This window comes from Trujillonella humicola, assembly GCF_046233715.1.
Taxonomy (GTDB): domain Bacteria; phylum Actinomycetota; class Actinomycetes; order Mycobacteriales; family Geodermatophilaceae; genus Trujillonella; species Trujillonella humicola.
On record NZ_JBJNRJ010000047.1, the window covers coordinates 1 to 41,480 of the forward strand.

The following is a 41,480-nucleotide window of genomic DNA, read 5'->3' on the forward strand; positions in this document are numbered from 1 at the left end:
CCCCCCCCCCCCCCCCCCCCCCCCCCCCCCCCCCCCCCCCCCCCCCCCCCCCCCCCCCCCCCCCCCCCCCCCCCCCCCCCCCCCCCCCCCCCCCCGGCCCCGCCCCCCCCCCCCCCCCCCCCCCCCCCCCCCCCCCCCACTCCGCACACCTGGTCGACGGCGGCCGGGCGCGGGATGCTCGGTGCCCCCGCACGGCCGCCGAGACGAGGAGCAGCCATGGCCCGGACCCCGCAGGAGATCTTCCAGCACCACGCGAGCGCCCTGATGGCGGGCGACATCGACGAGATCGTCGCCGACTACGCCGACGACGCGCTGTTCATCACCCCCGCCGGGGTGCTGCGCGGCAAGGACGGCGTGCGGGAGGGCTTCACCAGGCTGCTGGGCGACCTGCCCGACGCGGCGTGGGACGTGCCCACCCAGGTGTACGAGGACGACGTGCTGTTCATCGAGTGGTCCGCGGCGTCGGAGAAGGCCCGCGGCCATGGACGGCATCGACACGTTCGTGTTCCGCGGCGACTCCATCCGGGTGCAGACGGTGCGCTACACCCTGGAGCCCACCGCCTGAGGTGGAGCGCGGGAGCGCAGGTTCTCTGCGCTCCCGCACTCCACCTCAGCCGTGGACGGCGGGCGACGGGGTGCGGCGGGTGATCGAGACCGACATCAGCGCCGCGGCCAGGCAGGCCGCGCCGGCCAGGACCCACGCCAGGTCGTAGGAGCCGGTGACGTCGCGGATGACGCCGCCGCCGAAGGCCGCGAACGCCGAGCCGACCTGGTGGGAGGCGAACACCCAGCCGAAGACGACCGGCGCCCGGGCACCGAAGTGCTCCCGGCACAGCGCCAGCGTCGGCGGCACGGTCGCCACCCAGTCCAGCCCGTAGAAGACGATGAACACGATCATGCTGGCGTGCAGGTCGGGCCCGAACAGCGCCGGCAGCAGGAACAGCGAGGCGCCGCGCAGCCCGTAGTAGGCCAGCAGCAGCAGCCGCGGGTCGACCCTGTCGGTGAGCCAGCCGGACAGGACCGTCCCGGCGATGTCGAAGACCCCGACCAGCGCCAGCAGGCCCGCCGCCGTGGTGACCGGCATGCCGTGGTCGTGCGCGGCGGGGATGAAGTGCGGCTGGACCAGCCCGTTGGTCGACAGCCCGCAGATGAAGAAGCCACCGGCCAGCAGCCAGAAGACCCGCGTCCGGGAGGCGGCCAGCAGCCCCTGCACGGCGGTGCGCGCCGCGCCGCTGCGGATCGGGTCGACGTCGTCGGCCGCGGTACCGCCGTAGGGGACGGCACCGACGTCGCGCGGCCGGTCCCGCAGCAGCCAGGCCACCAGCGGGACGACGGCGAGGGCGGCGGCGGTCGTGCCCAGCGACGCCGCCCGCCAGCCCCAGGTCCCGTCGATCCAGGCCACCAGCGGCAGGAACACGAGCTGACCGGCCGCGCCGCCGGCCGTGAGGATCCCCGACACCAGCCCGCGCCGGGCCACGAACCAGCGCCCGGTCACCGTCGCCACCAGCGACAGCGCCATCGACCCGGCGCCCAGGCCCACCAGCACACCCCACAGCAGGACCAGCTGCCAGCTCGCGGTCATGAACACGGTGAGCCCGCTGCCGAGGGCGACGAGCAGCAGCGCGCAGACGACGACCCGGCGGATGCCGAACCGCTCCATCAGCGCGGCGGCGAACGGCGCGGTCAGCCCGTACAGCGCCATGTTGACGGCGACGGCGGCGGAGATGGTCGACACCGACCAGCCGAACTCCTCGCGGAGCGGGTCGATGAGGACGCCGGGCACCGCGCGGAACGCCGCCGCCCCCACGAGCGCCAGGAACGTCACCGCGGCCACCCACCAGGCGGGGTGGACGCGCCGCCGGGGTGGGGCCGGCGCGGCGGTCGGGGCGGAGGTCAGCACGGCGGGCAGCATGACCGACCGCTCCCGCTCCCCACGAGTGGCCGGACGGCCAACATGTGCCAGGATCCGGCCATGTCTGGTGCGCGGCCCCCCGCCGGGCCGGAGCGACACGAGGTCGTCGTCCTCGCCCTGCCCGACTGCATCGCGTTCGAGCTGGGCCTCCCCCACCGGCTGCTCGGCTCGGCCGTCGACGCCGCGGAGCGCCCGCTGTACCGGGTGCGGGTCGCGACGCTGGACGGCGGGCCGGTCCGCACCTCGGCCGGCTACCGTGTGCTGCCCGAGCACGACGCCTCGATCCTGGCCGGCGCGGCGACCGTCGTCCTCCCCGGCGTCCACGGCGGGCCGGCCATGACCGACGGCCGGCTGCCCGGCGGGCTGGCCGCGGCCCTGCGCGGCGCCGCCGCGGGCGGCGCGCGGATGGTGTCCATCTGCACCGGGGCGTTCGTGCTCGCCGCGGCCGGGCTGCTCGACGGCCGTCCGGCCACCACGCACTGGATGCACGCGGAGGCCTTCGGCCGGCTGTACCCGTCGGTGCGGCTGGACCCGGGCGTGCTCTTCGTCGACGACGGCGACGTGCTCACCTCCGCCGGCAACGCCGCGGGCATCGACCTGCTGCTGCACCTCGTCCGCCGCGACCACGGCAGCGAGGTGGCCAACCGCGCCGCGCGCCGCAACGTCGTCGCGCCCTGGCGGGACGGCGGCCAGGCGCAGTTCGTCGAGCGGCCGCTGCCCGAGCCCGGCGGAGCGGGCACCGCCGCCACCCGCGCGTGGGCGGCGGAGCGGCTGGGCGACCCGCTCACCCTCGCCGACCTGGCCGCGCACGCCCGGATGAGCGTGCGCACGTTCACCCGGCGCTTCCGCGAGGAGACCGGCGTCTCCCCGCTGCGCTGGCTCGCCGCCCAGCGGCTGGCCCTGGCCCGGCAGCTGCTGGAGTCCACCGACTCCTCGGTCGACCGGGTCGCCGCCGACGCCGGGTTCGGCACCCCGGCCTCGCTGCGCCAGCACCTGCGGGCGGCGATCGGGGTCGCCCCGGGCGCCTACCGGCGCAGCTACCGGGGTGGTTCCTCCCTCGATGTGACCGGACACTCCCCCGCCTGAGGGCAGGTCCGCGGCCCGCGTCTGGTTGAGTGGGGAGTGCCGGCGCCGGTCCGCCGCCCATCCGGGGCAGCTGGACGCGACGTCGGGCCGAGGCCGCGCCACCGAGGCGCGCCCGGTCGTCCGACGTCCCGCCGACGACGTGCGCGCCGCCCTGCCCGCAAGGCAGGAGCGCCGGCGCGCGCCCTCCGCCGGGCCGCCGGTCGGCCACTCGATCGTCGAGGAAGTCGTTGATGAGCACCGCCCAGAACACCCCCGCCCCCGGCCCCGCCACCGGGACCGCCACCGGGACCGGCCGCCCGCGCCGCCGCCGCGGCGGCCGGGGTGGCGCCGCCCGCCCCACGGGCGAGCAGGTCCGCCCGTCCGCCCCCGCCGGCGTCAGCGCCGCCGTCCCCGCCCCGGCCGTCGTCCCCGCCGGGGACGCCCCCACCGTGCTGCCGGCCGACACCACCTTCGAGGCGCTCGGCGTCCCGGCGCCGCTGGTCGAGGTGCTGACCGCCAGCGGCATCACCGCACCGTTCCCGATCCAGGTCGCCACGCTGCCCGACACCCTCGCCGGGCGCGACGTGCTCGGCCGCGGGCGCACCGGCTCGGGCAAGACGCTGGCGTTCAGCCTGCCGCTGGTCGCCCGCCTCGCCGCCTCCGACAGCCGGCGGACGCCGAAGCGGCCGCGCGCGCTCGTGCTCGTGCCGACCCGCGAGCTGGCCAACCAGGTGCTCGCCGTCGTGGACCCGCTGGCCCGGGCGCTCGGCATGCGGGCGACCGTCGTCTTCGGCGGCGTCGGGCAGAACCCGCAGGTGCAGGCGCTGGCCGCCGGCGTCGACGTGCTCATCGCCTGCCCCGGCCGGCTCGAGGACCTCATCGGGCAGGGCCACGCCGACCTCTCCGCCGTCGAGGTCACGATCCTCGACGAGGCCGACCACATGGCCGACCTGGGCTTCCTGCCCGGCGTGAAGCGGCTGCTGGACCGGACGCCGAAGGTGGGCCAGCGCCTGCTCTTCAGCGCCACGCTGGACAACGGCGTCGACGTCCTGGTCAAGCGCTACCTGAGCAACCCGACCACGCACTCGGTCGACCCCGCCGTGGCACCGGTGTCGACGATGACCCACCACGTCCTCCAGGTGCAGGCCGCGGACAAGGCCGAGGTCGTGCGGGAGCTGGCCTCCGGGCTGGGCCGCAGCGTGCTGTTCACCCGCACCAAGCACCAGGCGAAGAAGCTGGCCAAGCACCTCACCGCCGCCGGCGTGCCGGCCGTGGACCTGCACGGGAACCTGAGCCAGAACGCCCGCGAGCGCAACCTCGAGGCGTTCAGCTCCGGCGCCACCCGGGTGCTCGTCGCCACCGACATCGCCGCCCGCGGCATCCACGTGGACGACGTCGCGCTCGTGGTGCACGTCGACCCGCCGGCCGAGCACAAGGCCTACCTGCACCGCTCCGGGCGCACCGCCCGCGCGGGCGCCGGCGGCACCGTGGTCACCGTGAGCACGCCCGACCAGGCCGGCGAGGTGCGCACGCTGGCCCGCCAGGCGGGGATCACCCCGACCGTCAGCGCCGTCCGGCCGGGTGCCGAGGCGATCACCACCCTCACCGGTCCCGCCGCCCCCTACGTCGAGCCCGCCCCGGCGCCGGCCCCCCAGCCGCAGGGCACCGGGGGCGGCCGCCGCCGATCGCGCGGGAACGGCGGCGCGAGCGGTGCCGGCGCCGCGGCGGGCGGTCGCAGCGGCTCGGCGACCGGCTCCTCCTCCGGCAGCGGCCGCGGCGGCGCCACCCGCAACCCGGGTCCGGCGCGCACGCGCGCCGAGCTCGCCGCCCGCGCCGGCACCCACTCGGCGGCCACCTTCAGCGGTCGCTCACGCCGCGGCGGTCGCTGACCACCCTCCCTCGACCCGCCGACCGTCCTGCCTCCGGGCGGTTGGCGGGCGGTGGCCTGGGCACCCACAGGCACGTCAGAGGGCTCGCGCCCTGACCGACGTCCGAGCGAGGTGCCCCATGGGCCTGCCCATCACCCTGTCCGAGATCGCGCCACGGATCTCGGCCGGCGCGTTCATCCTCAACAGCGGCCTGGGCAAGCGCGAGGTCGACGCGGAGACCGCGGCGGGCATGCACGGCTGGGCCGCCGGCACGTACCCGTTCCTGAAGTCCGTGGACCCGCAGCAGTTCGTCAAGGGGCTGTCCACCGCGGAGATCGCCCTCGGCGCCGCCCTGCTCACCCCCTTCGTGCCCACCACGGTGGCCGGGGTGGCCCTGACCGCCTTCTCCGGCGGGCTGCTCGGGCTGTACCTGAAGACGCCGGGCATGCGCAAGGAGGGCAGCCTGGCGCCCACCCAGGAGGGCCTGAGCCTGGCCAAGGACAGCTGGCTGGTCGGGATCGGCATCGGCCTGGTCACCCGCGGGCTGATCGAGCGCCGGCCGCGGGTGACCGTCAAGCAGGCCGACCGGCAGGCGAAGCGGGCCGTCCGGGAGGCCCGGCGCGCTGCGCGCGCGGCCTGAGCTCCCGGCGGGTGGCGATCCGGCCCGGGGACGCCGAGGTGCTGGACACCGTGGTCGCGTGGTGCGCGGCCCGAGGTCCCGCGAGGGTCTCGACGGGGTAACGGCCACCTGGGAACATCCTGCACGGGGGTTCCCGGCCGGTCCTCAAAGGTTGGAGGATCCCGGCTCGAGGAGGTGCCACTCCGGGCGCCACCCGCGTTCCGAGGAGGACCCCGTGAGCAGTCCGACCGGATCCACCCGCACGGCCCGCCGGCTGGCCGCCGCCCTGGTCGCCGTCGCGCTCGGCCTGCTGTCGGCCTGCGGCGGGGACGACGACGGTGGCGACGACACCGCGGCTGCCACCACCGAGGCCACCACCGAGGCCACCCCCACCGCGAGCGAGACGACCGCCGGGGAGGGTGGCGCGACCGGCGGCAGCGAGCAGCAGGCCGGGGGCACGCTCGCGGTCACCTCGGTCGACTTCGACTACGAGCTGGACTCCGACCAGCTCGCCGCCGGGGACTACACGATCGAGCTGACCAACGGCGGCAGCGCGACCCACGACCTGGTGGTCGAGCAGGACGGCGCCGAGGTCGCCCGCACCGACACGATCGGCCCCGGCGAGACCGACTCGCTCGACGTCACGCTCGAGCCCGGTGAGTACGTCTTCTTCTGCTCCGTCGGCAACCACCGCTCGATGGGCATGGAGGTCACGGTGACGGTCACGTGACCGCCGCCGTGGCCCAGGGCCGGGGAACCGGCGCCGCCGTCGCCCTGCTGCGGCTGGCCGGCGCGGCGCTTCTCGCGGCGATCGCGGCCATCCACCTGTACCTGTGGCAGGACGGCTACGACTCGATCCCGACCATCGGGGACGCCTTCGTCGTGCAGGCCGTGCTCGGCTTCGGCGGCGCGGTGCTGCTGCTCGTCTCCCCCGCGCGGTACCTGGTGTGGGCGGCGCTGCTCGGGTTGCTGTTCGCCCTGGGCTCGCTGGGCGCGCTGCTGCAGTCCACGTACGGGCTGCTGTGGCTGGAGCCGGGGATGTTCGGCTTCGTGGAGTCCGACGCTGCGCCGTGGTGGCAGGAGACCTTCTGGGTGGAGGTCGCCGCGATCGCCGTCCTTCTGGTCCTCACGGTGCTGGCGGCCGCGCGGCGGCGTCGCTGAGAGGCAGCTTCCACCACGGCTCGGCCCAGGCCTGGCCGGCCACCGGCCGGCCAGTCCGCCCGCCGGGGCACCAGGACGACACGGGACGCGGGCATCCCCCCGGTCTACTCCCCCGGCCCCCGGCACCGCGGTCCGGCGGTCGCCCGGCCGGGGGCTGCGACGACCGATCCGGACCGGCCCGCGTGAGCGGCCGGCGGGCGGGTAGTGCACGGGACTGTGTCCCGAGTCGCCCCCTGCGGTGCCGGGCGACACCCGAGTCCTAGTGGGAGGATGGAGTCATCATGACGACATCACGAGCGGTCACCGAGACGTCCGACGGATCCGCCGCACCCCGCACGTCGGGGCGTCCGCGCGTCGTCATCATCGGGAGCGGCTTCGGCGGGCTGTTCGCGGCCAAGGCGCTGCGGCGCGCGGACGTCGACGTCACGGTCATCGGCAAGACCAGCCACCACCTGTTCCAGCCGCTGCTCTACCAGGTGGCCACGGGCATCCTCTCCGAGGGCGAGATCGCCCCCGCCACCCGCGAGATCCTGCGCGGGCAGCGCAACGCCCGGGTGGTGCTCGGCGAGGTCACCGACGTCGACCTCACCGCCCGCACGGTCACCTCGACCGTCCTCGGGCGGGTCACCGAGCACCCCTACGACGAGCTCGTCGTCGCCGCCGGCGCCGGTCAGTCCTACTTCGGCAACGACCACTTCGCCGAGTTCGCCCCCGGCATGAAGAGCATCGACGACGCCCTCGAGCTGCGCGGCCGGATCTTCGGCGCGTTCGAGCTGGCCGAGCTGGCCACCTCCCAGGAGGAGATCGACCGGCTGATGACCTTCGTGGTGGTCGGCGCCGGTCCCACCGGGGTCGAGATGGCCGGCCAGATCGCCGAGCTGGCCCGCCGCACCCTGAAGCGCGACTTCCGGAACATCGACCCGACCCAGTCGCGGGTCATCCTGCTCGACGCCGCGCCGATGGTGCTGCCCAGCTTCGGCGAGAAGCTCGGCGACCGCGCCCGCCGGCACCTCAACCGCATCGGTGTCGAGGTGCAGCTGGGCGCGATGGTGACCGATCTGGACGCCGACGGCCTGACGGTCAAGGACGGCGACGGGCAGCAGCGCCGCATCGCCGCCGCCACCAAGATCTGGGCCGCGGGAGTGCAGGCCTCCGAGCTCGGCCGCAGGCTCGGCGAGCAGACCGGGGCCGACGTCGACCGGGCCGGGCGCATCTCCGTGCTGCCCGACCTCACCCTGCCCGGGCACCCCGAGGTGCACGTGGTCGGCGACATGATGAGCCTGGACAAGCTGCCCGGCGTCGCCCAGGTCGCGATCCAGGGCGGCCGGTACGCGGCGAAGGCGATCACCCTGCGGATGGAGGGCAAGACCCCGCAGAAGCCCTTCCGCTACAAGGACAAGGGCTCGATGGCGACGATCTCGCGGTTCTCCGCCGTCGCCGACATCGGGAAGTTCAAGTTCGAGGGCTTCATCGCCTGGGTGCTGTGGCTGGTCGTCCACCTGATGTACATCGTCGGGTTCAAGAGCCGCGTCACCACGGTCTTCCACTGGCTGATCAGCTTCCTGGGCCGCGGCCGCTCCCAGCGGGTGGCCACCCAGCAGCAGGTCTACGGCCGGCTCGCCCTCGAGCAGCTCGGCCCGGAGTTCTCCGTCTCCAAGACCGGCGGCCCCAAGGACCGCGAGGCCGCGCAGGACGAGGACGTCACCGAGCGCCGCTCCGCCTGAGGAGGGGCCCCGCTGCCCCTCCCCCAGGGCAGAAGTGCACTTCTGCCCGATGGGGGGTCAGGCGGAGCCGGGCTCGGCCATCTTCGAGTGCGCCGCGGACTTCAGCCTGTCGGGCAGCACGCTGGTCGCCGCGGCCTGCGCCTTGGTCAGCAGCGAGCCGGCCACGACCTTGTCCCTGCCGGCCATCAGCGCCTCGAACCCTGCTCGGCGACCTGCGCCGGGTCGTCCTTGGGGCCCTGGCCGAGTTTGGTGTCGGTGAGGTCGCCGCGCTCGAAGAACTCCGTGTCGGTGGGGCCGGGCATGAGCGAGGTGACCGTGACCCCGGTGTCGCGCAGCTCGGTGGCCAGCGCCTCGGCCAGCGACTGCACGAACGACTTCGAGGCGTTGTAGACCGCCTGGTACGGCCCGGGCATGGTCGAGGCGATCGACGAGGTGAACAGCACCTTCCCCTCCCCGCGGGCGGCCATGTCGCGGAGGAAGAGCTTGGCCAGCCGGAACGACGCGGTGACGTTGAGGTCGATGATCGCCTGCTCGTCCTCGATCGGGTTGTCGACGAACGGCCCGCCCTTGCCCACACCGGCGTTGAGGGCGAGCGCGGCGACGGGGCGACCGGTCGCCACGACCGCGGCGTAGAGCCCCTCGATGCCCTCCCGCTCGCGCAGGTCGGTGCGGACGGCGGCGACGTCGACGCCCTCGGCGCGCAACGAGGCGGCGGCGTCGTCGAGCTCGGCGTCCTCGGCGTTCACGACGAGGTCGAAGCCATGGGTGGCGAACTGGCGGGCGAGCTCGAGTCCGATGCCGCTGGAGGCTCCGGTCACGACGGCGAGGGGGCGTGAGGTCATGACCGTTCCGGTACCCCGGCCGGCCGGCCGGACACCCCGCCGGCTCAGCCCGTCGCGCCCTCCCGCACGACGGACGCGGCGACCGCGCGCAGGTCGCCGCCCTCGGCGAGGACCGCCTGCTGCCGCGCCGCGGACGTGCCGCGCACGAGCAGCTGCTGCACCAGCCCGGTCACCTGCGACCACTCGTCGCGGGCGCGCAGGTCGTCCTCGAGCCGGCCCAGCAGCTCGTCCACCAGCTCCCGCGCCGGCCGCAGCTCGGCCCGCACCGGGTCGAACAGCTCGCCGCCGAGGCCGTCGCGGGCCGCGCGCCAGCGGGCGGCCCGCAGCAGCTCCGGGCGGGGGTCCGGCGCCGGCTCGCCGTCCGCCGCCTCGGCCGCGAGCACCGTCACCAGGGACCGCACCAGCCCGGCGTGCAGCACCGCGTCGTCGACGGAGGTGCAGACGTCGGCGACCCGGAACTCGACGGTCGGCAGGTGCGCCGAGGGCCGGACGTCCCAGTACACCTGCGAGGCGTCGGCGACGACGCCCGAGGCCACCAGCCCGGCGACCACCTCGCGGTAGCGCGCGGCCGAGCCCAGCCGCTCCGGCGCCCCGGAGTGCGGGAACCGCCCCCACCAGACGGTCCGGAAGCTCTCGTAGCCGGTGGCCACCCCGTCGTGGAACGGCGAGCTGCCGGTCAGCGCCAGCAGCAGCGGCAGGAAGGGCCGCGCCCGGTCCACTACGGCGACGGCGGTCCCGAGGTCGGGGACGCCGACGTGCACGTGGCACCCGCAGATGTCCTGCTGGCGGGCCAGCACGCCCCACCGCTCGCCCATCGCCCGGTAGCGGTCGGCGCCGGTGAGCGGCTGCTGCTGCCAGGTGCCGAACGGGTGGGTGGAGGCCGCCAGGAGCACCAGGCCGTCCCGGGCGGCCGCCGCGGCCGCGTCCCGCCGGGCCGCCACGAGCTCGGCGCGCACCTCGGCGAGCGTGGTGCAGACCGCGGTCGCCGTCTCCAGCTGGGTGGCGACGATCTCCGGGTGCACCCGCGGGCCGGCGTCCCCGCGGAGCGCGGCCTCGACCGCGCGGGGCGCCGGGGTCAGCGCCAGGGTGGCGGGGTCGACGCAGTGGAACTCCTCCTCCACGCCGAGCGTGGCCCCCACCGGTCCGGTCACGGCTCGGCGTACCAGGCGAAGCCGAGGCCGGGGACGACGACGCGACCCGCCGAGACGCCCAGCGGCCCGTCGCTGCCGTGCACCCAGGCGAGGCTGCCGAAGCCGGTGACGGTGTCGGCGTCGACCGCGCGCGGGCCCGCCGCCACGTTGGCCAGGCCGACGAACGCCCCGCCGCGCGGGTGCCGGCGGCGCCAGGCGAGGACGGCGTCGTCCCCGGCGTCGAGCAGCTCGGGCTCCACCCCGCCGCGCAGGGAGACCAGCGACCGCCGCACCTCCCCCAGCCGGCGCAGCGCGGCGAGCACCCGGCCCTCGAGCGTGGCGGGGTCCGCGGCCCGCGCGGCCGCGGCCCAGTCCATCGGCGGGCGGTGCATCCACCGGTTGTCCGGGGCCCGGGCGGGGTCGTCGAGGTAGCTGCGGTCGTTGCGCAGCGCCAGCTCGTCACCCATGTAGAGCAGCGGGATGCCGCCCCAGGCGTGGACGACGGAGTGGAGCAGGACCAGCCGGCGGAACCCGGCCTCCAGGGCGGCGGCGTCGCCGCTGTCCAGCGCCGCCTCGATGCCGCACAGCGACGCCGTCGAGCCGGAGATGCGGGCGTCGCCGGTGACCTCGTTCTCCTGGAAGAGCGCGCCGCGGGCGAACGACCCGGGGAAGCGGCCGGCGTAGAAGTCGTTGAGGAAGCGCCGGTGCGCCGGCCCGTCGTAGCCGGCCGCGGCGGCGTCCTCGTCGGTCACCGCCCAGCCGATGTCGTCGTGCCCGCGCACGTAGGTGCACCAGGTGGTGCTGGGCGGGACCGGCCGCATCCGGCCCAGGGCGTGCCGGGCCAGCCGCACCTCCTGCGTGGCCAGGCTGCTCCACAGCTGGACCATGAGCGTGTTGTGGTAGGCCAGCTCGCACTCGGGGCGGTACCGCTCGTGGGCGCCGAGGTAGGGCACCAGATCGTCGGGGGCCACGATCGCCTCGGCCTTGAACACCACGCCCGGCGCGGCCAGCCGGGTCAGCGCGTGCAGCAGCTGCAGGAGCGTGTGCGCCTCGGGCTGGTTCTGGCACGTGGTGCCCAGCCGCTTCCACAGGAACGGGACGGCGTCCATCCGGAAGACGTCGACACCGCGGTTGGCCAGCCAGGTGATCTCGCCCAGCATGGCGAGGGTGACCTCGGGGTTGGTGTAGTCGAGGTCCCACTGGTAGGGCCAGAACGTCGTCCACACCCAGCCGCCGGCGCCGCCGCAGGCCTCCGGCACCCAGCTGAACGAGCCCGGCGCCCGGTCGGGGAACACCTCGGGGATCGTCGCGTCGTAGGCGTCGGGCATCGTCCGGTCGGGGAAGGCGGTGTAGAAGCCGGCGAACGCCGGATCACCGGCCAGCCATCCCTGGGCCCACCGGTGCTCGCGCGCCGTGTGGTTGACGACGAGGTCGATGCACAGGGCCATGTCCCGCTCGTGCAGCGCGGCGGCGACCGCCTCGAGATCGGCCATCGTGCCCAGCCGGGGGTCGACCGAGCGGTGGTCGGCGACCGCGTAGCCGCCGTCGTTCTCCCCCTCGCGCGGGCGCAGCAGCGGCATGAGGTGCAGGTAGGTGGTGCCGAGGTCGGCCAGGTGGTCCAGGTGCCCGGGAAGCCGGTCCAGCGTCCCGCAGAACCGGTCGACGTAGCAGACGTAGCCCTGCACCCGCGCCCGCTGGAACCAGCCCGGGTCGAGCTCCCGGCGGCGGTCCAGCCGCCGCAGCGTGGCCGGCCGGTCCCCCGCCGCGGCCAGCACGACGCGCAGCGCGCGCTCCAGCAGCGCGTCGGCACGGTCGCCGTAGAGGGCGGACAGCGGCTCGTGGACGTCGAGCAGCGCGAGGTCCGCGCGGGTCAGGAAGGCGTCGGCCTCCTCGCCGAGCAGCGTCCCGGCGTCGGCCGCGAGCCGCGGGCGCAGCGCCGCCCAGGCCCGCGCGGCGGCCGCCCGCCCGGCGGCGGTGGAGCTCGTCACCGGGCCAGTATCGCGACGCTGTTCGCCCACGGCATGACCAGCGGCGGACCCCGGGCGGGCGGCGTTCACTGGTGTCCGTAAGCCTGTAATCAGGAGGGGCCATGAGCCACCACACCAGGGACCGGGACACCGGGGGCCGGGACACCCCCGCCCTCGACGCCTACTCCGCCACGGTCACCGCCGTCGCCGCGGAGCTGGCACCGCACGTCGCCGCCCTGCAGGTCGCCGGGCCCGATGGCCGCGGCGGCGCCGGCTCGGCGGTCGTCGTGCCCGGCGAGGGGCTGCTCGTCACGAACGCCCACGTGGTCGGCCGGGCCCGCACCGGCCGCGCCGTCTTCTCCGACGGGTCCGAGAGCGCGGTCGACGTCGTCGGCGCCGACCCGCTGTCGGATCTGGCCGTCGTCCGCGCCCGGGGCGCGGTGCCCGACGCGGCGGTGCTCGGCGACGCGGCCGCGCTGCGGGTCGGCCAGCTCGTCGTCGCCGTCGGCAACCCGCTGGGGCTGGCCGGCTCGGTGACCGCGGGGGTGGTCAGCGGCCTGGGCCGCTCGCTGCCCACCCGGGACGGGCGGACGGCGCGGGTGGTGGAGGACGTCATCCAGACCGACGCCGCGCTCAACCCCGGCAACTCCGGCGGGGCGCTGGCCGACTCCGCCGGCCGGGTGGTCGGGATCAACACCGCCGTCGCGGGCTGGGGGCTCGGGCTCGCCGTGCCGGTCAACGCCACGACCCGGCGCATCCTCGCCGCGCTGACCGCCGACGGGCGGGTCCGCCGCGCCTACCTCGGCCTGGTCAGCACGCCGGCGCCCCTGCCCGCGGAGCTCGCCGCCCGCACCGGCCGCCGCCGCGGGCTGCGGGTGCTCGACGTCGTCCCCGGGTCACCGGCCGCGCGGGCCGGCCTGCACGCCGGCGACCTCGTGCTCGAGGCGGGCCGCTCGCCGGTCGCCGAGGCGCAGAGCCTGCAGCGGCTGCTGTTCGCCGAGGCGATCGGCGTGCCGCTCCCGGTGACCGTGCACCGCAACGGCGCGATGGTCGACGTGGTCGCCGTCCCCACGGAGCTCACCGGCTGAGCGCGGAGGAGATCCGTGGGCGTGACGCCCACGGATCTCCTCCGCTCCCCCGTTCGGGTCGCCCGTCCTGCAGCACTCCCCCGCTCCGGTCGATGCTGTCGGTGGACGAGAGGAGGGGGACGTGCACGGAGACCGGGCCACCGGCGTGGGGCTGCTCGCGGTGCTCTACGGAGTCAGCGGGCTGCTGTGCGCCGTCGGCGCGCTGTGGCCGATGTCCGAGCGCTCCCCCGTGGCGCTGCTCGGCGTCCTCGCCCTCGTCGGCCTCGGCACCGCGGCGTTCCTGTGGCTGCGCCGGGCGGAGCTCCCCGACGGCGCCGTCCACCTGGCGCTGGCGGTGGTGAGCCTGCTCGTGGGCGCGCTGGCCTGGCAGTCGGTCACGACCGCCGGCATCGTGGGCCTGGGTCCGGCGATGGTCGCCGTCGGGGTGTTCACCGGCCACTTCCTGCCGCCGCGCACGGCCCGTGCGCACGTGTTCCTGCTGCTGGCCGCCGCCACCGCCGGCGCCGTCGCCGCCGCCCCCGGCGGCTTCACGTCGCCGTGGGTCACGACGGTGACCACGGTCGTCGTCCTCAGCGAGGCCCAGCTGCGCATCTCGGCCCAGCTCCGGCACGCCGCCGGCACCGACCCGCTCACCGGGCTCGCCAACCGCCGCAGCTGGGAGACCGAGGCGGCCCGCGACGTCGCGCACGCGCTGCGCAGCCAGGAGCCGCTCACCGTCGCCGTGCTCGACCTGGACCACTTCAAGGCCGTGAACGACGAGGAGGGGCACTCCGCGGGCGACGAGCTGCTGCGCTCCCTCGCCCGGGCCTGGAGCCGCGAGCTGCGCGGCGCCGACCTGCTGGGGCGCCACGGCGGCGACGAGTTCGTCCTCTGCCTGCCCGCCACCGACGCCGACGCCGCCCACGACCTGCTCGCCCGGCTGCGGTCCCGCCACCCCGCGCCCTGGTCGGCCGGGACGGCGACGAGCCGACCCGGCGACACCCTCGAGGACCTGCTCCGCCGCGCCGACGAGCAGCTCTACCGGGTCAAGCGCGCCCGCACGAGCTGACTAGGGCCGGCGCCAGTCGTCCTGCCCCAGGTGCGAGCCGGCCATCGGCCCCATCTGCAGCATGCCGCCGTCGACCGCCCAGGACGCCCCGGTGACGTAGCCGGCCCCCGGCGAGGCGAGGAACGTCACCACCGCCGCGACCTCCCGGGCGTCGCCGGGACGGCGCAGCGGCACGCCCGGCCGCTCGTGCCCGCGCGCGGTGGGGTCCTCGTCCTCCTGCCCGGTCATCGCCGTGGCGATCTCCCCGGGCGCCACCGCGTTGACGGTGATGCCGTGCTCGGCGAGCTCCAGCGCCGCGACCTTGGTGAGCAGCCCGAGCCCGCCCTTTGCCGCGCAGTACGCCGCCGCACCGACGCGCGGGGCGACCTCGTGCACGCTGGTGATGTTCACGATGCGCCCGCCCCGGCCCGCGGCCACCATCCGCCGGGCCGCCCGCTGCAGGCAGCAGAACGCCCCGTCCAGGTCGGTCGCCAGCACCTCGCGCCAGGTGGCCAGGTCGAGGTCGAGCAGCGGCGTCGAGTGGCCGGTGCCCGCGTCGTTGACCAGGACGTCGAGCCCGCCGAGCGCCTCGGCGAGGTCGTCGACGACGTCGGCGGCCCCGGGCAGCCGGGTCAGGTCCAGCGGGCGCAGCTCGGCCCGCCGGCCGCGTGAGCGGACCTCCTCGACCGTCGCCCGCCCGGCCGCCTCGTCGCGGTACCAGGTCACCCCGACGTCGTGGCCCTGCTCGGCGAGCGCCACGGCCACGGCCCGCCCGATGCCCGACTCCGACCCCGTCACCACCGCGACCCGGTGGGTGTGCTCCGTCATGCACCCATGGTGGGGACGTCCCGGCCCGGCCGCCGCGCGAGACGGGCACGGACACGGCAGGCAGGCCGACCGACATCCGACGGCAATGCGGCCGCGCGGCTGCCGGGCGGGCTGCGGGGTACCGGTGGCCCGTGACCACTTCCCCCCGCAGGCGCAGCCCCGCCGCCCTGCTGGCGCTCGTGCTCGCCGCGCTCCTGCTCGCGACCGGCTGCGTGGTCGGCACCGACGTCCCGCGGTCCGGCGCGGGCGACGCCCCGGCTCCGCAGTCCCCGCCCGACGGGTCCACCGGAGCGGCCGAGGAGCAGATGGCCCGCGCCGTCTTCGACCGGGTCAACGCCGAGCGGGCCGAACGCGACCTCGGCGAGCTGGCCTGGAACGACGACCTCGCCGCGGTGGCGCGCGACTGGAACCTCCAGATGGCCGAGGACGGGCGGCTGTACCACCAGGACCTGGGACCGCTGCTGGGTGGCGACCGGCTCGCCGGGTTCCAGGCCCTCGGGGAGAACATCTTCCGGGCCACCGGGCCGGTGCCGGCCGGGACGATCCACGCCGGCTGGATGCGCTCGGACGACCACCGGGTCAACGTGCTCAACCCCGGCTTCGACCGGCTCGGGGTGGCCGTCCACTGCGCACCGGACGGATCCGTCTGGGCCACCCAGGAGTTCGGGCGCACCGCGGGCTCGGACCTGCCGACCCCGGCGCGCACCACCCCACCGCCGGAGCCGCTCGTCCACCCGGAGGACGACGGCCCGACCTGCGGCTGACCGGGTTCAGCCGCCCGCCGCGCGCAGGAAGCGGCTCCCCCAGGCCCGCGCCCGCTCGGCGAGTTCCGGGGGCTCGAGGACGGTGAACTCGGCCTCCGCCGTCCCCAGGGCGAACAGCGCCCACTCCAGGGCGTCGGGCTCCATGGCGACCCGGCAGCTCGCTGCCCCGTCGGCCGTGACCACCGCCCACCGGCCGATCCGCCGGCGGACCTCCTCGGCCGGCGCGTGCACCACCGCGACCACCGGGGTCCCGGGCCGCAACCCGAGCCCGGCCTGCACGAAGGCCGCGGCGTCCCGGGCGGGCAGCGAGCGGGGCGCGAACCGGGCACCGGTGGCGCGCGGGGAGGCGAGCCGGTCGAGGCGGAAGGTCCGCCAGCCGCCGCGGCCGGTGTCGTACGCGACGAGGTACCAGCGGCGGCGCAGCGGCACCAGCCGGAACGGCTCGACCAGCCGGTCGCTGTGCTCGCCGCTCGCGGCCAGGTAGTCGAACGACAGCCGGACGGCGTCCCGGCAGGCCTGCGCGACGGTCGTCAGGACGGCGGGGTCGACCGCGGCGTCGTCCCCCGCCCACGGCACCGCGACCGTGGCGGCGGCGAGGGCGTCGACGCGCCGGCGCAGCCGCGGGGGCAGGACGGGGACCACCTTCGCCAGCGCCCGCACCGACGACTCGGCCATGCCGGCGACCGCCGCCTGCGCCGCGGCCTGCAGCCCCACGGTGAGGGCGACCGCCTCCTCGTCGTCGAGGACCAGCGGCGGCAGCGACGCACCCGGCGCCAGGCGGTAGCCGCCCGAGACGCCCGGCGTCGCCTCCACCGGATAGCCGAGGTCGCGCAGCCGCTCCACGTCCCGGCGCACCGTGCGCAGCGAGACGCCCAGCCGGTCGGCGAGGTCCGAGCCGGCCCAGTGCCGGCGGTCCTGCATCAGCGAGAGCAGGCGCAGGGTGCGGTTCCCGGTGTCGGCCACACCGGGAGATTCTCCGGCAATGCGGTCAGGATCTGGCACCGATGGCCGGGAGGCTCGTCCCACCGGAACCCCGACGGCGAGAGGCGAGAGCCATGACCGGCACCACGACCACCCTGACCCGCGAGCGCGCCGACCTGCTCGAGACGCTGCGGGCGCACCGGTGGTTCCTGCGCTACACGGTGCAGGGGCTGACCGAGGAGCAGGCGCGGCAGCGCACCACCGCCAGCGAGCTGACCCTCGGCGGGCTCGTGAAGCACGTCGCGCACACCGAGTCGAGCTGGGCGGACTTCGTCGAGCAGGGCACCTCGGCCATGGCCGGGCCGGACGACGCCGAGCAGATGGCCCGCTGGCAGGCCGAGTGGCACCTGGCCGACGGCGAGACGCTGGCCGACGTGCTCGCCCACTACGACGCGGTGGCCGCCCGCACCGACGCGCTGGTCGCCACGCTGCCCGACCTCGACGCCGACCACGCGCTGCCGCCGGCGCCGTGGTTCGAGCCCGGTGCCCGCCGCTCGGCCCGCCGGGTGTTCCTGCACATCGTGGCCGAGACCGCGCAGCACGCCGGCCACGCCGACATCCTGCGGGAGTCCCTGGACGGCCAGAAGACGATGGGCTGAGCCCCGCCCGGCCGCCTCGCCGTCGTTCGCGCAGGACGTCCCTGCGCCCGGACGCACCGGCTCCGGTCAACCCCCAAGCCGGGGGTTGAGCCGGCTCTCCGGGCGGAGCAGGGTCCGGCGCGTTCCGAGCACAGCTCGTTCATGCGCGGGGGACGATCCGAGGGAGAGACGCATGAGGCGATGGAGGAGCGCCGTCGTCGCCGTGGCGGCCGCGGCACTGGTGGTCCCGGCGACCGCCGCCCAGGCCGACGGCGGCGGGCACGGCGGACACGGCGGGCGCGGGGGCCAGGACACCCGGATCACCGAGGTCGCGTCCGGACTCGAGGGGCCCCGGCAGCTCGACGGGTTCCGCGGCAACAAGGTGGTCGTCGCGGAGTCCGACTCCGCGGAGATCTCCACGGTGAACCTGCGCAACGGGCGCGTCGAGCCGCTGTTCTCGCTCAGCGCGCCGGGATCGGTGAACCCGCAGGGCGTGGCGTCGGCCGACGGCCAGCTCTTCATCGCCCTGGGTGAGCTGGGCGAGGACGCGCCGCCACCCTTCACCGACCGGCCGGATCAGGAACCTCGGTGCGAGTTCGCCGCCGAGTTGCCACCGGGCCCCGGTCTGGTCGTGACCGAGGTGGACGGGGACGTGCTCGCGCGCTGCGACCTGCTCGCCTACGAGTTGTTCGCCAATCCGGACGGGCAGAGCCAGTTCGTGGACGACGACCCGGCACTCGGGCCCGTCGACTCGCTGTCCAACCCCTTCGCCGTCCTCGTGCAGCACCGGCGCATCCTGGTGGCCGACGCAGGCGCCAACACCGTCCTGTCGATCGACCGCCGCACCGGCAGGATCCAGCCCTTCTTCGAGCCGCCGGTCATCACCACGGGCCTGTGCCAGGGCGCGGAGAACAACCCGGAGACCCCGTCCTACCCGGCCACGGTGGGGTGTGATCCCGTGCCGACCGGGGTCGTCGAGGGACCCGACGGCAAGATCTACGTCAGCACCCTCGGCGCGGTGACTCCGGGCGCCGGTGTGGTCTACGTCCTGGACCAGCACGGCCGGGTCGTCCGGACCATCGAGGGCCTGAACCCGATGACCGGCATAGCGGTGGACCGGCGCGGGACGGTCTACGCGTCCGAGCTGCTCCCGGGCCAGGTCGTGCGGATCGACCGCCACGGCAACCGCTCCTACGTCGCGGTGCCCACGCCGCAGGGGCTCGAGTTCCGGGACGGCTCGCTGTACGTCGCGGCGGACAGCGTCCAGCTGGGACCCGACCCGGTCGTGGGCCGTGTCCTCCGCGTCGGTCTCGGCGCGTTCGGTCCCGACCAGGCGCCGTTCCAGCCGCCGGGACCCCCGGCGGCGCCCTGACCGGTAGGACCCGAGTGCCCGGCGGAGCGCCCGCTCCGCCGGGCGCTCACGCGTCGTCCTCCAGCTCGCGGAGGTGGTCCTGCGCACGGTCGCGGGCGGCGGCCGCGTCACGGGCCTGGCGCTCGGCGGTGGTGCGGTGCCGCTCGGCGCGGCGCAGCTCGGCGCCCACCTCGGCCGCCTCCTCCTCGGCCCGGGCCAGCTCCGCGGTCAGCTCCTCGACCCGCGCCCGGAGCCGCTCGTGCCGCTCGTCGAGCTCACCGGCGCGGTCACGCTCCTCCGCGGCGCGGGCGGCGGTCTCCTCCGCCAGGGCCGCGGCGGCCGCCGCGGCCTCGCGGGCCTCGGCGAGCTCCCGCCGGCGCTTCTCCTCCGCGGCGCGGCGGGCCTCCTCCTCCCGCTCGCGGCGGCGCTGCTCCTCGCGGGCACGGCGGTCGGCGGCGTCCCCCGCGGCCCGCTCCCGCGGGCGGCGGGCGGGGGACGGCGCCGGCTCGGGCACCACCCGCAGCTGCGGCCGCATGCCGGTGACCCCGCCCATGCCGCTGTAGGACAGCGGCGAGGTCAGCCGGCCGCCGAGCACCGCCTCGCCGGCCTCGGGGTCGGCCATCGCCGCCCGCAGGGTGTCCTCCACCTGACCGGAGACGGTGGTGCTGACGGCATGCCCGCGCTCCCGGGCCCGGGCGGCGGCCTGGCGGGTGAGGGCCGAGAGCAGCTGCCCCCGCTGGGAGTTCAGCGCCCGGAGCTGGTCGCCGGCCAGGGAGTCCTGTGCCTCCCGCAGCAGCCCGCCGAGCTCGACCAGCGCCTCGATCTCGTCCCGGTGCTCCCGCACCAGCACGTTGACCACCCACGCCGCGGTGGAGGGCTTGGGCAGCGCGCCGATCTGCTTGGCGAGCGCCCGATCGCCCTCGGCCCGCACCTCGGCGGCCCGGGCGGTGCGGGCCGCGACGAACTCCTCGGGCGGCACCGCGTAGAGCTCGTCGGCGACCTCGTCCAGTTCCACCTGCCGTCGTCCTCTCGACCGGCCCGCTCGACCGGGCCCGGCTCAGGCGCCGCCGCCGGCGGTGCGCGCGCCGGCCCACAGGTCGATGCCGGCGTCGACGGCGTGCTGGTCGATGCGCGCCAGCTCCTCGTCGGAGAAGTCCAGCCGCTGCAGGGCGGCCACGTTCTGCTCCAGCTGCCCGACGCTGCTGGCGCCGATCAGCACGCTGGTGACCCGCGGGTCCCGCAGCGCCCACGCCAGCGCCATCTGCGCCAGCGACTGGCCGCGCCCGGCCGCCAGCTCGTGCAGCGCGCGCACGTGCGCGAGCGCCTCGTCGGTGAGCAGGTCCGGCGACAGCGACTTGCCCTGGCTGGCCCGCGACCCGGCCGGGATGCCGTCCAGGTACCGGTCGGTGAGCATGCCCTGGGCCAGCGGGGAGAACGCGATGCAGCCGGCGCCGGCGTCGGCGAGCGTGTCCAGCAGCCCCTCGGTCTCGATCCAGCGGTTGAGCATGGAGTACGAGGGCTGGTGGATCAGCAGCGGCGTCCCCAGGTCGGCCAGGATCGCCGCGGCGCGGGCCGTGTCGGCCGGCGAGTACGACGAGATGCCGGCGTAGAGCGCCCGTCCCGACTGCACCGCGGTGTGCAGCGCGCCCATCGTCTCCTCCAGCGGCGTCGTCGGGTCGGGCCGGTGGGAGTAGAAGACGTCGACGTACTCCAGCCCCATCCGGCGCAGCGACTGGTCGAGGCTGGCCAGCACGTACTTGCGCGAGCCGCCGCCCTGGCCGTACGGGCCGGGCCACATGTCCCAGCCCGCCTTGGTGGAGATCACCAGCTCGTCGCGGTAGGGACGGAAGTCCTCGCGCAGGTGGCGGCCGACGTTGGTCTCGGCCGACCCGTACGGCGGGCCGTAGTTGTTGGCCAGGTCGAAGTGGGTGATGCCGAGGTCGAACGCCCGGCGCAGGACCTCGCGCTGGCGCTCCAGCGGGACGTCGTCGCCGAAGTTGTGCCACAGGCCGAGGCTGATGGCCGGGAGGTCCAGCCCGCTGCGGCCGGTGCGGCGGTAGGTCATGGTGGAGTAGCGCTCCGCGGCGGCCGTGTAGGTCATGGCCGCATCCTCGCCGGTCGTCCGGCGCTACCGGCAGCCGCCCTCGTCCCCGCCGAGGACGGTGGTCAGCGAGAAGTGGCCGGCCAGCGCGTAGGTCCCCGGCTCGGGCGCGCTGAGGGTGACCCAGCCGTCGGCGGTCGGCGTCAGGCAGGCCGTCGTCCCCGGGTCGGCGGTGCTGCGCGCGACCAGGTACCGGTTGGGCCGCACCTGCAGCCGGTGCGTGGCGGTGTCGGGAACCGCCACGACCAGCTCGGCCGGCGAGGCCGAGACCAGCGTGAGCGGCTCGGGCACGATCGGCGCGGGGTCGGCGACCCGGTAGAGGGTCCAGTGCTCGTCGGCCCACACCCGGGTCAGGTAGGGCAACCCGGAGCGGACCAGGTCCTCCTCGGCCCGGTCGCGCGTCACCGGGTCCGCCGCGACCGCGACGTAGGCGACCGCGTTGGCGGCCAGCCACCGGCGGTACCCGGTCGCGTCCGCCCCGCCCGGCCCGAGCAGCGCGGCGTTGCGGTGGTTGTCGGTCTGGTCCTCCCAGCCCCGGGCCAGGGGGACCGCCGGCCCGAGGACGTGCGACCCGGCGCGCGACCAGTTGTCCACGAGCTCGACCCGGTGCCCCTCGAGGTCCGGCCGCGTCGCCAGCTGCGCCCGCAGCCCGGCGTAGTCCTCCGCGCGGTAGCCGTTCCCGAGCGCGGCCACCTGGTCGTTGGCCCCGGCGTACACCGCCCAGGCGAGGGCGGGCAGGAGGACCAGCAGCAGGGGCCGGCGGTCCCAGCGCGACCAGGCCAGCACCACGCAGGGCAGGACGAGGTAGCCGAAGCGGCCCATGTTCGCGCCGACCCCGGTGGGCACCACGAAGAGCACGACCGCGGCCGCGACCACCAGCGGCGGCAGCCAGCGCTGCGGCGTCGGCCAGAGCGCCGGCCACACCACCGCCGCCGCGGCCACGGTCAGCGCGAGCGTCGTCCAGGGGAACTGGTAGGACCCGGGCGCGCCGAACAGGGCGAAGGGCACGACCACGCCGCCGGCCGCGCCGGCCAGCGCCGCCCGGACCGCGGGGGAACGGGCGCCGCCGGCCAGCAGCGGGACGGCGACCAGCCCCGCGAAGGCCGGGACCAGCGGGCTGGCCAGGCCGGAGACGGCGAGGACGAGCGCGCCGGCGACCGGCCGCCGGCCGCGCAGGGCCAGCACCCCGGCGAGCGCGATCGCCGCGCCGACGGCGAAGGCGACCCGGCCGGCCAGCAGGTTGCTGACGGCGGCGGCCGCGACGGCCCAGCGGAACAGGACCGGGTGCGCCGTCCCGCGCGAGAGCGGGAAGGCCAGGGCGACCACCGCCAGCGGCGCGAGCAGCACCAGGGCCCGGGCCCCCACGGCCGCGGAGAGGTGGGGCACCAGGGACGAGTAGGCCCCCGGCGAGATCCCGCCGAACCAGCCGAACCAGTAGGTGAGCCCCACCCCGGCCGAGGCCGCCTGCTCGCGCGCGAGCGCGGCCTGCACGTCAGCCAGCGGCGGGTCGACCAGCCACATCGCGGCCGCCGCCGCGACGGCGGCGAGCAGCGGGCCGGTCCGCACCAGGGCGGCCCCGAGGCCGCCGCGCGCGGACGCATCCGCGACGGCGCTCACCCGGCGGCCGCCGGCGCCGGCCGGTTCCTGATCTGCCGGGACAACAGCAGGACGGCGCCGCCGACCAGCCCCAGGAGCACGACACCCGCGACGACGTCGAGCAGGTAGTGGTTGCCGGTGGCCATGGTGGACACGAACGTGACCAGCGGGTAGAGCACCGCCAGCACGCGGACCCAGGTCCGGCGCACCAGGACGAGGACGACGACCCCGCACCACGCGGCCCACGCGCAGTGCAGCGAGGGCATGGCGGCGAACTGGTTGCTGATCATGTCGGGGCCCGGCGAGCCGGAGCTGGACCACCAGCCCCACGCCGAGGTCTCGCGCATGACGTCGACGAACCCCTCCGAGGCGGGCATCAGCCGCGGCGGCGCGGTCGGGAAGAGGTAGAAGCCGACGAGCGCCAGGAAGGTGGTGCCCACCCACACGCTGCTGGCCACCCGGTAGCAGGCCCGGCGCCGCCGGTACAGCCAGACGAGCACGACCGGCGTCAGGTAGAGGTGGAACGAGGCGTAGTGCAGGGCCATCACGGCGGAGAGGACGTCGGAGCCCGCCGTCCACTCGTTGAGCGGGCGCTCGACCGCGAGGTGCAGGGCGTCCTCCACGGCGAGGATGTCCGCCGCGGTGTCGTAGGCGGTGCTCCGGGCCTCCCAGGAGACGCCGTTGCGCACGTGCGAGTACGCCTTGTAGAGGCCGTAGAGCAGCACGAACTCGAACCACCACGGCAGTCCGGCCGGCCCGCGCAGGACCCGGTGGCGGAGGACCGTGGCCCGGCCCGCGGGAGCGGCGTCCACGGGGGCGGGCGCGTCCCCGGACACCCGCGTACCAGCGACGGCGACGGTGTCGGTCACGCCCACTCCCCCGGTCACGCCGGGGTGGCCGCCGTCCACCGGTACGGCGCCCGGCGCGCGGCCAGCACGACCCCGCCCCCCACCACGAGCAGCAGGCCCACCCCGGCGAGGACGTCGAGCAGGAAGTGGTTGCCCGACCCCATGACCACGAAGAAGGTGCTCGGCGGGTACAGCACCCCGAGGACCCGGACCCAGGTGCGGCGCACCATGACGGCCAGCACGATGCCGCACCACAGCGCCCAGGCGCAGTGCAGGGAGGGCATCGCGGCGAACTGGTTGCTGATGGCGTCGCTGGCCGGCGCGCCGGAGGACGGCCACCACCCCCAGCTCGACGTCCGGCTCATGACGTCGACGAAGCTCTCCGAACGCATCAGCCGCGGCGGGGCGGTGGGCATGAGGTAGAAGCCGAGCAGTGCCACGGCCGTCGACGCCATGAGCGCACCGCTGACCACCCGGTACTGCCGGCGCCGGCGCAGGTACAGCCAGACGAGCACCGCCGGCGTCACGAGGAAGTGCAGCGTGGCGTAGTGCAGGGCGACCACCGCCGACAGCGCCTTCGACCCGTGCACCCACGCGTTCAGCCCGCGCTCGACCGCGATGTCCCAGGCGTCCTCGAGGTGCAGGATCGCTGCCGCGTTCTGGAAGGCGACCGCGCTGACGTCGCCCACGCTGTTGCGGACGAGGGAGTACAGCGCGTAGAGCGCGGCGAGCAGGAGGAGCTCGCACCACCACGGCAGGCCACCGGGGCCGCGGCGCAGCCGACGGGCCGGCGGTGCCGACACGCGGAGGCCGAGGGGGCCGAGCTGGTCCCCGGACGGGAGTGCCCGCGGTCCGCGGACGGCCACCGTCTCGGTCACGCTGCCCCCCTGCCTCGTCCTCGAGCCCTGCCGTCTCCCCATCGGCCGGCCGGCGCCCGGCCGTGACCGTCCGATCCCGGCCGGAGCCGGAACCGCCCCGGATCCCACCCTTCGGGGGGAGCGGCCGACCCGTCTCCGACGGGTCCGCATGCTCCGACGCCCCGGACGACCGGAACTGCTCGGTGGCACCGCGGTCGGTGACCTTACGCAACGGCGGCGGGAGCGTGAACAGGACTTTCCCCGGCGGGGTGGGCGCCGCAGCCGCACCCTCCCGCGGCAGGGTCGACGACCGGCCGACGCCCGGCGGGTCGCGGGCGGCGATCCGCAGGCCGGCCGAGCGGACGGCGGGGCGTGCGTCAGATCTCGATCTCGGCCTGCACCCGCGGGATCTCGGCCGGCAGCTCGCGGGCGAGGAAGCCCAGGCCGCCGACGGCCGCCGCCAGCCGCTCCCCCGCCCTGCCGTGCAGGTGGGCGGCCCAGACGGCGGCCTGGTCGGGCTCGGCGCCGCGGGCCAGCAGGCCCGCGGTCACCCCCGCCCGGACGTCGCCGGAGCCGGACACACCGAGGCCGGCGCCGCCGCTCTCGTCACGCCACAGGTCCCCGGTGGGCGAGGCGACCCAGGAGGTGGCACCGCCCACCGCGACGGTGGCGCCCGCCCGCCGCGCGAGCTCGAGCGCCGCTCCGGCGGGGTCCTCGTCGACGTCGCCCTGCTCGCGGTGCAGCGTGAGCGCCAGCTCGCTCGGGTTGGGGGTCAGCACGGCCCGGCCCGCCAGCCGCTGCAGGCAGGCGGGGTCGGCGGTCACGCTGGCGATGCCCAGGGCGTCGAGGACCACGGGGCACTCCAGGTGCGGCAGCAGCCGGTCGACGAAGCGCTGGGCCTCCTCGACGTCGGTCATGCCGGGGCCGACGAGCACCGCCGAGGCGCCCTCGGCCAGCGCGCGCACCCGGTCGACGCCCGCGACCGCCAGCGCCCCGCCCGGCGTCTCCTCCAGCCCGCGGACCAGGGCCTCGGGCAGGGCGACCGACAGCGTGCTGGCGACGCTGGCCGCCGTGGCCACCTGCAGCTTCCCCGCGCCGGCGCGCATGGCCGCCTCGGCCGCGAGCAGGACCGCGCCGGGCACCTCGGCGCTGCCGCCGACGATGAGGATCCGGCCGCGGGACTCCTTGCCTCCGGTGGGGGACGGCAGCCGCCACCGGCGCAGCAGCTGCGGGGTGACCAGCTCGTGCCGGCGGTCAGGCACGGCCGGCCTCGGCCCGCCCGGGCATGGACTCGCGGGGCACGGGCTCCTCCTCCGTCACGGGCTCGGCCGCGCGCTCCAGGTGCGCGACGGCGTTGGCCTCGGCCAGCCGCAGCACGCCGTCGCCGTCCGCCTCGTACCGGGTCACCGAGCAGTTGGCGATCGGATCGCGCTCGGCGAGGTCGAGCAGCTCCTGCTCGCTCAGCTCCTCGAGCACGTACCGGAAGACCATGATCACGGCCTGGTGCGAGGCGATCAGCAGCCGCTCCCCGGAGCAGTCCAGGCGCGCGTCGGTGAGCACGCTGCGCACCCGGAGCGCGACGTCGGCCCAGCTCTCCCCGCCCGGCGGCCGGTAGTAGAACTTGCCGAGCAGGTCCCGGCGCTGCGCCTCCTCGGGGTACTCGGCGCGGATCCCGGCGCCGGTCATCCCGTCGAAGGCGCCGAAGTCCCGCTCGCGCAGCCGCTCGTCGTGGCGGGCCGGCAGGTCCAGCCCCGCCGCCTCCGCGGCGACCCGCAGGGTGTCGGCGGCGCGGGTGAACGGCGAGCTGAGCAGCGCGGTCGGCCGCCGGTCGGCGGGCAGGTCGTGCAGCCAGGAGCCCAGCGCCGCCGCCTGCCGCCGTCCGGTGCCGGACAGGGGGACGTCGGGGTCGCGGACGTCGAGCTGCAGCCGGGTCGCCCCGGTCGCGCCGGCGTGGGCGTCGGCGACGTTCCCCTGGCTCTCCCCGTGGCGGACCAACCACAGCACTGCCGGACCGGGTGTGGCGGGCATGCGGCTCCTCGTGGCCGGGCGGTCCGCCGGCGGTCGACCGGCGCCGCACCCCCCTAGCCGGTGCGGCCGCCGGTCAAACGGCGGTCGTGCCCGCCCGGTCCGGATCCCCTCCCCGGTCCCGGGGCTCAGGAGGAGGCGGCGGTGGCCCCCAGGCGGTGCGGGGTCTCGTCGTCCATCGAGGCGAAGAACCCGCCGACGACGTCGAGCAGGTGGTCCAGCGACTCCGCGCGGTAGAGCACCGGCTGGAACCGGGTGATGTCGTACTCCGCGGTGCCCATCTCCCGCAGGTCCAGCGGGCGGATGTCGGCCGTGCGGAACTGCTCGATCTCCCCGTAGGACGACAGCAGCCCGGCGCCGTAGCAGCGCAGCTCACCGCGCTCCACGACGACGCCGAACTCGCAGGAGAACCAGAAGACCTTGGCGAGGAACCGCAGCGCCGCCTCGTCGGTCAGCCGGCGGGCGGCCTCCCCCGTCAGCCGGTGCAGCTCGGCGAACGGCGCCGCCGCCAGGGCCACGCCGTGGCCGATCACCTCGTGCACCAGGTCGGGCTCGGGCGTGTAGAGCGGCTGCGAGGCGTGCCGGATGTACTGCGTGGAGTGGAAGGTCCGGTCGGCGAGCGCCCCGTAGAACTGCCGCAGCGGCACCAGCCCCGGCGCCGGGTCGAAGGTGAACCCCGTGCGGGCACCGACGCGCTCGGACACCTCGGTCAGCTGCGGGATGCGGTCGGTGGGCAGGCCGACGTCCTCCCAGGCCGCCAGGTAGGCCGAGTGCGCCAGCCGCCGGTGCTTGGCGGTCAGCTCGCGGCAGACCGTCCGCCAGACCGCGTTCTCCTCGTCGGTGTAGTCGACCGCCGGCACCGGCTGCCCGGGCCGCCAGTCCAGCGCAACCCGGGCGATCGCGCCGCGCCGGGCCAGGTACCCGGGATCCGCCACGCCCGGGTGGTTCGGGGCGAGGTGGACCGTCACGCTGCCGTCCCCGTGCTCCTCGACCGGGGAGTACAGCTGCGCCTCCTCGAACATCTCCGCTCCTCCCTCCCCCGCGCGCCTGCTCAGCGCGCCGGCTCGACCCGTCCGGTGACCTCGCCCAGGGAGATCCGGCCGCCGTCCACCCCCGGCGCGGTGGCGCCGATCGTCACCTCGTCGCCGTCCTCGAGGAACGTCCGCGTCGTCCCGTCGCTCAGGACCAGCGGCTCCTCCCCGCCCCAGGAGAGCTCCACGAGCGAGCCCCGCTGGTCGCGCCGCGGGCCGCTGACCGTCCCGGAGGCGAACAGGTCCCCGGTGCGCAGCGCGGCGCCGTTGACCGTGAGGTGGGCCAGCTGCTGGGCCGGCGTCCAGTACGTGCCGGCGAACGGCGGGCGGCTGACGACCTCGCCGTTGAGCCGCACCTCCAGCGCGAGGTCCAGCCCCCACGGCTCGCCGGCGTCGTCGAGGTAGGGCAGCAGCGGGACGTCGCGCGGCGGCGCCGGCACGCGGGCGGCCTCGAGCGCCGCCAGCGGCACCACCCACGGCGACACCGAGGTCAGGAACGACTTGCCCAGGAACGGACCGAGCGGCGCGTACTCCCACGCCTGCAGGTCCCGCGCCGACCAGTCGTCCACCACGCACACGCCGAAGACGTGCTCGGCGAAGTCGCCCAGCGGCACCGGGGTGCCGAGCTCGGACGGCGTCCCGACCACGAAGCCGATCTCGGCCTCGACGTCGAGCCGCTGCGACGGCCCGAACGACGGCGGGCCGTCGGGCTCGGCGCGCTGCCCGCTGGGCCGGACGACGGGCGTGCCCGACACCCGCACGGTGCCCGCCCGCCCGTGGTAGCCGACCGGCAGGTGCCGCCAGTTCGGGAGCAGCGGTGGGGACCCGGGCCGCAGGATCCGGCCCAGGTTCTCCGCGTGGTGCCGGGAGCTGTAGAAGTCGACGTAGTCGGCCACCTCGACCGGCAGGTGCAGGGTCACGCCGTCCCGCGGCAGCAGGTGCGGTGCCACCCGGTCGCGGTGCCGCCGGTCGGTCAGCCAGTCGGGAACCCGCGCGCGCAGCTCCCGCCAGGCGGCCGGGCCGCGGGCGAGGAAGGCGTTGAGCGTCCCGGTCGCGTGGACGTCGTCCCCGCTGACGGCCGCGAGGTCCAGCACGGCGTCGCCGACCGCGACCCCGGTGCGGCGCGGGGTGCCCGGGGTGGAGAAGACGCCGTACGGCAGGTTGGCCAGGCCGAAGCCGGTGCCCTCGGGGAGGTCGACCCAGGTCATGGGCGCCGCCGTCCCCCCGACCAGCTCCACGCGTACCGGCCGTCGTCGACCGCGGTGCCGCCCTCGCCCAGCTCCAGCGGGCGGAACGTGTCCACCATGACGGCGAGCTCGTCGAAGGACTCGGCGCCGAGCGCGCCCTCGACCGCGCCCGGCTGCGGACCGTGGGTGTGCCCGCCGGGGTGCAGCGACACCGAGCCGCGGCCGATGCCCGAGCCCTTGCGGGCCTCGTAGACGCCGTCGACGTAGAACATGACCTCGTCGCTGTCGACGTTGGCGTGGTAGTAGGGCACCGGCACGGCCAGCGGGTGGTAGTCGACCTTGCGCGGCACGAACGCGCAGATCACGAAGCCGGCTCCCTCGAACACCTGGTGCACCGGCGGCGGCTGGTGCACCCGGCCGGTGATCGGCTCGAAGTCGGCGACGTCGAAGGCGTAGGGGTACAGGCACCCGTCCCAGCCGACGACGTCGAACGGGTGCTCCGGCACCACGTGCACGGTGCCGGCCGGGCCGGCCGGGCCGCGGTGCTTGACGTGCACCTCGACGTCGGTCCCCTCGGCCAGCAGCGGCTGCGCCGGGGCGCGCAGGTCGCGCTCGCAGTAGGGCGCGGTCTCCAGGAACTGGCCGTGGCGCGACAGGTACCGCTTCGGCGGGCCGATGTGGGAGCTCGCCTCGACGACGTAGGTGCGCAGCGGCTCCTCCCCGGTGGGCACCCAGCGGTGCGTGGTGGCCCGCGGGACGACGACGAAGTCGCCGGCCCCGACCTCCAGCGCGCCGAACGTCGTCTCCAGGGTGGCCGTGCCGCGCTCGACGAAGACGCACTCGTCGCCGATCGCGTTCCGGTAGTACGGGCTGGTCAGCGAGCCGGCGGCGTAGGAGATGCGGACGTCGGGGTTGCCCAGCACCAGCCGCCGGCCGGTGACCGGGTCGACCGACTTGTGCTCCTCACCCGGGAAGAGGTCGTGCAGCGCCAGGTGCCGGGGCAGCAGCGGCGCGTTGGGGGTCAGCGACTGGTCGGGCAGCTCCCACGGCCGGGCGTCGACCAGCGCCGAGGGCAGGCCGCGGTGGTAGAGCAGCGAGGAGTCCGAGGAGAAGCCCTCCTCGCCCACGAGCTCCTCGGAGTACAGCCCGCCGTCGGGCCGCCGGAACTGGGTGTGCCGCTTGTGCGGGACCTCGCCCACCCGCCGGTAGTGCGCCATCGCCCGCCCTCTCCTCCTCACCTGCCCGCCGAAGTGGCCACTTCGGCGTCAGAAGTTGCCGCGCCGGGCCTGCTCGCGCTCGATCGCCTGGAACAGGGCCTTGAAGTTGCCCTTCCCGAAACCGAGCGAACCGTGCCGCTCGATGAGCTCGAGGAAGACCGTCGGCCGGTCGCCGGTGGGCCGGGTGAAGATCTGCAGCAGGTAGCCGTCCTCGTCGCGGTCGACCAGGATGCCGCGCGACTGCAGCTCCTCGATCGGCACGCGCACCTCACCGATCCGCGCCCGCAGCTCCGGGTCCTCGTAGTAGGAGTCCGGCGTGGCGAGGAACTCGATGCCCTCGGCGCGCAGCGCGTCGACGGTGCCGAGGATGTCGCTCGTGGCCAGCGCGACGTGCTGCGCGCCGGGCCCGCCGTAGTACTGCAGGTACTCGTCGATCTGCGAGCGCTTCTTCCCCGGCGCCGGCTCGTTGAGCGGGAACTTGACCCGGTGGTTGCCGTTGGCGACCACCTTGCTCATCAGCGCCGAGTACTCGGTGGCGATGTCCGCACCGACGAACTCGGCGAGGTTGGTGAAGCCCATGACGCGGTTGTAGAAGGACACCCACTCGTCCATCGCGCCGAGCTCGACGTTGCCGACGACGTGGTCGATGGCCTGGAACAGCCGGGCCGGGGCGCCGGGCCGCTTCACGTGCGTGCTCGAGCGGGCGACGTACCCGGGCAGGTGCGGGCCGGAGTAGCGGGAGCGGTCGACCAGCGTGTGCCGGGTGTCGCCGTAGGCAGCGAGGGCGGCCATCCGCACCATGCCGTGCTCGTCGGTGACGTCGTGCGGCTGCTCCAGGACGGTGGCGCCCATCGCCGTCGCGTGGGCGATGCACCTGTCGACGTCGGGCACGGTCAGCGCGATGTCGACGATGCCGTCGCCGTGCCGGCGGTGGTGGTCGGCCAGCGGGCTGGCCGGGTCGTAGGCGCCGGTCAGCACGAAGCGCGCCGCACCCGAGCGGAGCACGTAGGCCACGGAGTCGCGGTTGCCGGTCTCGGGGCCGGAGTAGGCGACGAGCTCCATGCCGAAGGCCGACTGGTAGAAGTGCGCGGCCTGGGTGGCGTTGCCGACCACCCACACCAGCGCGTCCCATCCCGACACCGGGAAGGGATCGCCGGAGGGGTCGTGGTCGACCAGCCCGACGAGCTGCCGGAGCTGCTCGGGGTCCAGGTGCGCGGCGCGCTCGTCGTCGAGTGCCTGGGTCATGCCGGATCTCCCCCGGTCGCGGGACGGTGGTCTTGCGACGCAGGACACACCGCGGGCACGCTGCTGGGCAACCGGCACCTCTGGTGCTGTGCCGGCTGACCAGCCCGCCCACCTGACGGGGAGCCGAACTGGTCATGGTGACCAGTCGATCGAGGAGGACGGCGTGGCTGACGGCGTCGTGCTGGACGCGCTGGACGTCGCCCTGCTGGCGGCGCTGCGGGAGCACCGGCGGGCCGGGGTCCTGGAGCTGTCCCGGATCACCGGGGTCGCGCGCGGCACCGTGTCGGCCCGGCTGCAGCGGCTGGAGGACGCCGGGGTGGTCACCGGCTACGGGCCGGAGATCGACGTCCGCGCCGCCGGCTTCGGGGTCGAGGCGTTCGTGACGCTGGAGATCTCGCAGGGGGCGGTCGAGGCGGTGCAGCGCGACCTCGAGGCCATCCCCGAGGTGCTCGAGGCGCACGCCACGACCGGCCGCGGGGACGTGCTGTGCCGGGTGGCCGCCCGCTCGCACGAGGAGCTGCAGCGGACCTTGGTCCAGCTCGACCGGTCCGCCCACGTGGTCCGCTCGACCAGCGTCGTCGCCCTGTCGCGGCTGGTGCCGCTGCGGGCGCTCCCGCTGCTCCGGACCGCCGCGGCCCCGGATGCCGGCCGGTCCGCCATGCGCCCGCCTCCGGAACGCTGACGCCGCCGGCGGCCCAGGTGCAGCGCGGCACCGGCCGCGAGGAGGACGACGACGCCGGCCACGGTCAGCGCGTTCTGCACCAGCGGCAGCGCGGCACCGGCCAGGGCGCCGCCGGCCACGAGCCCGCCGGCCCAGACCAGCGCCGCCGGCACGGTGCCCCGCAGCATCGTGGCCACCGGGACGCCCTCGGCGGCGGCGAGGCGCGGCGCGAGGGTGCGGGCACCCGCGACGAACTGCGCGGCCGCCGCGGCCCGGGCCGGCCGGCGCCCGACGGCCTCCCGCCACGGCGTCGTCGTCCGCTCGAGCAGGCGCGCCGCCGGCGCCGGCAGCCACCGGAGGCCGCCGGCCACCGACCGGCGGGCCGACCGGTGGCCGAGGACCGCGCCGAGCACGGTGGCGGCGGCGACCCCGGCCGCGGCGAGCGGCGCGGGCACCGCTCCGGTGCCGGCCAGGACGCCCAGCCCGAGGACGAGCGACCCGGCGGGCAGCACGACGCCGAGGAGCAGGCCCGCCTCGGCGACCAGCACGAGGGCGACCACCGCCACCGCGACGGGACCGGTCGCGGCCTCGGCGAGCACCGTCAGGCCGGCCGGCGGGAGTTCCCGGCCACGCCGAGCACCGGCCCGCCGTTCCGGTCCGCCCCGGACGGGAACGAGACGCCGGTCAGCTGCTCCGACACCTGCCAGATGCGCCGGGCGTCCTCCGCGCTGCGCAGCCGGCTGAAGAGCTTCTGCTCGGCCGGGGGACCGCTGATGTGCCCGAACCGGCGGGGGCCGTAGAAGCGGCCGCCGCGGGCGTCCGCCGAGGTCGCGGCGAGCAGGGCGGGCAGCGCGGCGGTCTCGGGGGTGCCGGCGATGCCGAGCGCCGACAGCCGCCGGATCAGCCGGATCTCCCGCGACTCCGCCGGCCGGCCGATCCCGGGCTGGGCGGCGAGCAGGTTCGTCGGGGCCACCCCGGGGTGCGACAGGGTGCTCGTGATCCCCCATCCGGCGGCTGCGCTGCGCCGGTCCAGCTCGACCCCGAACAGGCCGGTCGCGATCTTGGACTGGCTGTAGGCGCGGAACGCGTCGTAGGAGCGCTCCCACCCCAGGTCGTCCCAGTTGATCGCGTGGCGGTTCGCCGCGACGCTCACCTGCGTCGTCACCCGTGCCCGGCCGGCGCGCAGGAGCGGCAGCAGGTGTCCCACCAGGGCGAAGTGGCCCAGGTGGTTGGTCCCGAACTGCAGCTCGTGACCGTCGACGGTCGTGCGCCGCGCCGGCGGGGTCATGACCCCGGCGTTGTTGACGAGGACGTCGACCGGCCGGCCCTCGGCGAGCAGCTCGCCGGCGAACGCCGCGACCGACGCGAGGGAGGACAGGTCGAGGTCGTGCAGCGTGATGCGCGCCCCGGGGACCCGGGCCCGGATCTCCGCGGCCGCCGCCTCCCCCTTGCCGCGGTTGCGGACCGGCAGGACCAGGTCGGCCCCGGCCGCGGCCAGTCGGCGGGCGATGACCGCGCCGATGCCGTCGCTACCGCCGGTGAGCACGGCGCGCTTCCCGGTCAGGTCGGGGAGGGTGATGTCGATCGTGGTGCGGGCCATCGCTGAGCCTCTCTCTCGTCGGGGGCGCCGGTCGCGCCGTGTCCCCACCGTCACCGGTTCGCCGGCCGCGAGGCAGGGCCCGTCGATCCCCCTCTCCGGGCTCGGCGAGAGGGGGATCGACAGGCCGTGGCTGAGCCGGCCCGGCGCCGGTAGGAACGGGACGTGCCGCCCGCTGCGGGCGGCCCGGACACCCCGAGGAGACACGTGGCCATCGACCGAGCCGGGCTCGCGGACTTCCTGCGCCGCCGCCGCGAGGCGCTGCAGCCCGAGGACGTCGGCCTGCCCCGCGGCGCGCGACGCCGGACGGCCGGACTGCGGCGCGAGGAGGTCGCGGCGCTGTGCCACATGTCGGCGGACTACTACGCGCGCCTGGAGCGGGAGCGCGGGCCGCAGCCGTCGGAGCAGATGGTCGCCTCGATCGCCATGGGGCTGCACCTGTCCCTCGACGAGCGGGACCACCTGTTCCGCCTGGTCGGGCACCAGCCACCACCGCGCGGCGCCGGCAGCGAGCACATCAGCCCCGGGCTGCTGCGGATCTTCGACCGCCTCGGGGACACCCCCGCCGAGATCGTCACCGAGCTGGGCGAGACGCTGCGCCAGACCCCGCCGGCCGTGGCCCTCACCGGTGACGCGTCCCGGTTCACCGGGCCGGCCCGCAGCCGCGGGTACCGCTGGTTCGCCGACCCGTCGTCGCGGGAGCTCCACGTGCCCGAGGACCACGACCTGCTCTCGCGCATGTACGCCTCGGGGCTGCGCGCCATCGCGACGATGCGGGGTCCGGGGTCGCGCGCGGCACGGCTGGCGGACCTGCTGCTCGCGGAGAGCGAGGAGTTCCGCGTCCTGTGGGAGACCCACGAGATCGGCGTCCACCCCGCCGAGGTCAAGCGCTACCAGCACCCCGAGGTCGGCCGGCTGGAGCTGAACTGCCAGACGCTGATCGACCCGCACCAGGCGCACCGGCTGATGGTCTACACGGCCGCACCGGGCAGCGAGAGCTACGAGAAGCTCGAGATGCTCGCGGTCATCGGTGCCCAGTCCCTCTCCCCCGCCGGTCCCGTCGTCCGCGCCGCGGATGCCGGGGACCGGTCGTGACGCCCCTCGCCCCCCGGCCCGTACCGCGCGGGCCTGACCGGCCGGGCTCGTCCGCCGTCCTCCCCTCGCGCTTCGCGTCGCGGGGTGAGCCGGGCGCCCGCGGTGGGTAGAAGTCCTCGATGTCAGCGGAACACCCACCGGAGGTCGTCGTGGTGGGCGCCGGGCCGGTCGGCCTCGGCCTGGCCCTCGGCCTCGCACGGTGCGGCGTGCGATCGCTGCTGCTGGAGCGGCGGACGTCCCTCAGCGAGCACTCCAAGGCGCCGGGCCTGCACGTCCGCACGCGGGAGGTGCTGCGGCGCTGGGACGTCGAGGACGCGCTGCTCGCCGAGGGCCGGCTGGTGCGCCGGCTGGCGCTGCACCGCGACCTCGCCGGCCGGCAGGCCCCGCTGCTCGACGTCGACTTCACCGAGCTGGCCGACGAGGCCGAGGATCCCGGGCTGCTCGTGCTCGAGCAGGACCGCACCGAGCGGCTGCTGCTCGAGGCGCTGCGCGCCACCGGGTGCTGCGAGGTCCGCCTCGGCGCCGAGGTGGTCGACGTCGTGGCACGCAGCGGCGGCGCCTCGGTGAGCTACGACGAGGACGGCGTCCGGCACGCGGTCACCGTTCCTTACGTGGTCGGCTGCGACGGCGCGAGCAGCGTCGTCCGAGAGCGTCTCGGGCTCGGCTTCGACGGGATCACCTACACCCTGCGCCCGGTCCTGGCCGACGTGCGGGTCACCGACGCCCGCGACCGGCTCCCCTGGCCGCAGGTGCGCAACGCGCGCCGCAGCCTCTCCTTCGCGGTGCAGCTGCGCCCGGGGCTCTGGCGGATCGTCGCCCTGGGTCGCGGGGACGGACCCGACGAACCGGACGCCGGAGAGGTCGCCCGGGAGGCCGAGCCCCTGCTCGGCCCGGGGCCGTGCGAGGTGGCGTGGGCCAGCCGCTTCCGCATCCACCGCCGATCGGCTCCCCGGTTCCGGGTCGGGCCGGTGCTGCTGGCCGGCGACGCCGCCCACGTCCACAGCCCGGTCGGCGGTCAGGGCATGAACGGCGGCCTGCACGACGCCGCGGATCTGGCCTGGAAGCTCGCCCGCGCGCTGGAGGGAGGGGACGGCGACCGGCTGCTGGACGCCTACGACACCGAGCGCCGCGGCGTCGTCGTCGGCAGCACCAGCCGGTACACCGATCTCGTGACCCGGGCCTTCCTGCTCGCCCCCGCTTCGGTCCGCTCGGCCGCGTTCGCCGCGGCCCGTGCCGCGCTGCGGATCCCCCGGTTGCGGCGGCGGGGGCTGCGGCGGGCGGCGATGCTCGACCTGCGCTACCGCCGCTCTCCGCTGCTGCCCGGCGGCGCACCGCCGGCCGGCGTCCGGTTGCCCGACCCGGTGCTGCGCGTGCCCGGCGGCGGGTCGGTCCGGCTGCACCGGCTGACCGGGTACCGCCCGGCGCTGGTCGAGTGCCGCGCCGGGGACTCGCAGATCCCCGAGGGGCCGGTGCCCGTTGTCCGGGTGACCGCAGACGGCCATCGGGAACCGGCCGGGGTGCTGGCCCGGCTGCTCGGCGGCCGCGACGGCTGGCTTCTGGTCCGCCCCGACGGGCACGTGGCCCGAGCGGGGCGCGCGCCGACCGGGCCCACCGCGGCAGAGATCCAGCACGCCCTGGGGTGAGCGGGCCGCGGTTTCGCGCCCCGGTTGCGGGGGCAGGGTCGACCGGACCAGTCCACCGGGTCCCGCGGACCCGGCCGACGGGAAGGGAACGATGACCTCGTACGCCGACCGGCTCCGGATCCTGCCGCAGTTCCGCCCCGACGAGTACGACGACGTGCGCAGCACGCTCTTCGGGCGCCTGGAGAACCGGCTGGCCCGCTGGCGGCCGGAGGAGGTGCAGCTCGAGCTGTCGATGAAGGACCGGGACGGCAAGCAGCAGCGCACCGCGCTCGAGTGCTGGATCACCGGCCTGCCCAAGCTGGTGGCGACGTCCTCGGAGCAGGACCGGAACCGGGCGCTGGCCGAGGTGCGCGACGACCTCTGGCGCCAGATCGATCGCCAGGCCACCAAGGGGTCCATCCGGAAGGGCTGACGGACGGGAGCAGCAGGCCGCGAGGCTCCGTCGGTGGCTCGGCGACACGGCGGCCTGCAGCTGACGCGGGCGGCCTCGGCACCGCTGGGGTGCCCCGACTGCGCATGTCTCGGCGTCGCGGACAACGGCCGTGACCCCTGACTTGTCCCCCGAGCTCGCCGCAGTCCGGTGTTCCGGGCCTCGGTCAGCTCAGCCGCCGCTGCGGGCGCGGCTGTCGCGTCGGCCTCCACGGCCTTCTCCGCGACGTAACCGACGTACGCCGGCTCGGACGGTGGCTCCCGCCCGGCCGGCGCGCCCGGTTCAGCTGGCGCGTCCGGCATGGACTCCGGATCCGGCTCTACGTCCTGGAACGACGTGAGCTCCTCCTGACGCGTGTCCCCCCGAAGCGATCTGCTCCGGGGGGACACGGGTGTCGGTCAGGACTGCGGCGCCGAGCCGCCGGTGGTCGTCCTGGCTCAGTCCCGCGGAGGGGACACGGCGGAGGTGGTCATTCTCAACTGCAGCCGCTGGTGGAGCCGCAGCCCTCGCAGACGTAGCAGCTGCCGGCCGGGCGCATCTTCGTGCCGCAGGTCATGCACAGCGGCGCGTCGATGGCGGTCCCGGTGACCAGCTCCAGCAGCTCGGCGGAGGTGTGGACCTCCGTGGCCTCCTTCTTCGCCGGCTCGGGCTTCGTGGGCGCCTCGGTCGGCACCGAGCTGCGCAGCGCCTCGACGTCGACCTCCTCGTCCTCGACCACCGCGGCGGTCGAGGCGGGGGTGTCGTACCCGGACACCTGGGCCGCCCGCTCCTCGGCGCTGAAGATGCCGAGGTTGGCCCGCTTGTCCACCGGCAGGTGGTCCAGCGCCAGGCGACGGAAGATGTAGTCCATCACCGACTGGGCGATCCGGATGTCCGGGTCATCGGTCATGCCGGCCGGCTCGAAGCGCATGTTGGTGAACTTCTGGATGTAGGTCTCCAGCGGCACACCGTGCTGCAGCGCGATCGAGATGCCGATCGAGAAGGCGTCCATCACGCCGGCCAGGGTCGAGCCCTGCTTGCCCAGCTTGAGGAACACCTCGCCGAGGCTGCCGTCCTCGTACATGCCGGCGGTCATGTAGCCCTCGGCACCGGCGACGCTGAACGACGTCGTCATGCTGGTGCGCTTCTTGGGCAGCCGCTTGCGCACCGGGTGCGACATGGCGGCGGGGGCGGGCGCGACCTCGGCCTTGGTGTCGGCCTTCTTGGCCTTCGCGTCGGACAACGGCTGGCCGACCTTGCAGTTGTCCCGGTAGATCGCCAGCGCCTTGAGGCCGAGCTTCCAGCCCTGGAAGTAGATGTTCTCGACGTCCTCGACGGTCGCCGTCTCCGGCATGTTGACCGTCTTGCTGATCGCGCCGGAGATGAAGGGCTGGACCGCGGCCATCATCCGGACGTGGCCCATCGGGCTGATCGCCCGCTCGCCCATGGCGCAGTCGAAGACCTCGTAGTGCTCCGGGCGCAGGCTGGGCGCGTCGACGACGTGCCCGTGCTCGGAGATGTACTCGACGATCGCCTCGATCTGCTCCTCCTGGTAGCCCAGGCTGCGGAGCGCGCGCGGCACGGTCTGGTTGACGATCTGCATGGAGCCGCCGCCGACCAGCTTCTTGTACTTGACCAGCGAGAAGTCCGGCTCGATGCCGGTCGTGTCGCAGTCCATCATGAAGCCGATGGTGCCGGTGGGGGCGAGCACCGACGCCTGGGCGTTGCGCCAGCCGTTGTCCGCGCCGATCTCCAGGCACGACTGCCACTCGGCGGTCGCGGCCTTGAGCACGTCGGCGTCATCGGCGCCGACCGGGCGGATCGCGTCGTTGGCCGCGGCGTGCTTGCGCATGACCCGGGCGTGGGCGTCGGCGTTGCGGGCGAACCCGTCGTAGGCACCGACGATGCCGGCCAGCTCGGCCGAGCGCCGGTAGGCCGTGCCCGTCATCAGCGAGGTGATCGCCGCCGCCAGCGTCTGGCCGCCACGCGAGTCGTAGGCGTGGCCGGTGGCCATGAGCAGGGCGCCCAGGTTCGCGTAACCGATGCCCAGCTGCCGGTAGGCGCGGGTGGTCTCGCCGATCGGGTCGGTCGGGAAGTCGGCGAAGCAGATGGAGACGTCCATCGCCGTGATGACCAGCTCCACGGCCTTGACGAAGTTCTTGGCGTCGAAGGTGCCGTCGCCCTTCAGGAACTTCATGAGGTTCAGCGAGGCCAGGTTGCACGAGCTGTTGTCCAGGCTCATGTACTCCGAGCAGGGGTTGGACGCGTTGATCCGGCCCGTCTCGGGGTTGGTGTGCCAGTCGTTGATCGTGTCGTCGTACTGGATGCCGGGGTCGGCGCACTCCCACGCGGCCTGGGTGACCTTGCGGAAGAGGTCCTTGGCGTCGACGGTCTCGATGACCGAGCCGTCCATCCGGCCGCGCAGGCCGAACTCCGTGCCGTCCTCGACCGCGCGCATGAACTCGTCGGAGACGCGGACGGAGTTGTTGGCGTTCTGGTACTGGACGCTGGTGATGTCCTTGCCGCCGAGGTCCATGTCGTACCCGGCGTCGCGCAGCGCGCGGATCTTGTCCTCCTCGCGGGCCTTGGTCTCGATGAACTCCTCGATGTCGGGGTGGTCGATGTCGAGGACGACCATCTTCGCCGCGCGCCGGGTGGCACCGCCGGACTTGATCGTCCCGGCGGACGCGTCGGCGCCGCGCATGAAGCTGACCGGGCCGGAGGCCGTGCCGCCGGAGGAGAGCAGCTCCTTGGACGAGCGGATGCGGGAGAGGTTCAGCCCGGCGCCGGAGCCGCCCTTGAAGATCAGCCCCTCCTCCCGGTACCAGTTGAGGATCGAGTCCATCGTGTCGTCGACGGCGAGGATGAAGCAGGCGCTGACCTGCTGCGGGGCGCTCGTGCCGACGTTGAACCACACCGGGCTGTTGAAGCTGAAGTACTGGTGCAGCAGCATCCAGGTCAGCTCGTGCTCGAAGACCTCCGCGTCGCCCTCGGTGGCGAAGTAGCCGTGCTCGCGGCCGGCGGCGCCGTAGGTGAGCACCACCCGGTCGATGAGCTGGCGCAGGCTGGTCTCGCGCTGCGGGGTGCCGACGGCGCCGCGGAAGTACTTCGTGGTGACGATGTTGGTGGCGTTGATGCTCCACTCGGCGGGGAACTCCACGCCGCGCTGCTCGAAGTTGATCGAGCCGTCCCGCCAGTTGGTCATGACGACGTCACGCCGCTCCCAGGTCACCTCGTCGTACGGGTGCACCCCGGGGGTCGTGAAGACCCGCTTGACCTTCAGGCCCTTCCCCCGCGCCGGCGCCTTGGCAGCGCGACGCGTGCGGCCCGACAGGCGGTCCTCGGTCTCGGTCACTGAGCTCTCCCTCTGTTGTGGCTGAGTCGGCTGGGGAAGAGAGCCGCACTCGGTTCTATCGGGTGGTGCTGACAGTTCTCAGGTGACGGCGGCGCTGCCGTCGGAGGCGTCCCTGGCCCGGGGGCCACCGCGCCGGCGACCGGCGGGCGGCTCGGGCTGCATGCCCGGCAGCGGGAGCGTCCCGGCGGTCAGGTGCCGGGCCCGCAGCTCGGTGATCTCCTTCTCGAAGTCCTCGATCGAGGTGAAGGCGCGGTAGACGCTGGCGAAGCGCAGGTAGGCCACCTCGTCCAGCTCGCGCAGCGGACGCAGGATGGCGAGCCCGACCTCGTGGCTGGGCACCTCCGCCGCCCCGGTCGCCCGGATCGCGTCCTCCACCTGCTGCGCGAGCTTCTGCAGCTGGTCCTCGTCGACCGGCCGGCCCTGGCAGGCCCGGCGGACCCCGGCGACGACCTTGCTGCGGTTGAACGGCTCGCTCACGCCGCTGCGCTTCACGACGGCGAGCACCGCCTCCTCGACCGTGGTGAAGCGCCGGCCGCAGGCCGGGCAGGACCTGCGGCGGCGCGTCGTCGCGCCCTCCTCGGCCTCCCGGGTCTCGATGACCCGGCTGTCCGGGTTGTGGCAGAAGGGACAGCGCACGGCGGTTCCTCCTCCCCGTCCGGCACACCTCCCGGCGCCGCCGAGGGGGCGGCTGCCGGCTGTCGCCCACACGAGCCTCTGTGGACCCTCCTGGGGACAACCGGTGCACATCCCGGGGAGGAACTGAGGACGTCCTGTGGACGGAGTTACAGCGGTGCAACTACTAGATGTAGGGGAACACTAGGCAGGGCTCCACTAGATGTGCAACAGCGGCGCGGCGTGTCGCGTTCCCCCGCGACCCGCCCGTGACCTGGGACGGTCAGACACCCCAGCAGTCACAGGGACACGCCGAGGACCGCCGTTCGCTGCGTGCGCGGCGGCCCGGAGGGGTGTAGTGCGTGTCGCCGGGGCCCCCGCCGGGGAGCGGTCCGGCGACCGCTCAGCGGGCGCCGGCGGTCGCGCTCCCCCAGGAGCACGCGGCCACGTCGTCCAGGCGGATCGGACGCGTGAGCGGATCGGCCGGGAACGGCGCAGAGGTCAGGGCCCACCCGGCCTCCTCGGCGGCGCGGTGGCGACCGGCGGGAGCGGCGGGAGCGGCGGGAGCGGCGGGAGCGGCGGGAGCACGGTGGCGGCCGGCGGCCGGCGCCGGATCGACGCAGCGGACCACGGGGAGCTCGGCGGTGAGGTCGCTGGCGTGCCGGCGGCGCCGCCCGGCGGGCCGCCCCGGCAGGCCGCCGGCCATGAGCGCGCGCAGGTCCGCACGGCTGATCACGACCGTCTCGGCGACCGGCTCGCGGACGGGCGGGCCGAGAGCGCCCGCCGCCCCCGAGGCCTCGGGCAGTCGGACGGCGACGAGCTCCACCCACCGGACCTGCTCGACACCGGCGACGACGACGCGGACCTGCGCCTCGCAGCCTCCGGCGGCGTCGTGGCGCCATCCCAGGACGGCGCCGGGCCACCAACCACCGTCGGCGAGCACCTCCGCGTCGAGGGGCTGGGCGATGGAGGCCACGGCTCGGCCGCTGCTGTCGACTGGCACGCGTTGCTCCTATGTCAAGCCGCGGCTGGAAGGCACGTTCCAGCCGCGGTGTCGGTCGGTCGAAGCAGGTTGAAGACGATGCGAGCCAGGCGG

General features: G+C 75.6%; 38 protein-coding genes. 16 read left to right on the forward strand and 22 right to left on the reverse strand.

Going from position 1 to position 41,480, the window contains the following annotated elements; translation table 11 throughout:
• The first annotated feature begins 216 nt into the window (after positions 1-216).
• Positions 217-648: a nuclear transport factor 2 family protein gene (locus ACK586_RS19230; RefSeq protein ID WP_409332110.1), complete on the forward strand. Its 432-nt coding sequence runs from the start codon at positions 217-219 to the stop codon at positions 646-648.
• Here the strand turns inward: ACK586_RS19230 and ACK586_RS19235 are convergent.
• On the reverse strand, positions 611-1,900 hold the full coding sequence (locus tag ACK586_RS19235) for an MFS transporter (RefSeq protein ID WP_409332111.1): 1,290 nt from the start codon (positions 1,898-1,900) through the stop codon (positions 611-613). The genes ACK586_RS19230 and ACK586_RS19235 overlap by 38 nt on opposite strands.
• 72 nt (positions 1,901-1,972) lie before the next feature.
• Here ACK586_RS19235 and ACK586_RS19240 point away from each other — a divergent pair, with 72 nt between their 5' ends.
• From ACK586_RS19240 to ACK586_RS19265, 6 genes are all read left to right on the forward strand, one after another.
• The gene (locus ACK586_RS19240; protein ID WP_409332112.1) at positions 1,973-2,998 is read left to right on the forward strand and encodes a GlxA family transcriptional regulator; all 1,026 of its coding nucleotides are present in this window, start codon (positions 1,973-1,975) and stop codon (positions 2,996-2,998) included.
• A 230-nt stretch (positions 2,999-3,228) separates the two neighbouring features.
• Positions 3,229-4,866, forward strand: coding sequence for a DEAD/DEAH box helicase (locus ACK586_RS19245; RefSeq protein ID WP_409332113.1), 1,638 nt, complete (start codon positions 3,229-3,231; stop codon positions 4,864-4,866).
• 118 nt (positions 4,867-4,984) lie between these two features.
• On the forward strand, positions 4,985-5,485 hold the full coding sequence (locus tag ACK586_RS19250) for a hypothetical protein (RefSeq protein ID WP_409332114.1): 501 nt from the start codon (positions 4,985-4,987) through the stop codon (positions 5,483-5,485).
• A gap of 214 nt (positions 5,486-5,699) precedes the next feature.
• Complete coding sequence (locus tag ACK586_RS19255) at positions 5,700-6,194, forward strand: cupredoxin domain-containing protein (protein ID WP_409332115.1); 495 nt, start codon at positions 5,700-5,702, stop codon at positions 6,192-6,194.
• Positions 6,191-6,625, forward strand: a complete 435-nt coding sequence (locus ACK586_RS19260; RefSeq protein ID WP_409332116.1) for a hypothetical protein — start codon at positions 6,191-6,193, stop codon at positions 6,623-6,625. Before ACK586_RS19255 ends, ACK586_RS19260 begins: the two co-directional genes overlap by 4 nt.
• 281 nt (positions 6,626-6,906) lie before the next feature.
• On the forward strand, positions 6,907-8,349 hold the full coding sequence (locus ACK586_RS19265; protein WP_409332117.1) for an NAD(P)/FAD-dependent oxidoreductase: 1,443 nt from the start codon (positions 6,907-6,909) through the stop codon (positions 8,347-8,349).
• A 57-nt stretch (positions 8,350-8,406) separates the two neighbouring features.
• Here the strand turns inward: ACK586_RS19265 and ACK586_RS19270 are convergent, their stop codons facing one another.
• The 4 genes from ACK586_RS19270 to ACK586_RS19285 are packed head-to-tail and all read right to left on the reverse strand — an operon-like array spanning position 8,407 to position 12,309.
• Positions 8,407-8,535 carry a hypothetical protein gene (locus tag ACK586_RS19270; RefSeq protein ID WP_409332118.1) on the reverse strand — a complete coding sequence of 43 codons (129 nt, stop codon included), beginning with the start codon at positions 8,533-8,535 and terminating at the stop codon, positions 8,407-8,409.
• A complete protein-coding gene (locus tag ACK586_RS19275; RefSeq protein ID WP_409332119.1) occupies positions 8,535-9,191 on the reverse strand; it encodes an SDR family NAD(P)-dependent oxidoreductase in 657 nt (218 codons plus the stop codon). Before ACK586_RS19275 ends, ACK586_RS19270 begins: the two co-directional genes overlap by 1 nt.
• A 44-nt stretch (positions 9,192-9,235) precedes the next feature.
• Positions 9,236-10,342: a carboxylate-amine ligase gene (locus tag ACK586_RS19280; protein ID WP_409332120.1), complete on the reverse strand. Its 1,107-nt coding sequence runs from the start codon at positions 10,340-10,342 to the stop codon at positions 9,236-9,238.
• Complete coding sequence (locus ACK586_RS19285) at positions 10,339-12,309, reverse strand: alpha-amylase family protein (protein ID WP_409332121.1); 1,971 nt, start codon at positions 12,307-12,309, stop codon at positions 10,339-10,341. Before ACK586_RS19285 ends, ACK586_RS19280 begins: the two co-directional genes overlap by 4 nt.
• 101 nt (positions 12,310-12,410) lie before the next feature.
• On the opposite strand from ACK586_RS19285, the gene ACK586_RS19290 reads away from it, so the two are divergent.
• Both ACK586_RS19290 and ACK586_RS19295 read left to right on the forward strand, forming a co-directional pair.
• On the forward strand, positions 12,411-13,376 hold the full coding sequence (locus ACK586_RS19290; RefSeq protein ID WP_409332122.1) for a S1C family serine protease: 966 nt from the start codon (positions 12,411-12,413) through the stop codon (positions 13,374-13,376).
• 121 nt (positions 13,377-13,497) lie between these two features.
• Positions 13,498-14,424 carry a GGDEF domain-containing protein gene (locus ACK586_RS19295; protein ID WP_409332123.1) on the forward strand — a complete coding sequence of 309 codons (927 nt, stop codon included), beginning with the start codon at positions 13,498-13,500 and terminating at the stop codon, positions 14,422-14,424.
• On the opposite strand, the gene ACK586_RS19300 is transcribed toward ACK586_RS19295, so the two are convergent.
• Complete coding sequence (locus ACK586_RS19300) at positions 14,425-15,231, reverse strand: SDR family oxidoreductase (protein WP_409332124.1); 807 nt, start codon at positions 15,229-15,231, stop codon at positions 14,425-14,427. It abuts the gene before it with no gap.
• A gap of 131 nt (positions 15,232-15,362) precedes the next feature.
• Between ACK586_RS19300 and ACK586_RS19305 the strand changes: the two genes are divergently transcribed.
• Entirely contained in the window at positions 15,363-15,995 is a 633-nt protein-coding gene (locus tag ACK586_RS19305) for a CAP domain-containing protein (protein WP_409332125.1), read from the forward strand.
• A gap of 6 nt (positions 15,996-16,001) precedes the next feature.
• On the opposite strand, the gene ACK586_RS19310 is transcribed toward ACK586_RS19305, so the two are convergent.
• Positions 16,002-16,958 (reverse strand): helix-turn-helix transcriptional regulator, encoded by a 957-nt coding sequence (locus tag ACK586_RS19310; RefSeq protein WP_409332126.1) that lies wholly within the window; start codon positions 16,956-16,958, stop codon positions 16,002-16,004.
• Between the two features lie 92 nt (positions 16,959-17,050).
• Here ACK586_RS19310 and ACK586_RS19315 point away from each other — a divergent pair, with 92 nt between their 5' ends.
• On the forward strand, positions 17,051-17,575 hold the full coding sequence (locus ACK586_RS19315; protein WP_409332127.1) for a DinB family protein: 525 nt from the start codon (positions 17,051-17,053) through the stop codon (positions 17,573-17,575).
• 172 nt (positions 17,576-17,747) lie between these two features.
• The gene (locus ACK586_RS19320) at positions 17,748-18,926 is read left to right on the forward strand and encodes a ScyD/ScyE family protein (protein WP_409332128.1); all 1,179 of its coding nucleotides are present in this window, start codon (positions 17,748-17,750) and stop codon (positions 18,924-18,926) included.
• A 46-nt stretch (positions 18,927-18,972) separates the two neighbouring features.
• Here the strand turns inward: ACK586_RS19320 and ACK586_RS19325 are convergent, their stop codons facing one another.
• From ACK586_RS19325 to hppD, 11 genes are all read right to left on the reverse strand, one after another.
• Positions 18,973-19,920 carry a hypothetical protein gene (locus ACK586_RS19325; RefSeq protein WP_409332129.1) on the reverse strand — a complete coding sequence of 316 codons (948 nt, stop codon included), beginning with the start codon at positions 19,918-19,920 and terminating at the stop codon, positions 18,973-18,975.
• Between the two features lie 42 nt (positions 19,921-19,962).
• Positions 19,963-21,006 carry an L-glyceraldehyde 3-phosphate reductase gene (mgrA, locus tag ACK586_RS19330; protein ID WP_409332130.1) on the reverse strand — a complete coding sequence of 348 codons (1,044 nt, stop codon included), beginning with the start codon at positions 21,004-21,006 and terminating at the stop codon, positions 19,963-19,965.
• A gap of 27 nt (positions 21,007-21,033) precedes the next feature.
• Positions 21,034-22,623: a hypothetical protein gene (locus tag ACK586_RS19335; protein WP_409332131.1), complete on the reverse strand. Its 1,590-nt coding sequence runs from the start codon at positions 22,621-22,623 to the stop codon at positions 21,034-21,036.
• Positions 22,620-23,471 (reverse strand): phosphatase PAP2 family protein, encoded by an 852-nt coding sequence (locus ACK586_RS19340; RefSeq protein ID WP_409332132.1) that lies wholly within the window; start codon positions 23,469-23,471, stop codon positions 22,620-22,622. Before ACK586_RS19340 ends, ACK586_RS19335 begins: the two co-directional genes overlap by 4 nt.
• Before the next feature lie 14 nt (positions 23,472-23,485).
• Positions 23,486-24,328, reverse strand: coding sequence for a phosphatase PAP2 family protein (locus tag ACK586_RS19345; RefSeq protein WP_409332133.1), 843 nt, complete (start codon positions 24,326-24,328; stop codon positions 23,486-23,488).
• Positions 24,329-24,684: 356 nt separating this feature from the next.
• Entirely contained in the window at positions 24,685-25,569 is an 885-nt protein-coding gene (locus ACK586_RS19350; RefSeq protein ID WP_409332134.1) for an NAD(P)H-hydrate dehydratase, read from the reverse strand.
• Entirely contained in the window at positions 25,562-26,335 is a 774-nt protein-coding gene (locus ACK586_RS19355) for a histidine phosphatase family protein (RefSeq protein ID WP_409332135.1), read from the reverse strand. The genes ACK586_RS19350 and ACK586_RS19355 overlap by 8 nt, the downstream gene beginning before the upstream one ends.
• Before the next feature lie 125 nt (positions 26,336-26,460).
• Entirely contained in the window at positions 26,461-27,354 is an 894-nt protein-coding gene (locus tag ACK586_RS19360; RefSeq protein ID WP_409332136.1) for a phenylalanine 4-monooxygenase, read from the reverse strand.
• A 29-nt stretch (positions 27,355-27,383) separates the two neighbouring features.
• Positions 27,384-28,571 (reverse strand): fumarylacetoacetase, encoded by a 1,188-nt coding sequence (fahA, locus tag ACK586_RS19365; RefSeq protein WP_409332137.1) that lies wholly within the window; start codon positions 28,569-28,571, stop codon positions 27,384-27,386.
• The gene (locus ACK586_RS19370; RefSeq protein ID WP_409332138.1) at positions 28,568-29,767 is read right to left on the reverse strand and encodes a homogentisate 1,2-dioxygenase; all 1,200 of its coding nucleotides are present in this window, start codon (positions 29,765-29,767) and stop codon (positions 28,568-28,570) included. The genes fahA and ACK586_RS19370 overlap by 4 nt, the downstream gene beginning before the upstream one ends.
• 48 nt (positions 29,768-29,815) lie before the next feature.
• Positions 29,816-31,012 (reverse strand): 4-hydroxyphenylpyruvate dioxygenase, encoded by a 1,197-nt coding sequence (gene hppD, locus ACK586_RS19375; protein WP_409332139.1) that lies wholly within the window; start codon positions 31,010-31,012, stop codon positions 29,816-29,818.
• A gap of 163 nt (positions 31,013-31,175) precedes the next feature.
• Here hppD and ACK586_RS19380 point away from each other — a divergent pair, with 163 nt between their 5' ends.
• A complete protein-coding gene (locus ACK586_RS19380) occupies positions 31,176-31,694 on the forward strand; it encodes an Lrp/AsnC family transcriptional regulator (RefSeq protein WP_409332140.1) in 519 nt (172 codons plus the stop codon).
• Positions 31,695-32,274: 580 nt separating this feature from the next.
• On the opposite strand, the gene ACK586_RS19385 is transcribed toward ACK586_RS19380, so the two are convergent.
• Complete coding sequence (locus tag ACK586_RS19385) at positions 32,275-33,273, reverse strand: SDR family oxidoreductase (protein WP_409332141.1); 999 nt, start codon at positions 33,271-33,273, stop codon at positions 32,275-32,277.
• A 204-nt stretch (positions 33,274-33,477) separates the two neighbouring features.
• Between ACK586_RS19385 and ACK586_RS19390 the strand changes: the two genes are divergently transcribed.
• The 3 genes from ACK586_RS19390 (at position 33,478) to ACK586_RS19400 (ending at position 36,420) form a co-directional block, all read left to right on the forward strand.
• Positions 33,478-34,365: a helix-turn-helix transcriptional regulator gene (locus ACK586_RS19390; protein ID WP_409332142.1), complete on the forward strand. Its 888-nt coding sequence runs from the start codon at positions 33,478-33,480 to the stop codon at positions 34,363-34,365.
• A gap of 119 nt (positions 34,366-34,484) precedes the next feature.
• Positions 34,485-36,008: an FAD-dependent oxidoreductase gene (locus ACK586_RS19395; RefSeq protein ID WP_409332143.1), complete on the forward strand. Its 1,524-nt coding sequence runs from the start codon at positions 34,485-34,487 to the stop codon at positions 36,006-36,008.
• A 91-nt stretch (positions 36,009-36,099) separates the two neighbouring features.
• Positions 36,100-36,420 carry a hypothetical protein gene (locus tag ACK586_RS19400; protein ID WP_409332144.1) on the forward strand — a complete coding sequence of 107 codons (321 nt, stop codon included), beginning with the start codon at positions 36,100-36,102 and terminating at the stop codon, positions 36,418-36,420.
• A 493-nt stretch (positions 36,421-36,913) separates the two neighbouring features.
• Here ACK586_RS19400 and ACK586_RS19405 read toward each other — a convergent pair whose 3' ends face one another.
• From ACK586_RS19405 to ACK586_RS19415, 3 genes are all read right to left on the reverse strand, one after another.
• Entirely contained in the window at positions 36,914-39,772 is a 2,859-nt protein-coding gene (locus tag ACK586_RS19405) for a vitamin B12-dependent ribonucleotide reductase (RefSeq protein ID WP_409332145.1), read from the reverse strand.
• 78 nt (positions 39,773-39,850) lie between these two features.
• On the reverse strand, positions 39,851-40,408 hold the full coding sequence (gene nrdR / locus ACK586_RS19410; protein ID WP_409332146.1) for a transcriptional regulator NrdR: 558 nt from the start codon (positions 40,406-40,408) through the stop codon (positions 39,851-39,853).
• A gap of 379 nt (positions 40,409-40,787) precedes the next feature.
• Positions 40,788-41,387: a hypothetical protein gene (locus ACK586_RS19415; protein WP_409332147.1), complete on the reverse strand. Its 600-nt coding sequence runs from the start codon at positions 41,385-41,387 to the stop codon at positions 40,788-40,790.
• Positions 41,388-41,480 lie beyond the last annotated feature (93 nt).

Bases quoted from the DNA above. Each gene is read 5' to 3' on its own strand.
- ACK586_RS19320 (WP_409332128.1), top strand. From the start codon at position 17,748: ATGAGGCGATGGAGGAGCGCCGTCGTCGCCGTGGCGGCCGCGGCACTG.
- ACK586_RS19360 (WP_409332136.1), bottom strand. From the start codon at position 27,354: ATGTTCGAGGAGGCGCAGCTGTACTCCCCGGTCGAGGAGCACGGGGAC.
- mgrA (WP_409332130.1), bottom strand. From the start codon at position 21,006: ATGACCTACACGGCCGCCGCGGAGCGCTACTCCACCATGACCTACCGC.
- ACK586_RS19355 (WP_409332135.1), bottom strand. From the start codon at position 26,335: ATGCCCGCCACACCCGGTCCGGCAGTGCTGTGGTTGGTCCGCCACGGG.
- ACK586_RS19265 (WP_409332117.1), top strand. From the start codon at position 6,907: ATGACGACATCACGAGCGGTCACCGAGACGTCCGACGGATCCGCCGCA.
- fahA (WP_409332137.1), bottom strand. From the start codon at position 28,571: ATGACCTGGGTCGACCTCCCCGAGGGCACCGGCTTCGGCCTGGCCAAC.
- ACK586_RS19395 (WP_409332143.1), top strand. From the start codon at position 34,485: ATGTCAGCGGAACACCCACCGGAGGTCGTCGTGGTGGGCGCCGGGCCG.
- ACK586_RS19370 (WP_409332138.1), bottom strand. From the start codon at position 29,767: ATGGCGCACTACCGGCGGGTGGGCGAGGTCCCGCACAAGCGGCACACC.
- ACK586_RS19275 (WP_409332119.1), bottom strand. From the start codon at position 9,191: ATGACCTCACGCCCCCTCGCCGTCGTGACCGGAGCCTCCAGCGGCATC.
- ACK586_RS19230 (WP_409332110.1), top strand. From the start codon at position 217: ATGGCCCGGACCCCGCAGGAGATCTTCCAGCACCACGCGAGCGCCCTG.
- ACK586_RS19385 (WP_409332141.1), bottom strand. From the start codon at position 33,273: ATGGCCCGCACCACGATCGACATCACCCTCCCCGACCTGACCGGGAAG.
- ACK586_RS19300 (WP_409332124.1), bottom strand. From the start codon at position 15,231: ATGACGGAGCACACCCACCGGGTCGCGGTGGTGACGGGGTCGGAGTCG.
- hppD (WP_409332139.1), bottom strand. From the start codon at position 31,012: ATGACCCAGGCACTCGACGACGAGCGCGCCGCGCACCTGGACCCCGAG.
- ACK586_RS19315 (WP_409332127.1), top strand. From the start codon at position 17,051: ATGACCGGCACCACGACCACCCTGACCCGCGAGCGCGCCGACCTGCTC.
- ACK586_RS19270 (WP_409332118.1), bottom strand. From the start codon at position 8,535: ATGGCCGGCAGGGACAAGGTCGTGGCCGGCTCGCTGCTGACCAAGGCG.
- ACK586_RS19245 (WP_409332113.1), top strand. From the start codon at position 3,229: ATGAGCACCGCCCAGAACACCCCCGCCCCCGGCCCCGCCACCGGGACC.
- ACK586_RS19240 (WP_409332112.1), top strand. From the start codon at position 1,973: ATGTCTGGTGCGCGGCCCCCCGCCGGGCCGGAGCGACACGAGGTCGTC.
- ACK586_RS19250 (WP_409332114.1), top strand. From the start codon at position 4,985: ATGGGCCTGCCCATCACCCTGTCCGAGATCGCGCCACGGATCTCGGCC.
- ACK586_RS19400 (WP_409332144.1), top strand. From the start codon at position 36,100: ATGACCTCGTACGCCGACCGGCTCCGGATCCTGCCGCAGTTCCGCCCC.
- ACK586_RS19290 (WP_409332122.1), top strand. From the start codon at position 12,411: ATGAGCCACCACACCAGGGACCGGGACACCGGGGGCCGGGACACCCCC.